43 protein-coding genes (1 of these 43 running past the window's edge) are annotated in these 57,671 nt (G+C 56.1%); 25 read left to right on the top strand and 18 right to left on the bottom strand.

Translation table 11 applies throughout. The annotated features are described in order from the left end of the window. Window positions 1–2,905 carry the 5' portion of an organic solvent tolerance protein OstA gene (locus B2R17_RS25585; protein WP_286766233.1) on the bottom strand. It extends 401 nt beyond the left edge of the window, so 2,905 of the gene's 3,306 nt are visible here — the first part of the coding sequence; the start codon lies at window positions 2,903–2,905; its stop codon lies beyond the left edge, outside the window. Window positions 2,906–3,337: 432 nt separating this feature from the next. Here B2R17_RS25585 and B2R17_RS25580 point away from each other — a divergent pair, with 432 nt between their 5' ends. Beyond that, window positions 3,338–4,645, top strand: coding sequence for a sulfatase-like hydrolase/transferase (locus B2R17_RS25580; RefSeq protein WP_286766232.1), 1,308 nt, complete (start codon window positions 3,338–3,340; stop codon window positions 4,643–4,645). 107 nt (window positions 4,646–4,752) lie between these two features. Here B2R17_RS25580 and B2R17_RS25575 read toward each other — a convergent pair whose 3' ends face one another. Beyond that, window positions 4,753–5,310, bottom strand: a complete 558-nt coding sequence (locus tag B2R17_RS25575) for a PH domain-containing protein (RefSeq protein ID WP_286766231.1) — start codon at window positions 5,308–5,310, stop codon at window positions 4,753–4,755. Between the two features lie 140 nt (window positions 5,311–5,450). After that, the gene (gene ruvB / locus B2R17_RS25570) at window positions 5,451–6,548 is read right to left on the bottom strand and encodes a Holliday junction branch migration DNA helicase RuvB (protein ID WP_286766230.1); all 1,098 of its coding nucleotides are present in this window, start codon (window positions 6,546–6,548) and stop codon (window positions 5,451–5,453) included. A 112-nt stretch (window positions 6,549–6,660) separates the two neighbouring features. Here ruvB and B2R17_RS25565 point away from each other — a divergent pair, with 112 nt between their 5' ends. Then, window positions 6,661–7,257: a sigma-70 family RNA polymerase sigma factor gene (locus tag B2R17_RS25565; RefSeq protein ID WP_286766229.1), complete on the top strand. Its 597-nt coding sequence runs from the start codon at window positions 6,661–6,663 to the stop codon at window positions 7,255–7,257. Next, entirely contained in the window at window positions 7,250–8,146 is an 897-nt protein-coding gene (locus B2R17_RS25560; RefSeq protein WP_286766228.1) for an SMC-Scp complex subunit ScpB, read from the top strand. Before B2R17_RS25565 ends, B2R17_RS25560 begins: the two co-directional genes overlap by 8 nt. On the opposite strand, the gene rlmN is transcribed toward B2R17_RS25560, so the two are convergent. After that, window positions 8,081–9,220 carry a 23S rRNA (adenine(2503)-C(2))-methyltransferase RlmN gene (gene rlmN, locus B2R17_RS25555; protein ID WP_286766227.1) on the bottom strand — a complete coding sequence of 380 codons (1,140 nt, stop codon included), beginning with the start codon at window positions 9,218–9,220 and terminating at the stop codon, window positions 8,081–8,083. The genes B2R17_RS25560 and rlmN overlap by 66 nt on opposite strands. A gap of 149 nt (window positions 9,221–9,369) precedes the next feature. On the opposite strand from rlmN, the gene B2R17_RS25550 reads away from it, so the two are divergent. From B2R17_RS25550 to B2R17_RS25540, 3 genes are all read left to right on the top strand, one after another. After that, window positions 9,370–12,939 carry a PVC-type heme-binding CxxCH protein gene (locus B2R17_RS25550; protein ID WP_286766226.1) on the top strand — a complete coding sequence of 1,190 codons (3,570 nt, stop codon included), beginning with the start codon at window positions 9,370–9,372 and terminating at the stop codon, window positions 12,937–12,939. A 10-nt stretch (window positions 12,940–12,949) separates the two neighbouring features. Further along, window positions 12,950–14,887, top strand: a complete 1,938-nt coding sequence (locus B2R17_RS25545) for an AI-2E family transporter (protein ID WP_286766225.1) — start codon at window positions 12,950–12,952, stop codon at window positions 14,885–14,887. Window positions 14,888–14,957: 70 nt separating this feature from the next. Next, on the top strand, window positions 14,958–16,625 hold the full coding sequence (locus B2R17_RS25540; protein ID WP_286766224.1) for a hypothetical protein: 1,668 nt from the start codon (window positions 14,958–14,960) through the stop codon (window positions 16,623–16,625). 16 nt (window positions 16,626–16,641) lie between these two features. On the opposite strand, the gene B2R17_RS25535 is transcribed toward B2R17_RS25540, so the two are convergent. Together B2R17_RS25535 and B2R17_RS25530 are read right to left on the bottom strand one after the other, a co-directional pair. Then, entirely contained in the window at window positions 16,642–17,991 is a 1,350-nt protein-coding gene (locus tag B2R17_RS25535; RefSeq protein ID WP_286766223.1) for a DUF1501 domain-containing protein, read from the bottom strand. A 36-nt stretch (window positions 17,992–18,027) separates the two neighbouring features. After that, window positions 18,028–20,190 carry a DUF1549 domain-containing protein gene (locus B2R17_RS25530; protein ID WP_286766222.1) on the bottom strand — a complete coding sequence of 721 codons (2,163 nt, stop codon included), beginning with the start codon at window positions 20,188–20,190 and terminating at the stop codon, window positions 18,028–18,030. Window positions 20,191–20,271: 81 nt separating this feature from the next. Here B2R17_RS25530 and B2R17_RS25525 point away from each other — a divergent pair, with 81 nt between their 5' ends. The 6 genes from B2R17_RS25525 (at window position 20,272) to B2R17_RS25500 (ending at window position 28,492) form a co-directional block, all read left to right on the top strand. Beyond that, window positions 20,272–21,027: a class I SAM-dependent methyltransferase gene (locus B2R17_RS25525; RefSeq protein ID WP_286766221.1), complete on the top strand. Its 756-nt coding sequence runs from the start codon at window positions 20,272–20,274 to the stop codon at window positions 21,025–21,027. Between the two features lie 128 nt (window positions 21,028–21,155). Beyond that, window positions 21,156–22,607 (top strand): UDPGP type 1 family protein, encoded by a 1,452-nt coding sequence (locus B2R17_RS25520; RefSeq protein WP_286766220.1) that lies wholly within the window; start codon window positions 21,156–21,158, stop codon window positions 22,605–22,607. Between the two features lie 158 nt (window positions 22,608–22,765). Continuing rightward, complete coding sequence (locus B2R17_RS25515; protein WP_286766219.1) at window positions 22,766–24,604, top strand: HlyD family secretion protein; 1,839 nt, start codon at window positions 22,766–22,768, stop codon at window positions 24,602–24,604. Beyond that, window positions 24,601–25,461 (top strand): ABC transporter ATP-binding protein, encoded by an 861-nt coding sequence (locus B2R17_RS25510; protein WP_286766218.1) that lies wholly within the window; start codon window positions 24,601–24,603, stop codon window positions 25,459–25,461. The genes B2R17_RS25515 and B2R17_RS25510 overlap by 4 nt, the downstream gene beginning before the upstream one ends. Then, on the top strand, window positions 25,458–26,789 hold the full coding sequence (locus B2R17_RS25505) for an ABC transporter permease (RefSeq protein ID WP_008664545.1): 1,332 nt from the start codon (window positions 25,458–25,460) through the stop codon (window positions 26,787–26,789). The genes B2R17_RS25510 and B2R17_RS25505 overlap by 4 nt, the downstream gene beginning before the upstream one ends. 236 nt (window positions 26,790–27,025) lie before the next feature. Continuing rightward, window positions 27,026–28,492, top strand: a complete 1,467-nt coding sequence (locus B2R17_RS25500) for a Gfo/Idh/MocA family protein (protein ID WP_286766217.1) — start codon at window positions 27,026–27,028, stop codon at window positions 28,490–28,492. Between the two features lie 412 nt (window positions 28,493–28,904). On the opposite strand, the gene B2R17_RS25495 is transcribed toward B2R17_RS25500, so the two are convergent. Continuing rightward, on the bottom strand, window positions 28,905–30,035 hold the full coding sequence (locus tag B2R17_RS25495; protein ID WP_286766253.1) for a HEAT repeat domain-containing protein: 1,131 nt from the start codon (window positions 30,033–30,035) through the stop codon (window positions 28,905–28,907). 329 nt (window positions 30,036–30,364) lie between these two features. Between B2R17_RS25495 and B2R17_RS25490 the strand changes: the two genes are divergently transcribed. Together B2R17_RS25490 and B2R17_RS25485 are read left to right on the top strand one after the other, a co-directional pair. Continuing rightward, window positions 30,365–31,282 carry a phosphoadenylyl-sulfate reductase gene (locus tag B2R17_RS25490; RefSeq protein ID WP_286766216.1) on the top strand — a complete coding sequence of 306 codons (918 nt, stop codon included), beginning with the start codon at window positions 30,365–30,367 and terminating at the stop codon, window positions 31,280–31,282. A gap of 36 nt (window positions 31,283–31,318) precedes the next feature. Further along, on the top strand, window positions 31,319–31,744 hold the full coding sequence (locus tag B2R17_RS25485; RefSeq protein WP_008660643.1) for an Rrf2 family transcriptional regulator: 426 nt from the start codon (window positions 31,319–31,321) through the stop codon (window positions 31,742–31,744). Window positions 31,745–32,012: 268 nt separating this feature from the next. On the opposite strand, the gene B2R17_RS25480 is transcribed toward B2R17_RS25485, so the two are convergent. After that, a complete protein-coding gene (locus tag B2R17_RS25480; RefSeq protein ID WP_286766215.1) occupies window positions 32,013–34,070 on the bottom strand; it encodes a flagellin in 2,058 nt (685 codons plus the stop codon). A gap of 197 nt (window positions 34,071–34,267) precedes the next feature. On the opposite strand from B2R17_RS25480, the gene B2R17_RS25475 reads away from it, so the two are divergent. Then, complete coding sequence (locus tag B2R17_RS25475) at window positions 34,268–35,314, top strand: GIY-YIG nuclease family protein (RefSeq protein ID WP_339887338.1); 1,047 nt, start codon at window positions 34,268–34,270, stop codon at window positions 35,312–35,314. A gap of 127 nt (window positions 35,315–35,441) precedes the next feature. Next, complete coding sequence (locus B2R17_RS25470; RefSeq protein ID WP_286766213.1) at window positions 35,442–36,125, top strand: hypothetical protein; 684 nt, start codon at window positions 35,442–35,444, stop codon at window positions 36,123–36,125. A 156-nt stretch (window positions 36,126–36,281) separates the two neighbouring features. On the opposite strand, the gene B2R17_RS25465 is transcribed toward B2R17_RS25470, so the two are convergent. From B2R17_RS25465 to B2R17_RS25445, 5 genes are all read right to left on the bottom strand, one after another. Beyond that, entirely contained in the window at window positions 36,282–37,097 is an 816-nt protein-coding gene (locus tag B2R17_RS25465) for an SDR family NAD(P)-dependent oxidoreductase (protein WP_286766212.1), read from the bottom strand. Between the two features lie 2 nt (window positions 37,098–37,099). Further along, on the bottom strand, window positions 37,100–38,479 hold the full coding sequence (hflX, locus tag B2R17_RS25460; protein ID WP_008660637.1) for a GTPase HflX: 1,380 nt from the start codon (window positions 38,477–38,479) through the stop codon (window positions 37,100–37,102). Window positions 38,480–38,569: 90 nt separating this feature from the next. Then, complete coding sequence (locus B2R17_RS25455; RefSeq protein ID WP_286766211.1) at window positions 38,570–39,994, bottom strand: excinuclease ABC subunit UvrC; 1,425 nt, start codon at window positions 39,992–39,994, stop codon at window positions 38,570–38,572. A 266-nt stretch (window positions 39,995–40,260) separates the two neighbouring features. Further along, window positions 40,261–41,391, bottom strand: a complete 1,131-nt coding sequence (locus B2R17_RS25450; RefSeq protein ID WP_286766210.1) for a hypothetical protein — start codon at window positions 41,389–41,391, stop codon at window positions 40,261–40,263. Window positions 41,392–41,403: 12 nt separating this feature from the next. Beyond that, window positions 41,404–41,970: a hypothetical protein gene (locus B2R17_RS25445; RefSeq protein WP_008660634.1), complete on the bottom strand. Its 567-nt coding sequence runs from the start codon at window positions 41,968–41,970 to the stop codon at window positions 41,404–41,406. A gap of 186 nt (window positions 41,971–42,156) precedes the next feature. Here B2R17_RS25445 and B2R17_RS25440 point away from each other — a divergent pair, with 186 nt between their 5' ends. Continuing rightward, window positions 42,157–42,867: a hypothetical protein gene (locus B2R17_RS25440; protein WP_286766209.1), complete on the top strand. Its 711-nt coding sequence runs from the start codon at window positions 42,157–42,159 to the stop codon at window positions 42,865–42,867. Between the two features lie 134 nt (window positions 42,868–43,001). Here the strand turns inward: B2R17_RS25440 and B2R17_RS25435 are convergent, their stop codons facing one another. Continuing rightward, window positions 43,002–43,316: a carboxymuconolactone decarboxylase family protein gene (locus B2R17_RS25435; RefSeq protein ID WP_008664575.1), complete on the bottom strand. Its 315-nt coding sequence runs from the start codon at window positions 43,314–43,316 to the stop codon at window positions 43,002–43,004. Further along, window positions 43,313–44,845, bottom strand: coding sequence for a uroporphyrinogen-III C-methyltransferase (gene cobA / locus B2R17_RS25430; protein WP_286766208.1), 1,533 nt, complete (start codon window positions 44,843–44,845; stop codon window positions 43,313–43,315). The genes B2R17_RS25435 and cobA overlap by 4 nt, the downstream gene beginning before the upstream one ends. Before the next feature lie 165 nt (window positions 44,846–45,010). On the opposite strand from cobA, the gene rpsT reads away from it, so the two are divergent. Then, the gene (gene rpsT / locus B2R17_RS25425) at window positions 45,011–45,283 is read left to right on the top strand and encodes a 30S ribosomal protein S20 (protein WP_008660630.1); all 273 of its coding nucleotides are present in this window, start codon (window positions 45,011–45,013) and stop codon (window positions 45,281–45,283) included. Between the two features lie 139 nt (window positions 45,284–45,422). Here the strand turns inward: rpsT and B2R17_RS25420 are convergent, their stop codons facing one another. The 3 genes from B2R17_RS25420 to B2R17_RS25410 are packed head-to-tail and all read right to left on the bottom strand — an operon-like array spanning window position 45,423 to window position 49,911. Further along, window positions 45,423–46,166 (bottom strand): VTT domain-containing protein, encoded by a 744-nt coding sequence (locus B2R17_RS25420; RefSeq protein ID WP_286766207.1) that lies wholly within the window; start codon window positions 46,164–46,166, stop codon window positions 45,423–45,425. A gap of 8 nt (window positions 46,167–46,174) precedes the next feature. Continuing rightward, entirely contained in the window at window positions 46,175–47,533 is a 1,359-nt protein-coding gene (locus B2R17_RS25415) for a DUF1552 domain-containing protein (RefSeq protein WP_286766206.1), read from the bottom strand. Further along, window positions 47,530–49,911 (bottom strand): DUF1592 domain-containing protein, encoded by a 2,382-nt coding sequence (locus tag B2R17_RS25410; protein ID WP_414707399.1) that lies wholly within the window; start codon window positions 49,909–49,911, stop codon window positions 47,530–47,532. The genes B2R17_RS25415 and B2R17_RS25410 overlap by 4 nt, the downstream gene beginning before the upstream one ends. Before the next feature lie 672 nt (window positions 49,912–50,583). Between B2R17_RS25410 and B2R17_RS25405 the strand changes: the two genes are divergently transcribed. The 7 genes from B2R17_RS25405 (at window position 50,584) to B2R17_RS25375 (ending at window position 57,440) form a co-directional block, all read left to right on the top strand. Then, the gene (locus B2R17_RS25405) at window positions 50,584–51,285 is read left to right on the top strand and encodes an SGNH/GDSL hydrolase family protein (RefSeq protein ID WP_008664584.1); all 702 of its coding nucleotides are present in this window, start codon (window positions 50,584–50,586) and stop codon (window positions 51,283–51,285) included. A gap of 202 nt (window positions 51,286–51,487) precedes the next feature. Further along, window positions 51,488–52,723 (top strand): FG-GAP repeat domain-containing protein, encoded by a 1,236-nt coding sequence (locus B2R17_RS25400; RefSeq protein ID WP_286766205.1) that lies wholly within the window; start codon window positions 51,488–51,490, stop codon window positions 52,721–52,723. 447 nt (window positions 52,724–53,170) lie between these two features. Next, a complete protein-coding gene (locus B2R17_RS25395) occupies window positions 53,171–53,749 on the top strand; it encodes a hypothetical protein (protein WP_286766204.1) in 579 nt (192 codons plus the stop codon). Between the two features lie 163 nt (window positions 53,750–53,912). Next, the gene (locus B2R17_RS25390) at window positions 53,913–54,371 is read left to right on the top strand and encodes a hypothetical protein (RefSeq protein WP_286766203.1); all 459 of its coding nucleotides are present in this window, start codon (window positions 53,913–53,915) and stop codon (window positions 54,369–54,371) included. A 195-nt stretch (window positions 54,372–54,566) separates the two neighbouring features. Then, complete coding sequence (locus B2R17_RS25385; protein ID WP_286766202.1) at window positions 54,567–55,067, top strand: hypothetical protein; 501 nt, start codon at window positions 54,567–54,569, stop codon at window positions 55,065–55,067. Window positions 55,068–55,792: 725 nt separating this feature from the next. Further along, entirely contained in the window at window positions 55,793–56,443 is a 651-nt protein-coding gene (locus B2R17_RS25380; RefSeq protein ID WP_286766201.1) for a hypothetical protein, read from the top strand. A 535-nt stretch (window positions 56,444–56,978) separates the two neighbouring features. Beyond that, window positions 56,979–57,440 (top strand): hypothetical protein, encoded by a 462-nt coding sequence (locus B2R17_RS25375; protein WP_286766200.1) that lies wholly within the window; start codon window positions 56,979–56,981, stop codon window positions 57,438–57,440. Window positions 57,441–57,671: the final 231 nt, after the last annotated feature.

Genomic DNA, 57,671 nt, shown 5'->3' with positions numbered 1-57,671 from the left:
CGCTCAGCAACGTGAAGCGATCACCGATGTTGTACTGAGCATCAAACATTGTCGGGCCAAGCGTCTCACCAAAGTTGTCGCGATCTTCCTTCGGATACAAAATCGTTTCCATGTCAAACCGGAACAGATCGACAATCCGTTCACGCCCCGGCAGTCCGCGTTTGGTTTGGAAACGATGCTTCATTCCCAAACGCAACTGCTGCAGGTCATCGACAACTGTGTCGCTGGGGCTGGTCACGTTGCGCTGAATGCCCTGACGGAACGCATAATTTCTTGGATCGAACTCCGGCGGCAGTGTGCCTCCAAACAAGGTCCCGGTGAACACGCGTCGAAACTCTTCTTGAGCGTTGTCATCGAGCGGATCGTAGTAAGGCAGCTCATCCATGTCCGTGTCGCTGTCGGCATAGAAGTACTCCGCCGACCAATCGATCTTGTGAGCCAATCCGCGAATATTCAGCAGGGAACTTTGGATCGTTGGATCGACTCGCGACATGGGTAGGTTCAAACGCAAACCGCCGCCGCCCCACAACCGCGTCACGTCGTCGCCGTTGGCTCCTTCGCCGTAGTGTGCCGCTTCACCTATCGCGAACGGAATCACCTTGACCGGACCAGCATCGATCGGCGCCGAGATTTCCTGCCGTGTTCGTGTCACCACACCTTCGCGGTCCAGCTCACCCGGCAACGTGAACGTGCCCGCGGCGATCACCGGATCCTCCGGAGCATCGGCCACTTGCAAATGCTTGTACCCGATCTCGTTGTGCATCGACCAAGTCAGCGTGTCCGCGAAAATGGATCCACCGAGAGCGTAGTGCTCGATCGTTGGCAGCTCTTCGGTTTCCATGAAGAAATCGTTGACTTGGAAGTTCGCCGCGATGTCCAACATCTGCGAACCGGCATACTTACGGAATCGCAATCCAGTCCGATGATCGGCGTTTTGATCCCACTCCGACTCGAAATACTGTTCTAGGAAATTGCGATCACTCAAATAGCCCACCTCGGCGATGAATTCCCAATCGCCGGCCAAGTGATGTCGATGCTGCAATGTCGCTCGACCGCGATAGGTTTCTTCAGGCTGCAGGTCACGACGGCCTTGTCCGAGGACGTCCAATCCGTCGTCTTTGATGATGTAGCTGTCGTAGTTTCCAGATGCCGGTCCGCCAAACCCAAACAAGCTGGGCAGCGCGTACGTTGTTCGAGTCCCCACCGCGGGACCGCGTTCGCTCAAGTAATCGGTCAGCAGAATGGTTTCGACGCCATCGGGAGGGTTCGTGAACCCGAGCAATTGGAACAGATCCCATTCCAACAAAACCTGCGTGCCAAAGATGTCGTCGTTCCGAACATCCGCACCGGTCAAATAAAACGTCGGCTTTCGAAGCGGTGTCGTGAACCTCGGCCAAGCCAGCACGGGCACGCCGCCCAGATAGACGAAGTTGCCGCCGCTGGTGATGATCGGTTCGCTATCCGCGATCGGTTGTCCCGTGATCGGATCGGCACGCACGATGGATCGCTGGGTCAATTCCAAACGATTGCTTTGCAACCAATAGCGAGGCACACCCATACGACTGCTGGTGACTGCGGCGTCGATGGCGGTGAAGTTGCCGCGATTGATCTGCTGCATCACCTCCGCTTTCAATCGCACCGTCCCCGCATATTCGGGAATCGTTGTGATCGTCTCAGCATCCAACACCATGCCGACTTCTTGGGTGACGTTGTAGTACATCGATTCGGCGTAGATGACCCTGTCACCTTGCTGGAACACGATGTCGCCTTCGAGATAAATCTCTCCGTCGTTGGATTTGAAATCCTGGATCCCTTGAAAGACGTCACTCAGTCGAGGCATCCAAGCGACGATCCGATTGGCTGACAACGACACCGTGCCGAGTGGCATGATTTCGCCGCTCGGCAAACGAGCCGAAACGTCTTGGACGGTCACGGTGATCCCTCCACGGCCAATTGCCACCGATTCGTTTGTACCGGGACGATTGATGTATTGCAGTTCCGCGGGCGTATTCGACCCGCGAGATGTAATGCTGATCGCTCGCGTGCCACCTGCGACGATAAAGGGTGATCCCCCAAGCCCCGTGATGCTTGGCGTCGTGGTAACAGACGGAGGAGTCTGCGTTATTGGAGGTTGAAAACTCTGCACCGGAGGTGGCTGGTTGGAAACCATGGGAGGATCGAGCACCAAACCGCCCGACGGCAAATTGGGCTCTCCCATCACCGGCTCAAGATACTGAACGGGTTGGATGTACTGAGAATCCGGAGGGGCCGATCCCGAGCCGAGTTGATTGGACTGCGTGGGTTGGCTGGGAACGTCCGTGCGGATGCCCATTTTCGCCCACCATGCCGGTGAAATCTCGGCCCGTCCGCGATACTGCTCGGCTCTGACAATCGGCACCGACTCCAAATGAACGGTCCGCACGATCGGCTGAGTGGTTGTCTGGCCCGGCCCCAACGTCACGCGATCCATCAACAGGCTAGCCGTCAATTCTTTTTGCTTGCCGGACAATGCGACGAAAACCGAGGCGGCTTGGTATCGCTTGCCTTCGTATTTCAATTCCACGTTGCCGCGCACCAACGTGAACTCTCGATCACCTTGATGCCAACGGTTCACGACATCTCCGGACAACTGCAATGTCCGTGAAACATCGGTGACTTCGTATACCGAAGGTTCCGCAACTTGCTGGGCCGACGCCGGCGAAAGGCTCAGCAACACGTAAATCACCGCACCAATCCATGCGGTGAGCACAGAACGATTCAGTCGACATGGCGCAGCAGCCAACCTCGCCACGGGTGAATGTGTTTCACGCGAAGGACGAGGCAATGTGTCGAAAGGTTGGAACCGATCAGCCAAGCGGGTATCAGCTCGAGCGGGAAATGCGGGAGGAACGACTTCACAGACCAACGCAAAACGAATTGCGCGATCCTGCCGCGACCCTACGAAAGCCGATTGCCCACACACAAGCCAAATTCAGTTGGATTTCACCCAACCCAACTCGCCTCAACCATTTGCGTGCTCGCTCTCGATGCCGGTGCCTATGTTCCTCGCATCCAACCACGCCAAACGTTCCCCTCCCGCAGACGCCCAATCCGTCGCCGTCACTTCGTTTAAGATGCGTTGGATGACCTCGACAGGCGCACCACAAACTGCCGCGTCCCCGCCTTCCTCCTATCCCGCCCAACTGCCATGCCAAGCAACCCTCCCCATCTTCCAACGTTTCCACACCGTTCCGCCCAACGGTCTTGGTCCACTGGACTGTTGCTCATCACTTCGATCCTGACTTTCGGTCAGCTCGCTGGCGATGCCCACGCCCAGGCCCCTCGGCCGAACGTCGTCATGCTGCTCGCCGATGACCTAGGATACCGCGATGTAGGCTGCTACGGCGGTCCCGTCGAAACGCCGACGATCGATCACCTGGCTGCCGGCGGAACCCGATTTCAACAGTTCTATTCAGGATGCGCGGTTTGCTCACCTTCGCGGGCCACGCTGATTACCGGCCGCCATCACATTCGCGCCGGTGTCTACAGCTGGATTCAGGACGAATCACAAAACTCCCACCTGCGTTTGCGAGAAACCACGCTGGCGGAAGTCCTCCGAGGCGCTGGATACGCAACCGCTCACGTTGGCAAATGGCACTTGGGACTGCCCACCGGGGACCGCGACAAACCAACACCCGATCAACACGGGTTCGATCACTGGTTTGCTACCTGGAACAACGCCCAACCCAGCCACCACAACCCGGACAACTTCATTCGCAATGGTGAACCGGTCGGTCAACTAAAAGGCTACTCCTGCCAACTCGTCGCGGACGAAGCGATCGGATGGATGGACCGCCATCGCGAATCCCAGCCGGAGCAGCCATTCTTTTTGAACGTTTGGTTTCACGAACCGCACGCACCGATCGCGGCACCTGATGAAGTCACGCAGAAATACGGGAAGGTGAACGACAAAGCCGCGATCTACTCGGGAACCATCGACAACACCGATCAAGCCATCCAACGGCTGCTCGTGAAATTGGATGCATTGGGTGTTCGCGAAAACACACTGATCATCTATGCATCGGACAATGGCAGCTATCGAACCGATCGGGTCGGCAATCTTCGCGGACGAAAGGGAGCCAACTGGGAAGGCGGAATTCGCGTGCCAGGAATCTTCCACTGGCCGGGACACATTCCCGCGGGAGTCGTCTTGGATCAGCCTGCCGGTTTGGTCGACGTGCTGCCCACAATCTGTGGGATGTTGAAAATCGCACCACCCCGGGTTCACCTTGACGGCAGCGACCTCACGCCACTGTTGACCGGGCACGCCGAGTCATTCGAGCGTCACCAACCTTTGTTTTGGCATTTGCAAAGATCTCAACCCATCGTTGCGATGCGAGACGGTGACTACTCTCTGGTCGGCTTTCGGGACTACGAGATGTCGAACAAAAACCTGTTCGAAGAGAAGTGGATTCCCGCGATCAAGACCGGCACGTATCACAATTTCGAGTTGTACAACTTGAAGGATGATCCTGGCCAAACAAGGAATTTGGCTGCGGAACAACCCGAGCGGGTCGAAGCGATGAAGCGACAAATGCTTCAGATCAACGCCAGCATCATGAAGGACGCAATGGACTGGCACCTCGGCCCCGACAACCAGAAGTAAACCTACAGCTCAACCAAAACCTGTAACTCGGTGCTCCTCCACCGAGAACTTGTTGCCGAAACCATGATCGTCTCGGTGGAGACCACCGAGCTACAGGATTCCGTCGTTTACAGCGACGTTGATCGAGCTTCGATCCGCTTCAAGATATCGCGGATCTCGGTCAGTGTCGTTTGAACGTTGGCATCCCGCGACAGATCGGGCTGCGTGGTGGGAGCGGTCAAACGAGCGGGCTCGCCACCGGTGACCATGTCACGCTGCTTCAACACCGCATCGCGAAAAGCTCGGCCGTTTCGGATGCCGGTCAGACGAACCAACGAGCCCGGTCCTGACTGGCCCGCGGTCTCCACACTGACCGCTTCCAACTCCAACGACCGCATGATCGGTCCTTGAACCAAACCCAAGTCCGTGATGCGGTCCAATGGCACCGTTTTTTCCTGCCGCACCAAAACACCACGACTGACTTTCAGAGTTCGCTCGGTCAGCGTGCAACGATGACTCTTCAGATACAGTCCCGAAATGTACCAAGCCAGTGGCGCGATCAGCGGCAACAACGGGATCAGAAAGATTGTCAGAAACGTGGTCAGCACGGCACTGATCAACCAATACACTTTGACTTTGGGATTGAACTCCGCTTCCCAAAGGACGGTTTCGTCGGTGTCATTCATCGTTGCTGTCACAAATTGAAAGGGGCTGGTGTGATCACAAACTTTCTTCGTTGGTTGAGCCCCCATCTTGGCAATCTCTCGCAAAATCTCCGAGGAATCGTTGAGTCTTCATTTCCTCGGAGAAAGAGATCATTCAGCCTTTAAAGAGGCCGATCAGGCATTGGCCGTTTCATGTGCTCAAACGCTTTCGGAGTTGCCAAGCGTCCTCGTCGGGTTCGAACCAACAACTCACTTCGCAGCAGAAACGGCTCGACCTCGTCTTCGAGCGTGTCTGAGCTGACATTCATCGTGTGGGCGATCGCATCCAACCCGGCCGGTCCGCCGAGGAAAACTCGCATCAACGTATCCAAGTAGTTGCGGTCTTGTTTATCGAGTCCTAGATGATCGATCCCGATCATATCCAAAGCCGCTTCGCAGACACTCGCTTCCACGTTGCCTTTCGTTTTGCTTTGGGCGTAGTCGCGAACCCACAACAATCGGTTGTTGGCCAACCGAGGTGTGCTGCGACTTCGATCCGCGATCACTCCGGCCGATGTTGGGTCCACTTCGATGTTCAGCTTCTTCGAATTGCGAAGCACGATCTCCGCCAACTCTTTTCGCGTGTACCACCCCAAGTGCTCACGGATCTGGAACCGGTCTCGCAGCGGAGCCGTCAACATTCCGGCTCGCGTGGTCGCGCCGATCAACGTGAACGGCTCCAAACTCAGGTTCAACGTTCGCGCATTGACGCCTTCGCCCAGCACGATGTCGATTCGAAAGTCTTCCATCGCAGTGTACAGGTACTCTTCGATCGCTCGCGGGACCCGGTGAATTTCATCGATGAACAGCACCGATCCTCGCGAGACGTTCGTCAGGTACGGCAGCAGATCCCGCGGCGCTTTCAGCCCAGCACCGTTGGCCATTTGGACCGTCGTTTTCATTTCCGAAGGAATGACCGTCGCAAACGTGGTCTTTCCCAATCCGGGCGGTCCATCGAACAGAATATGCCCCAGCGGTTCGCCACGCACTTGAGCCGCGTCGATCGCAATTCGCAACCGTTCGATCACGTCCTGCTGACCGACCATTTCCGCCATGCGTTGCGGGCGCAGGGTGACATCCGGATCGGGACCGCGATCGGGCTCCTCCCCGCCATCCGCGACGCCTTTTTCATTCGGAGGACCATCTTCCGGTGGATCCCCGCCAGGGTCTGGATTCGATTGTTGGTAAATTGCTTCGCGAGCCATCAGGCGATCAATCAAACGGTTTCAGGCAATGAAATGTGTCCGGAACGTCTCCAATCCGCCCGGAAAGTTCTGCTACTGTAACGGTCCGCTGGCAACCCGCGAAGCGACAAACCCGATCGAACCAACGATGACGTCCAACGATCCCTCCGAATCCGCCCCCTCCGAGCCCCACGAATCGCCCGCCCGAGCCGAAGAAATCGCTCGGTACGAGCCGTATTTGAGAATGTTGGCTCGAATGCAGATGCGAGCGAGCTACAAAGCCAAACTGGGCGCATCCGACATCGTTCAACAAACGATGATGCAAGCCGTTGCCGCCATCGATCAATATCGCGGCACAACGGAAGCCGAATGGCGGGCTTGGTTGCGGAAAATTTTGGTGCGGCAAATGTGTCACCTGGATCGCGATCTGCACCGCGACAAACGCGACATTCGCCGCGAACGATCGATGGAACAGCGGGTGGCACAATCGTCCATGCGGCTGGAAGGTTTACTTGCCGGCGATGTCGGCACGCCCAGCCAACACGCGATGGTGGGCGAATCGCTGGTGTCATTGGCCGAGGCGATCGAATCGTTGCCAGAAGCCCAGCGAGACGCGATCGCGATGCATTACCTCGAAGGATTGAAACTGTCCGAAGTCGCGGAGCGAATGGACAAGACCACTGGATCGGTCGCGGGACTGCTGCACCGAGGCATGAAACAATTGCGGCAAAACTTCCATGAATGAACCAACCGACTCGCCCGAAGATGAGCACGCTGAAGAAGAGAAGCACGCTGAAACCGGGCAACCAGAAAACGAATTGTCAGATAACGAAGGCGAACTCGACAACGAGTTCGATGACGACGAAGAAGGCTTCTCGCTGGAGCAACTCGGGGCCGCATACGCCCGCGTTGCCGCAATGTCAGAAAGTGGTGACGAAGCCCCGGCCGATCTGGATCCGGCCGAGTTATTGCGTTCCGAACCGGATCCCAAACCAAGCGAAAACGAATCCGCCGAAGAGTTCATCGAAGAAGATCCAGACAGCGACGAAGCACTGGCAGTCGCAGCACAAAGCTCCGCCGAATTGGACGCCTCCGCCGATCAGGCCGCGACTCCCGAAGCCATCGTGGAAGCGGCATTGTTCGTCGGGCATCCAGACAACCTGCCTCTGACACCGCCGCGTCTGGCCTCGATCATGCGTGGCTTTTCACCGGAGGAGGTCATCGACATCATCGACCAACTCAATGCGTCCTATCGTGCCGAGCGACAGGGAATACGAATTGTCGAACAAGACGGTGGGTACCGCATGGTGATCGCCCCCGAAGTCGAATCAGTTCGCGCGGCTTTCACCGGCAAAATTCGCGAAACGCGGTTGAACCAATCCGCGGTCGAAGTGCTGTCCTTGGTCGCGTACCAACCTGGCATCACATCAGCCCGAGTCACCGATTTGCGAGGCCGCGACAGCGGTTCGCTGCTCAACCAAATGGTTCGTCGTCGCCTCGTCGAAGTGAAACGGGAGCCCGGCGACGGCACTGACAAACTGGTTTCGCGGTTTTATCCCGCCGAGCGATTACTTGTTCTTCTGGGACTCGAGACCATCGACGACTTGCCGCACGTCGAGGAAGCCAACATGTGAGTCGGAATTCGACTCCGCCCGCCGAGCCTGCATGGCCCGCTGACGGTTCTCTTGGCGAATCAACTGTCCGCACGCGGCTTCGATGTCATTGCCCAAACTGTATCGCACCGTGGTCTTCAAACCGGATGCTTTCAAGATGTCAGCGAACGATTCGATGACCGGTCGCGGTGATGCGTACAGATGAGGGGACGCTTCGATCGTGTTGTATGGAATCAAATTCACATGCACTCGCAGATCGCCAATCCAGTCGATCAATCGATTCGCATCTTCCGTGGAATCATTCACATCGCGAAGCATCAGGTATTCGATCATGAATTCGCGATCTTGGATCGATTGGATCTCATCAATCGTATCATGCAATTGCGTCAGCGATGCCTTCTTGCCCAATGGGATGATCTTTTCACGAGTGGTTTGATCAGCGGAATGCAGACTGAGAGCCAGATTTAAATTCGGAAATCTCTTTGCCAAACGAAGCATCCCTGCGGGAACGCCGACCGTCGAAACCAATACCGTCGACGGCGAACGAGCAAAGTGATCCGGTGCCGTCAGCAACTCAATCGCTTCGGTCACGTTCACCTCGTTGTGCAACGGTTCGCCCATCCCCATGAACACGATGTTGCTCAGCCTCCGGTCTTCACCTCGTAGAATCTGCCCGGCTTGAACGACTTGGTCCAGAATCTCTTCGGTCGCCAGGTTCTTCGCGATTCCCATTTTGCCGGTCGCACAAAAGTCACACGCGGCGGCACATCCGATCTGGCTTGAAACGCACAGCGTCGTGCGTCCCGTCGCGATGCGAAGGATCACGGATTCGATCAGCATGCCCGACTCGGTTTCGAACAGCAGCTTGGTCGCTCCGTCGATCTCAGAATCCATTCGCTGATACAGCTTCAACGAGTGAAGTTCGATCGCCTCGGCCACCGGATACTTCTCTAAAACCGCTTCGTCGGATTCAAACTTCTTCAGCAGATCGTTTCGCAGTTTCCGAAACACCTGCGGATCCAACCGACGATCACGGCGCAATGACTCCATCTCGTGAGTCTGAAAGAGTCGAACGGATTCGGGTGCGGCGGTCATTCCGGGCTTACGGGTTCGCTAGGTAGGGGCACGCCAGATGGAGTGTCGCAGCATGGCAGTTTCGGGACGAAAACCTGATAGATTGTTAGCGTTCGTGTGGAAACTAGAAGAGCCCATCCTGATTTTCTGTCAAGAATTGAATCCCAAGAATGAATCTCCGGCGCCCCCCTCTTTCGCTTTGTTTTGCGGTTTGTCTCAGCTGTTTTGCAACCGTTGCAAACGCTCAACGAGACCTGACCGACATCCCGGAACCTGATCCGAACGCTGAAGCGGCGGCGATGAAGTTGGATCCCAAAGCGGCGATCAATCTTTTCGCGGCGGATCCCGCGATTCGTAAACCGATCCAAATGAACTTCGACTGCACGGGGGCTCTTTGGGTGGCTAGCAGCGAGTCCTACCCGCAAGTCAAACCGGGTGAGATCCCCAACGACCAAATTGTCGTGCTACGAGATTTGGACAAAGACGGCGTCGCCGAATCCAGCACCGTTTTCGCGGACGGGTTGTTGATTCCCACGGGTGTGATCCCCGACGGGCCCCACGCCGCCTACGTCGCGGCCAGCACCGAACTGCTGTACTTCAAAGACACCGACCACGATGGCGTCGCCGACGAACGACGCGTCGTGATGAGCGGGTTCGGTACCGAGGACACACACCACTTGGTGCACACACTTCGTTGGGGTCCCGACGGATGCTTGTACTTCAACCAATCCATCTACATTCACTCGCACATCGACACGCCCGATGGAACCAAACGTTTGGACGGAGGCGGGATCTGGCGTTATCGCCCCAGCACCGGACAACTGGATATTTTTTGCAAAGGGTTCATCAATCCTTGGGGGCACATCGTCAACCGCTCCGGCGAATCCTTCGTGACCGATGGAGCCGCCTTTGATGGGATAACCCACGCCTTCCCCGATGCCGTGTTCAAAACCTCTCCCGGTGCGACCCGATGGTTGCTGGGACTGAACCCCGGCAGCCCCAAACACTGCGGTTTGGAAGTGCTCTCCGGAACACACATTCCACCAGAATGGCAAGGTGACTTGGTCACCAATGACTTCCGCAGCCACCGCGTGTGCCGGTTCAGCGTGCGTCCTAATGGGGCCGATTACATCAGCCGCCAACAACCCGAACTGGTAACGACCGAACACGTTGCATTCCGTCCCATCGATGCTCGCATGGCTCCCGACGGAACCATGCTGATTGCCGACTGGTACAACCCCATCATTCAACACGGCGAAGTCGACTTTCGCGATCCGCGTCGCGACACTGAACATGGTCGTATCTGGCGACTGTCCTTTCCCGATCGACCGCTCGATCCATGGCCGGACTTCCTGTCCGCGACCACATCCGAACTGCTGGGCTACCTCGAAGACGAATCGCTCGCGGTCCGTCAATTTGCTCGTCAAACGTTGTGGGATCACCTGGAAGATCCGGGCTTCTTCGACACGGTGGACGAATGGGTTAACCAAGGTGGCGACCAACTGGCGACTCGCACGCTGGAAGCACAGTGGCTTCGCGAAGCGGCTCTCCAAACGGTCGCTATGCCACTCGCGATGGCACGAATTGAATCGTGGAAGTCCGATCCAAGTTCGGTTCCGGACAACGCCGCAGCTTGGCTGAGAAGTCAGTTCCGATCAGCCAACCAACTCACGACGCTGAACGCCCCCACCGCCAAACAAGCCATGGCCGATGCGGCCAAACTGGTCGGTGCCGCAACGGAGATCACCGACCTCGCATTGACCCTGGAAGTCATCGTGCAGTGCGGCCAATTGGACACCGAAGAATCAGCGGTCTGGCTCCACCAGATTCTCTCGCGTTTGCTCGCATCGGACCAACCATTGGCGTCGCAAAAATCGATCGACTTCGCTTTGTGGCAATCCGTTCGCGAAACGGCGGAGCACTGGCAAGATGGAAACGACACGCTGCAAGAGATTTGGGAACAATCCCCGCAAACGCTGGCGTGGGCAGTCCGAGCCGTTGGCAATGCCGACGCGGCGAAGCTGTTGATTGACCGCATCGAATGGGAAGAAATCTCTTCGGACGAAGCCGATGACCAATGGCTTCAAGCTGTTGGCGAAGTCGCGACCGCAGAACAACTCGGCGGCGTCCTCAAGCGGTTGTTGTCCGGAAATCCAACTCACGTCGAACGCCGCATCAGCACATTGCTGGATGCGACGGCACCACGCAAGAACGTTGCTCCTGCCAAAGCAAACGCCAGCGTGAATCAATGGCTAGCCAAACAAGACGCCGGCCAACTGAAGGCGTCCACGATGCGATGGATTTCGCGAGCGACGCAGCAATGGAAATTGCAATCCACGGAAGCAACCTTGTTATCCGCCATTCAAACTCGCTCGGACGCGGCTGCAGAGGACCGGCGAATTTGGATCAACGCATTGGCATCGCTCTCGTCTCCCAAGGCCAATCAACAATTGATGAGCATCGCCAAAGAAGGGTCGATCGCTGATCGAACTGCGGCGATCGATGGCTTGGTCAACTCGCGTCCCGGTGCGGCGGTTCCGTTGGTCTTGGACGCTTTGACCGAAGCCAAATTAACAAAGGCCGCCGAAAACTGGTTGGTCAGCTCGCTCTCGCGGCCGGATTTGGTGAAACGATACGCCGCGAAAATGAGCGACATGGAATTGCCTTCCGATACCGCTCGGACATTGCTGCGATCGGTCCGCTCCGCTGGTGGCAACGCCGGGTTGGAACAAGCAATCCGCAAGTCCGGCAAGCTCGACGATGCGACCTGGGTCTTGTCGCCGGAGCTGAAAGATCGGTTGCTCAAACGAGTGCGGGAAACAGGTTCGGCCTCGCGAGGTGAACTGGTTTATCGCCGCAATGAATTGCAATGCATTTCCTGCCACGCCATTGGACAAGGCGGAGGACTCGTTGGCCCCAACTTGGTCTCATTGGGCGGCAGTTCCCAACCGGACTATGTTCTGGAATCGCTGCTCGACCCAAGTGCTCGGCTGAAAGAAGGCTATTCCACTCGCAAGATTTTGACCGAAGACGGAGAAGTCATCAGCGGCATTTCCATCGGCGAAACCGACGATGCGATCCGTTTGCGGTTGGCCAACGGCACCGTGCGAGAAATTGAAATCGATGCGATCTTGGATGATGCACCGGGCAAATCGTTGATGCCCGAAGGTTTGCTCGACAATCTGACCGAAACAGAGCTGGTCGACCTCACGACGTTCCTTGCGGCTCTCGGACGCGATCCGCAATTCACCGTTTCGACGGAGAATCTGGTCCGAAGCCTCGAGGCGATGAACTACACGCCCGCCGCGAACAGTCGACTGAACCGAACCAGCGTCGACACGGCGGCTCAAGACGATCCCGCCATGACTTGGCGAGCCCTCACGACGATGGTGGACGGCAAAGTTCGATTGGAAGAACTCGACAAATTCAAACAGCATCGCCACACGCCGCCGACCAGCTTCATTCGTTTCGACATCGAAGTCACGCCGGCTGATTCCGATGCGACGACCACCGACATCCAATTGAAATTGCAGTCGAAAACAGACGCCGCCGGTAGCGGCAACGAATGGGACGGCATCGAAGCCTGGGTCGACGGGAAACCGATGCCGACCTGGCAATTGAAGAATCTCCCCTTGTCGCGAGGTCGCCACCGCATCACGTTGTCCATCAATCGCGATGCCGTGACGTCGAATATTGGGATCGCTTTGGAAGGCGACGCGATCGCAGCGACTCAAAATTGAAAGGGAGTTTGTGGGACGACGAAAAAAGAACCAGCCGAGCCGCCGAAGCGGCAGTGACTCTGATCCGCCTGTCGACTCGAGTTCCACAAACGCAAGCGAACCTGAGTCACCGCCTCAGGATGGCGAAACCGAGGCGACTGACTCACCGGAAAAACTCACCGCGGTGATCGGCGACTCCACGGACGAGAGTTCCGAGACGCCGGTTCAACCCGGCACCCGCAAACAAATCCTCTTTCCCCAGCTGCCATCCCTCTCGCGGATCATGTCCGTGGTGATGCTGGTGATCGGCATCTTGGCGGTCGGGGTTTTGTTCTACCGATTGATGATCGGTTTCTTCGTCCCGCTCTTTTTGGCAGCCCTTTTGGTTGTCATTTTCCGCCCTGTCCATTTGTGGATTTTCGAAAAAGTCGGACGACGTCGTCGGTTGGCCGCGGGAACAACGACCGCGTTGATTCTGTTCATCGTCTTGCTGCCGCTGGGAGTTCTGGTCTCCGTCGCGACGACCCAGTTCACGATCCTGCTCAGCAAAATGAACCTGAGCAACATGTCAGTCGCGATGGAACGAGTCCGCTCGCAAGTCGGATTGTCTCTCCCACATCCCGAACACTTTCGCGAACTGGACCGAATCGTTGGCGACATCAACGTGCCAAGAGCGGATGATCCGCAAGCCGTGCGAGCCAAGATCAACGAGCTTCAGCAGGCTGCCGCGATCATCAACTACCTGCAATCCGAAGTTCCCAACGCTGGTATCGCCGAGACCGCCTCGGAAATCGCGATCAACAATTTGAACGAGTACGCGGAACTGCTGATTCTTTCCATCGACTCAGAGAACATCGATCGAGACATTGACATTTCGATCAGTGACAACCTTGTTCCCAAACCCTCCGGACCAGCGACATCATCGCTTGGCCAAATTGATCCCGATCAACTGGACGCCGATGCCGATCTAGTGAAGGACGTTGAAGAATCAGCGCCCGCGGAAATGCCGGATCCACCTTTAGCGGCCATCACGGTTGAACCTAGCGAGGACGAGACCGATTCAACCAATGCTCCATTATCCGATGCCGACTCACCGAGCGAAGCATCCGAAAACCCGCAGCCTCAATTGTTGGTTCAATTGAATAAGAACGAACGCTTCGAACAACCAGCGGTCAAGACCGCCGCCGCGGTCCGAAGTTGGATGAATCAGCTGCTGGGCGGTTCTCTTCGCAGCCAGCTCAGCCTGATCGCGAACCCCGATGAAAAAGACTTTTCGTCGCTCATTCGAATGGCCCGCGAATCTTTGCAGCCCAGGTTTGTGCGGCTGACAAGCGCGACCGGCAGCATCGTCGTTCAAGTCATCTTTGGTTTGGTGATCCTGGTCGTCTCGGTCTACTTCTTTTTGATCGATGGCCCGGTGATGATCCGAACGCTCATGCGTCTCTCACCGATGGACGATGCCTACGAACATCAACTGCTGATGGAGTTTGATCGCACCAGCCGAGCGGTGGTGTTGGCGAGTGTTGCCAGCGCCGTTGTCCAAGGGATCTTGGCGACCATTGGATTTTGGCTTTGCGGTTTCGATCAAATCGTGCTGCTATTGTTCCTGACCAGTGTGATGGCCTTGGTTCCCTTTTTGGGAGCCGCGTCGGTTTGGGTTCCGTGTGCGTTGTGGTTGGGCTTGGTAGACCAACGCTGGATCGCCGCCGCTTTCCTTGCGGTCTATGGCGCAGCCGTTGTTTCATCGATTGATAATGTCATCAAGGTTTATGTGCTGCACGGTCGCAGCCAACTGCATCCACTGTTTGCTCTGCTCAGTGTGATCGGTGGAGTGTCCGTGTTTGGTCCGATCGGGATTTTGGTGGGCCCCATGGTGGTGGTGTTCCTGCAAACCCTGCTCGAGATCCTGAACCATGAACTGAAAACGAGCCACGCGGATGAAGAAATTGACCCGCAATCGGCGGGCTGAAATGCCCGCGAAGCGTAGTTACAATACCCGAGTCTCGTAACAAACAATTCCCGCCGGATTGGTCTCGCTCATGTTGGTCACCCCTTGTCCCCGTTGCCACGAATCAGTCCGGATCCCTGATCGTTTGCTTTCAGGACAGGTTGCAGCGACGGCTCAGGTTCAGTGCCCGTGGTGTTTGTCGACGTTGGATCAACAAGAGATTGAGTCTGCGATGCCTCCCGCTTTGATCGTGGTGGGCGATGACCTGAACACCGGTGCAGACCCACTCGCGGATTTGGAACCCGTCGATGTCGACGATGAAGAGCCTGCTGCTTCAGCTGGCTTTGCTCTCGCGGGTGCAGCTCCCGGTCTTGAAGCATCCAGCCTTGAAACGCTCGAGCCAGAACCCGAGGCCGCCAACACGACCGAAGAAGTCGGCGAATTGGAAACGCTGGATTCGGATGTTTTCGAATCGCCAACCAACGAACCCGAACTCACATCGGTGGAACCATCTGCCGACGCCGACGATTTGGATGAGTTCACCATCCCAGAAGATCGAAGCGACTCAGCAGTCGAAGCCGAACCAGAAGTGGCTCCGATGGCGATCTACACCAGCGACAAAAAACGCCGCAAGAAAAAGTCGCTGATCAAAACCGTTGGATCACCCATTCTCGGTGCTCTGCTGGCGTTGCCTGTCGGCGGTGGATTGCTGTGGTACCTCGACAAACTCCCCAACCTCGGGTTCTATCCGCTCGACGGAACCTACAGTTCATCCAACCAAGTCCAACGGTCGGCCGCGGCACCAGTCAATCCCGGTGGATACGTTCCACCGATCATGGACGACGCGCCCGAAGGCCGTTCGCTCGGAGAAGAACTGAACAACGACTCGAGCGATGACACCTCAACACCGCCCCCCGTCGAACTCGACACATCGGAAGCGGACATGGTCCCCGCAACCGACCCCGCCACGGATGTTTTGGCTGAACTGAGCGACTTGACGACGAGCAGCAACAAGCCTGCTGCGGAAGACGATCTTGAAACGCCGCCGGAAGATCTTCAGCCATTGCCGTCCGACGAACCATCGGTCACCGAAGTGGCAAAACCGCCTGTGGAATCGATCGCGACCTCCGAAGAGGAAGCTCCCATGGACGCGCCAGCAACAACCGATGAAGCTCCAACCGCCGAAGAGCCTCAGGATCGCCTGCCTGGATTGCCGCCAGCGATCGATGAAGTGGCCTCCGACGACACGGAAATGCCAGCCACTCCAGAAGCCACCGCGTCCGATGACAGCAATGCTGACATGACCGCTGCCATCGACGAGATCGACATGGTGCTGAATCAACTCGAGGGCATCGATGCAGCGGATCCCAAATACGGCCAAGCGGTGATCTTCGCCTATGGAATGCTCTCTCGTTTGTCTGCCGAAACTTCGCCTGGCAATTACGACCAATTGCAATCTTTGGTGGATCGCATCAAATCCAACAAGAACTTGTTCATTTCCTTTGCCAAGCAGGTACCAGCTTGGATCGACACACCGCAGGAAGATCGCCAAACCGACGGAGCGTTCATTCTCGGTAAATTTGTCGACGCAGAAGAATCCGACGGTTACCAAGTCCGATTGATGAACGGCAAAGCTTATCCGGTCACGTTCGCCGATTCAGTGGATGCCCAAACGGTCACCGCGGTTGCCTTCGGAAACCTCGATGTTGCCCAGGAACCCGCATCATTCGAAATCAACTGGATGCAACCCGCACAGTGACCTTGGTCACCGTGTTCTAGGCGATGATCGACTCGATGACTTCGCCTTCGCTGCGTTTCATTGGACGCCCAATCGGAGTGTCCAATTCTTCGGTCGGATCCAGCCCCAGAGTGGACAGGATCGTGGCATGCAGCTCCGGGATTGTGACCGGACTTTCCACATGAGCATCTGGTTTGTCGGCGTTGGGCTCTGGTCCCGTCGCACCGTGAACATGCCCACGACGAATACCGCCGCCGGCCAACAATGTGCTGAACCCGTGGATCCAATGATCACGTCCACCTGCCGGATTGATCTGTGGGGTGCGTCCAAACTCACCGCCACAAACGACGAGCGTGGACTCCAACAAACCGCGTTCTTCCAATCGTTTCAACAGAGCAGCAATGCCTTCGTCCAAGGTTCCCGCCGCACTTGATTGCAAACTGTGGTTGTTGATGTGGCTGTCCCATCCACTCAGTGTCACTTCGACGCAACGAACGCCGACCTCCACCAACCGAGACGCGGCCAAACAACTTCGGCCAAACGGGTGATCGCCGAACGCGTCCAACTCAGCTTGCGGTTCTTGTTTCACATTAAATGCCGTCAATTGGTCGCTCGACATCATCTTCCGAGCGGCTTGTGTTCCAGCCAAATGCAATGTTCGATTCTCTTGCAAATTGCGAATGCGACCTCGTGTGAACTGAGGTTCCAGCACGTTGTTCAGCGCATCCAGCCGACGTTGATAACGCGACTCATCGACTCTTGCGCGAACATCAGGAACCGGTTCGAGCGGGTCCCCGGTCTTGAACGCATCGAACTGCGGCCCGAGATATCCGCCCGTCGCGGCGGTACGGCCGGCCAAGATCGAGATATGCCTCGGGATGTCAGCTCCCGCATCGTCGGCGTGACAAAGAATGCTGCCGATCGACGGATGCTCCAGCGTTGGATCGGGGCGATATCCTGACTTCATCGCATAGATCGCCCGTTCGTGATCGCCTTCCTTCCCAACCACGCTTCGCACCAACGAACAAAGGTGCATCTGCTCGGCCAATCGCGGCATCGTGTCCGCGATTCGCACGTCCTTCAATGTGGTGGCGACATCGCCGACATCACCGCCGAACTTTGTGCCCGGATGAGGATCGAAGGTTTCCAACTGACTCGGGCCGCCTTCCATCCACAGCAAAATCACACTCTTCGGTGGCTTGCCCGAATCCGCTTTTTGCTCCGCGGCCAACGTCAACCGACGTGCCAGTGAAGACATCATCAATGCGGAGCCTGCTCCCAACAGTCGTCGGCGAGACAGGTGAACCTGAGCACTACACAAACCGCTCCGCAGTCCCTCGCCCAGTCGACCGATGGATCCGTGGTGGTCGTTGAATAAGATGCTCATGAAAGGCTCCGGTTGGTTTCAAACAAGGTTCTGGCCTCAATGGTTCCAGGCAAACTCACTGCTGTTGAGCAGAATCCACGTCAGATCCGTGATCTCTTGTTTGCGTGATGTCGGCGGATCATTCTTCTCGCGACTCTCTTTGGTGAGACGTTCGACAAAGTGTTCCAGCTCCCGCTCACTGGGTTCACGATTCAACACTGTCAAATACAACGTTCGAACCACATCCTCATCGTCTCTCGCAAACATCTCGATATGCGAGGAGGCATTCAGGATGGGATTGGGGCTCGCCGTTTCGTTGATCAGCTTTCCGTTCAACATCACCAATCGTTGGGTGATCGTGACGGGTTGTTGAGTGAACTCGTCTTCACCCAGATCGCCGTACCGTTTCAGGAAGTCATTCAAGTTTCCGAACTGCTGCAACTGAACAAAGAACGATGAATCACGATTGATTGTTTTGACACGTCCGGCCTGAATCGCCGCACCGGCAACCTGCTCGCTTCGCAGATGAGTCACCGGGAACACCGCCATCGCCAGCTCATGCTGCTCGGTCACATCGAAGTCCGCACGACTGCTGACGCGAAAAGCGGGCGAATCGGTGATGCAACGGATCAGCTTCCGGATATCGAAACCACTTTCGATGAACGCTTCGGTCAGCGTTTCGATCATCGGCGATGGTGGTGAATCCAATGGCAAGTTATCGACTTCGCCAACCTGGAATCCATAGTCCGTCTCAATAGCTGGTGGCTGCCCGAACATTAAAGTCCAAACACGAGTCACCGCGGCCCGGGCGGCAGGTTTGTTTTCCGGATGAGTCAACCAATATGCCAACCGTTCCCGGTCACTCAGGTATCGAGGCAAATCGCCGAACTCCGGCGCAGCGTCTGGTTCCTCCGCGAAAACTTCTTCGGTCGCAACTTCCTTCGCTGTATCTTCGACGTCGGCCTCATCGGAATCGTCTTGTTGATTCGTCGGACGCGGAGGCAACAATTCACGAAGAAATGGAACGCTTGGCTCAACTGGCACCGTCTCGTCCGCGTACAAGTACTGATACTCGTAGTTCGCTCGTTTGTCTTTCAATCCTTGAACACCTTCGCTGGTCGCCGCCGTGAAGAATGCCGCGAGCGAGTGAAAATCTTCCTGGGTTCCTTCCCGCAAGACATATTTCGCGTCTTCTTCCGACGCAGCTTGGATCTTCGCGTCGTCCGCCCCGCACGACATGATCCAGGACGCATCACCGAGCGAAACGTTTCCTAGAAAATCATCGTGGCATTGCAGGCAATCTATCCGCACGCCCAAGAAAGCTCGCGTCGTTCGGGCGGCCAAACGAATTGGATCCGGAGCGTTGTCTCCGCTATCAAAGGTGACGGTGTGGAAATTGACTTCCGGCCGATCCGTCCAGACTCCTTCGGCCGTGATCAACATCCGAACCAATTCGTCGTAGCGAGTGTTCTTCGCGTACTGTTCAGTCAGCCAAGTGCGGAACCGCCGCCCGCGGTAAAAGATGAATGGCCCTTCATCGGCACCCACCAGATAACGAGCGGTTCGTTCGGCCCAGTAATGATGAAAGCGTTCACTGCTGAGCAATCTCTCGCGGTGCGCCTCGACGCGATCGGCTTCGGGCAATCGTTGCAGCGACCGGATCTCCTCCAATGACAACCCGGTGCCCGCCAATGCCAACGACAAACGGCGGCACACGGTCATCCAGTCCGCCATGGGTGCCGCTTCCAATCCGCGAGAATCCAGCTCCGCACGCCATTGCTCGGCAATTTTTCCTGAAACCAACGCGAGTTCCGAATCGCTCTTTTTCGAGTTGGCTTTACCCGGCGGTTGCGACTCATTCGAACGCAGGCTGACCGGTTCGATTGCAGTCGCTGGATTGTCATTCAACGCGATTGCGACGGCCTCGGCACCGATGTCGTCGACGTTTTCATCTTGAGCGACAGCGGACTTGGCGTTGTCTTCATCAAAGATCGCGGATGGGTCGGGGCTCAAACCGGAGGACAGAAACCCGAAGGTCATCAACGCCAAAATCAGCAACAAACTCCAGCGACCAGCTGAAGCCAGAGCACGTTTCCAGCGGGGAACAAGCGCAGCGTCAACGACCGGATCAGACACCAATTCGGCCGTCACCAGCGAACTTTTCGCGAAAGAGTCAGGGGACTCGTCGCTGCTGTCGATCGTGGTTTCAATGGGTGGCATGTGTGTGTTTCGCTTTCCGGCGGGCTATCTTGCCAAGGACAACTCAATTTTATCCGATTTCTTCAGACAGTCTGTATCAGCGTGAATCGAGTCACCGACGACCCATCCAACGACTTCTTCTTCGAAGCCTACGACCGCGAAAACATCGCATACGGCATGCAACCATCGCCGGAATTGGCTGCCTACTTGAACCAAACCGGTGCGAAGGCATCGACCTACACCCAACGGCCAAAAGCCATCGATTTGGGTGCTGGGGCCGGCCGAGACACGCTGGCTCTCGCCGCGGCGGGTTACGACGTCACATCGGTTGACGTCAGCGAGCGAGGGCTCGACCGGATTCGCGAACGAGCTGAACGTGCAGATCTGTCCGATCGGATTCAGACCGTCGTCTGCGACGTTCGCGAGTTGTCGATGGAAGCGAATGTGTACTCCGCCGTCATCGCGACAACGGTTCTGGATCACATTCCCGAGTCCGACGCACCGGCCGTTTGGAACAAAATGAGTGCCTCCTTGACCGACCACGGCATGCTGTACGCCCAAGTTCACACAACCGAAGATCCGGGCAGCAACCAATCACCAGGCAAGGAAAGCGACCAACCCGTCAGCGAAACGGCGGGTGCGGTCATCAATTATTTCCGGCCGAATCAATTGGTCGGCTGGGCATGTGACCCGAAATCCAAGCTGCGAGTCCTGCGTTATGAAGAACGCCTCGAGTGGGACACCACCCACGGCGCCCCGCACCAACACGGTAAGGCGGTTCTGTTGGCCGTTCGCCAGGGGTTCCATCCGGAATGGTTTGGCCAACCCGCAGCATTCCCGCGTCCCGAACAGGATTGACGAAGTTTTCGCGAATCTCTCCAACGGGTGGCTGGAATGGGTACGGAACAGAATATGCTGTTCTGAGCTGCCGTCTTTGCTTGCAATTCAATGCATTCACCTTTCCTCAAAGAATCCACCAGTTGCCAATGTCTGCCGCCCAGTCGTCCGCTCAAAGCCAGCCCACTCTTTCGTTCGATAAGCTGAAATCTCGCTTGGAGCCCTTCGAACAAACACACTTGCTGCGTTTCTGGGACTCGCTTGATTCCGATCAGCAATCTCGATTGAGCGAGCAGATCGCGCAGGTCGACTTCGCTCGTCTCAAAACATTGATCGAAGGCAAAGACAAATCAGTCGACTTCGGTGAACTGGCCGCGCGAGCGACAATGCCTCAAGCGGTCGCCAGCGACGGAAGCGGTTGCGACTGGACCCTCGACGATGCCCAGAAACGCGGCGAAGAAGCCTTGCGAGCCGGTGAGATCGCGACGGTGTTGGTTGCCGGAGGGCAGGGCACTCGTTTGGGCTTCGATCAACCCAAAGGCATGTTCCCCGTCGGCCCCGTCAGCGAGCGAACACTGTTTCAGTTTTTCGCGGATCGTCTGATCGCGGCGGGCGAGAAGTACGGTGTCGACGTGCCTCTGTATCTGATGACCAGCGAAGCAACCCACGCCGAAACACGTCGCTACTTTGAAGAGAACAACTACTTGGGATTGAAACCCGAGCAGGTCACGATCTTCCAGCAAGGCACCATGCCAGCGGTCGATGCCGAGACCGGACAAGTGTTGTTGGCCGAGAAAGGTTCGCTCGCGCTCAGCCCCGACGGACATGGCGGAACCCTCCGCGCTCTTTCGCGAAACGGTTGCATGGAAGAGATGCGGAAGAACGGACGCAAACACTTGTTCTACTTCCAAGTCGACAATCCGTTGGTCGGTCTGTGCGATCCCGTTTTCATCGGCCACCATTTGTTGGCCAGCAGCGAGATGACCACGCAGGTGATCCGCAAACGTTACCCAACCGAAAAAGTCGGGAACGTCGTCGAGATCGACGGTCAGACCCAAATCATCGAATACAGCGATCTGCCGGACTCGGCCGCTGAGATGACCAACGCCGATGGCAGCCTGAAACTTTGGGCCGGCAACATCGCGGTCCATCTGTTCGACCTCGCCTTCCTGGAACGGATGTTGGAACAGGACACGTCCCTTCCAATTCACCGGGCCAACAAAAAGGTCGCTCACGTGGACGCGGACGGCCAATTGGTGACTCCGGACAGTCCCAATGCCACCAAGTTCGAGCAATTCATCTTTGATTTGCTCCCCAATGCGAAAAACACGATCGTTTGCGAAGCCAATCCGGCCGAGGCCTTTGCACCGGTTAAGAATGCTAACGGTGCGGCGACAGACACCCCCGAATTGGCCCAACAGGCGATTTGCGATCTTCACCGGGGTTGGCTGAGATCCTGCGGCGTGACGGTGGACGATTCGGTGAAAGTCGAAATCAACCCCCGATTCGCGATGGATCAGGACGAGTTGTGCGAAAAATTACGGCAATCGGGCGACTCCGATGGCGAACAATCGATCTCCTCGGATCGATATTTTTCGTAAAAACGGTTGGGGGATCGGTCGGGTCAAGTAACATATTGGCCCGACTGGTGAACTCGCCGTGTTCACCTTCCCCACAAAAACCACGCGAAACCTTCGCTGATTTTTGGGGTTCAAATGTTAGCCCTCCGTTCTCTCCCCACGGCCCCCGCCTGAAAATCATGCGATCATCCAAATTCAGCCCGCACCGGCAACAAGCCGGAGCGGAGCGACGTCGCTTTCGTTCGGCTCGCCCAATCACCCGCAATTCCCAAAGTCTCGCTGCGGCGTGGCGGCATCCAGCCACCGGAGCAGATCAGCCCCGAATGGGCGGAATCCTGGTGGGGCTTTTGGTCTGTTTGGTTCTGATCGGCGTCGGAGGCTACTTCGGCTACCAGCGATACATCGCGAAAAATTCAACGATCAGTGCGGATGATTTGATCATTTCCGAAGTCGTCAAAGAAGCATTTGATCACACGGTGGTCGAACAGGGCGAAATCGAGAGCAGCAGCAACACTGAAATCATCTGCCAGATCGAATCTCGAGGTGGATCAGGCACTTCGATTTTGTGGGTCATCGACGAAGGCTCGCGTGTTCGCAAGGGCGACAAGTTGGTTGAGCTCGATTCATCCAACCTAGAAGTTCAGCTAAAAGAAAACCGGATTGAAGTCATCGTTGCCGAAGCCAACGTCGCCACGGCTTCCGCAATGGTCGAGCAAGCCAAGATCGCTCGCGAAGAGTATCTCGAAGGCGTCTACAAGACCGATGAGAAAGCGATCCTGAGCGAGATCGCCGTGGCTGAACAGGAACTTCGAAAGGCTCAGTTGGCCATCGGCAGTACCGAACGCTTGGTCGCCAAAGGTTTGGTCAAATCACTGCAACTGGAAGCCGACAAGTTTGCACTCGCGAACGCTCAAAACCAATTGGAATCGGCTCAAGGCCGCTTGAAGGTGCTGCAGAACCTGACTCGCCGAAAAATGCTGGTTCAGTTCGATAGCGACATCGACGCGGCGGAAGCCACCCTGTCCGCCGCTCGCTCCGAGTTGTTGGAAAAGCAACAAGAACTGGCTGAAGTCGAACAACAAATTGAGGTGTGTGTGATGTACGCCCCAACCGACGGCGTCGTCGTTCATGCCAACCGATACAGTTCGCGCGGCGGCAACGCTGAGTTTGTTGTCGAAGCTGGTGCTCAGGTGCGTGAACGCCAAGCCCTCATCGAACTACCCGATCCCACTCGCATGCAAGTTCGTTGCAAAGTCAACGAATCTCGCGTGACACTGTTGAAACGAGGCATGGCCGCCAAGATTCGCTTGGACGCATTGCCCGACGTCGTTTTGAAGGGTCGTGTCACCAAGGTGAACCGCTATGCCGAACCCGGCAGCTGGTTCAGTTCTTCGGTCAAGGAATACGCCACCACGATCGAAATCATCGATCCACCCGAGATCATCCGCACCGGAATGACCGCAGCGGTGGAAGTGTTCATCCAACAACTTCCCGATGCGACCCAGGTGCCGATCCAAGGCTTGTATGAACATGGCGGAAACATGTACTCGCTCGTCCAAACAGGACCACAAAGCTTCGAAACTCGCGCAGTGGAAGCCGGTGCGATCAACGACACCATGGCAAACATTGTTTCGGGGTTGGAACCAGGCGAAAAAGTCGTTCTGAACTTGCGAGAACACTTGAACCTGTTGGATCTTCCGGAGATCGTCGCGGTGGACAACAGCGAAATGCGTGACCTTCGCGAAACCGCACCTGCGGAAGGCGCGGGGGAAGCCGCACCTGGCGCGGGACCTCCCGGCGGTCGTAAACCCGGCATGGGTCGACCTCAAGGTGGCCCACCCAAGGGCAACGGTGGGGCTGCCGGTGGCGGTGCAAATCGCCCAGGTGCCAACAAACAAACCGCGACTGAGACATCCGATGAGGATGTTTCGGACTCCGCCGGTGAGGTTGATGAAACCAAGGGCGAGCCAGCGAAGGCGATCACAAAGGTCACTGAAACCATTCCGGCCGCATCATGAGTGTCCCCAACGCCTATGACCCTCAGACGTCGGATGCATCTTCTAGCGGAACCGCTGTGGCAGACACCGAACCAAAGCCCGGCGACAAAGGAAAGCGTCTGGCCACGAGCATCAAGAATCTGACGAAGGAATACGTTCTCAAAAGCGAGACCGTACGTGCTCTTCGTGGGGTTTCGTTTGATGTGCCCGAAGGTGACTTTGTCGCAATCATGGGACCATCTGGTAGCGGCAAAAGTACGTTGCTGAATTTGCTGGGATGTTTGGACCAACCCACATCGGGCCACTTGATGTTGGGCGACGATGACATTGGCACCATGTCCGATGACGAACTCGCCGACATCCGCAGTCGCCGGATCGGTTTTGTCTTTCAATCGTACAACTTGATTCAGCAACTCAGTGTTACCGAGAACATCCAGGTTCCGTTGTACTACCAAGGCAAACTCGGTCCCGAGCAACACCAACGAGTTGCCGAACTCGCCGACCGAGTGGGCTTGGGCGACCGACTCGATCACCGTCCCAACCAACTCTCCGGTGGACAGCAACAACGAGTCGCGATTGCTCGATCACTGGTCAATGATCCATTCTTCATTCTTGCTGACGAACCAACTGGGAACCTGGACTCGGTCACGACCGAAGAAATCCTGACGTTGTTTGATGTCCTCAACGGCGAGGGTCGAACGATCATCTTGGTGACGCACGAAGACGATGTTGCGGACCGAGCCAAACGAGTCGTGCGGCTTAAAGACGGAATGCTGCACAGCGATGAATTGGTCCCCGAGGCACAACGCGAACAAGCTCGCAATGCACAACGAGACGCCGCCAGAGCTATCCTCGCAAAACAGGGTCTCGAATCATGATGTGGCTTCGCACCTTCTCGCTCGGCGTCAAAAGCCTGACTCTGCACCCGCTTCGAACCGGGCTGACGATGTTGGGTATCTTGATCGGTGTTTGGGCCGTGATTGTGTTGACCGCAATCAGCCAAGGCGCCAGCGATCAAGTTCAGAAACAGATTGAATCGCTCGGTGCAACGACCATCATTGTCCGAACGGTCAAACCGCCCGAAGAGAAACTCGCGGAGCGATCCGCCTCCAAGTACGGGCTGTTGCGTTCCGAGCTCGATCAAATTCTCGCGACACTGCCAACGATTCAAAAGGCAGTTCCGATCCGCGAGATTCGTCGCCAGTTCACTTACCGCGACAACTTGTGTGACGGACGCTTGGTCGGTTGCACACCCGGCTACGCCACCGTCAATCAACTGAAAATTCGCGAACGCGGCGGACGTTTTTTGACAGACGCGGATGGACTGAACAACGAAAACGTTTGCGTCATCGCAACGGGTGTTGTCGAGCGTTTGTTCCCTTATGAGGAACCACTCGGCAAACGAATCTACATTCCCGAGCACACGGATTTCTACCGTGTCGTCGGCGTCTTGGAAGCTCGCAATCCATCCGCGGCCATCGGTGGCTCATTGGATTCGCAAGACTTTTCCAAGGACGTTTACATCCCGATGCAGACGATGCAAAAACGCATCGGCGACACGATCGTTACCCGTCGCAGTGGCCAGTTCCAAATTGAAATGATGGAACTGAATCAGATCACACTGCAGGTCGAGAAGGTTTCGCAGGTCCGTACGACCGCGGCCGTCATCGAAAACATTTTGGCACCCAAGCACTCTGAAGTCGGCGACATTGCCGTTGTCGTTCCACTGGAGTTGCTGGAACAAGCCCGCAATTTGCGATTGATGTTCTTGGGTATCGGGATCCTGATCGCTTGCATCTCACTTCTGGTGGGCGGCATCGGGATCATGAATATCATGCTCGCCAGCGTCACCGAACGAACACGCGAGATCGGGATTCGCCGCGCCCTCGGTGCGAAACGAGCCGACATCGTCCGTCAATTCTTGGTCGAAACGATCGTGCTCAGCTTCGCCGGTGCATTCCTTGGCATTTTGCTTGGGTTTGCCGGTCCACCGATGTACCGGCTGCTCATTGGATTGTTTGCCAGTGGATTCCCAGAGCAATTCGAGGCGTTGCCCAGTGCAATTCGCGATTCGCAACCCGCGATTGTTTACGAAACCATCCCGTTGGCGGTGATCATTGCCGTCATGGTTGGTTTGGTGAGCGGACTTTACCCCGCGATTCGTGCGGCTCGGATGAATCCGATCGAAGCCCTGCGTCACGAATAAGAATCGGTTTTGAAAGACACATCGAAGACTCTTCGGCGAAACGGCCACCTAGGCGTTTCGCTTGAGGAGTCCTCGATCAGGATTCCTCGACCATGACTAAGGTCTTTTGGCGTGCGACGGACGATCTTCCGCTAACAAAGCCTCACGGGTGCTTTGCTTTTCTTAAGGGGCCTTCGTATCTTAATAGGCCGCTGATTCACGGTTCCCCCGTCTCTTTACTTCATAGGATCAACAACATGCGTGAAGTCTCGACTTCAAATTTCGGAAGGCGTCAATTTCTAGCTGGTGTAGCGGCTGGTGTTGGCACCGTCGCTCTGAGCAGCCCCCTCCGCGCGGCGGCCAACGAAGAAGTCCGCATTGCCGTTTTGGGCGCCGGCGGACGCGGTGGCGAATTGGCCCGAACCGTTGACTCGGTCTCCGGCGCCAAATTAGTCGCTGTTGCTGATCCAGATGAAAAACGCGCCGCGTCGATGGCCAAAAAGTACGGTGCAAAGGCCTACACCGATCTGAGAGAGGCACTGGATTCGGATGATGTGGACGCTGTTGTCATCACAACTTGCAATCACTGGCACTGCTTGGCTGCTCTGTGGGCAATCGACGCTGGCAAAGATGTCTACGTCGAGAAGCCTCTCTCGCACTCGCAGTGGGAAGGTCGTCAAGTTGTCGAAGCTGCGAAGAAGTCCGGTGCGATCGTCCAACTGGGGACCCAACAGCGCAGCGATCCCATTCAAATGGAAGCTCGCAAGTTCTTGCACGATGAGAAAGGACTCGGCGCGATCAAATATGTCCAAGCCAATCGGCTCGGCGTTCGCGGGCCAATCGGCAAACGCGACAAACCACTGGAGATCCCAAGTGAAGTGAATTACGACTTGTGGCTTGGCCCTGCACAGGACCAACCCATCATGCGAAACAACCTCCACTACGATTGGCACTGGGATTGGAACACCGGCAGTGGTGAAATGGGCAACTGGGGTGTCCATATCCTGGATGACATTCGCAACGTCGCCTACCAAGACCAAGTTTCGACGCCATCCAAGATGATCGCCGCTGGCGGACGAATGGGTTGGGGCGATGCCGGCCAAACTCCAAACGTGCACTTCGCATTGTTCGAAACCGAAATGTTCCCGACCGTGATTGCACTGAGCAACATGTCGATCAAGCCGGGTGAAAAGGGCAGCTGGAAAGTTCCCGGTGGCAAGCCGATGACCGGACCAGGCAGCGGTTACGTCGTCGTCTGCGAAGGCGGCTACTACCTCGGTCAACGCGGCAGCGGCAAAGCAGTCGACCTGGACGGCAAAACCATCCGCAGCTTCAAGGCCAATGTGAGCACCGTTCCTGCTCACGTCAGCAACTTCGTCGAAGCGGTCAAGAGTCGCAAAGCCGAGTCATTGGCAGCACCGATCGAGAACGGCCACTACAGCACTGGCTGGTGCAACTTGGCCAACGTCGCAATGCGTTGTGCTGGCAACTACAGCGATGAACAAGTGCGTTCCGCATCGGAACTTCCCGCCTGGTCTGCCGTCCTGGATGACATGCACGAATCATTGAAGCGATATGGCGTCGATATGTCCGAGCTGAAATCGGGCCCAATGCTGACGCATGATCCAAAGACCGAACGATTCGTCGGCGAAAGTGCCGACGCAGCCAACCCGTTTCTTCGTCGCGAATACCGACCGGGTTACGAAGTCAAACCCGTCGCCTGATTGACGCACGGTACTGGACAGAACCGGGTGCAATCGCCCGGCGGCTGATGCGGAGCGTGACCAATCCCATCAGCCACAACGCGAGAGCGTCCGGTTCTGAATCCCTGGTCATGGGGCTTTTTGTAAAGTGCCAGCCACTTTCTAGCCCCGTCGCCTTGTTTCAGCTGGGGAGACCTTCGTTTGCTGCGATGGGTTGTGTTCATGCCGACGGAGAGCCTCCGTCGGCAACGGGTGCTTCTGAATTCCCGGGAAGGTAACTGGCCTACGTTGCTGAGAAGCTCACGGCGGGGACCGCCGTGCTACAGGCTGGCAAGCCTCCCAACCTGTAGCTCGGTGATCCCCCACCGAGACGAACCTGGACAAACTACGACCGAGACTCTCCGTCGGCTACCGGCACCATCCCTGACAAGCGTCAACTGTCGCGTCGCAAATCGTATCGTGGCGGCGATCGCAGTTCAGCAAAGTAGTTCTTCCACGCTGACTTGTCGTAACCAAAGTCGACGTCCGGCGCGATCGAGCGAAGCAACTGCAACACCTCGGGGTGTCGATGCGGCGTGTTGATGACAACCTGCTTGCTTCCTTGCGAAAACCCGCCACCACCGGCGTTGTCAAAACCAGCTCTCGAACCGCCACCGACCTGCTGCGTTTTCTTCTCGATCGTGATCAACGCGTCGATGTAGGCAAACGCTGCTTCTGGATTGGGGAAGTATGCGAGAGCACGGGCTGCGGCTTTGACTTGCTGCGGGTTGTTGCTTTTCAACCACGGCATGTAGGTCGCAATTGCCGAACTGGTCTCATTGGATTGCAACCAAGCCAACGCATCTTCCCGAACCACATCATCGGAATCCAACAATCCCGTTTTGACGATTGCCTCCACCGCGGCACCGGTTCGAAACTCCTTCAACTTGTTGAGCCAAACCATTCGGACCGGCCGCCAATTCGAACCACGCTTTTGTGAATCAACCAATTCTTTCGCGATTGCTTGCGAGGCCAACGGATCATCGATCGCGGCCATCTCAGCCATCGCTTCCGCGTCGCCTCGCAGGATTTTGGACAGCAACTGTTTAATAGTCTTGATCCAACGTTTCGCGACTTTGTCGTTCACGTCCGCGTTTTCGCGCCAAGCGACGACCTCCGGCAAAACCCATTGCCCCTTGCGATCTTTCACCAACCCTTGGTTCCGTCGCCAGACTTCCGTGAGAATCCACTTCCCGTCTTTGCGGGTGTAGCCCAGCGCAGCTCTGGCGTTGGGATGATCGGGCAGCAAGTCAATGGTTCGCAGCAAGTGATACTGCCGTTGCTGCAGCAGATTGTTTTGCCTGCACCAAGTCGCCAGCTCGTAGTGAGCTTGCCCGTCCTGGCCTGCTTCAACGACGCGGCGTCGGTATTCCTGAAGCTTTTCATCGCCAACAATCATTCGAGAATTCGCTTTCGCGATCGCGACGGAAAGGTCCTGATCGACCTGCACCAAGACATAGGGCGTCTTCTTCGAATCGACCTCGCGAACCTTGCCGGTCAGTTGCCCACCGGTGCTGAGCAACAAAGTGTCCGCCGTCGCTGCCCGAATCGGCAGACAAGCCAACCCCGTCGAGAATGCCACTCTGCCGATCAATCGCATTCGCCGGCAAGGAAATGACCGAGGTGTCGGTTGAAAGCGGCGAAAAATGTTCATGGCTCGGTTCTTTGGCTCATCAGACGAAAAGCAGCGACTTTCCCAATTATACGTCAAAGTCGTGACGATCCAGTTTGATCGGCTCAAGCGGACCGCTTCGGCGGTCGATGGGGATACTTGACCATTCAGATCATGTTTGTAAGGTTTCACACTTCCAAAGTCATTCAGACCGCTTTTTTGCGGGCTGGAGATGAGTCGCAATGCCCATTCGCCTGAACGAGACAGCCGTGGTGAACCCCACTTATGTCCCCTCTGAATCCGAATCCACGCCTGTCTCGGCTGAGTCAGCATCCAAACCGTCGCTGCGTGTCCTCACGCCGGCTGAGATCGCTCACAACGAGGCTGCTGCGGGCCCGGACGTCGATGCGCAGGGGATTCCAACCAAACGCGGCGCCCTGGCGGCAGATCCTCCGCTGGCCCCCACAGACGAATTCTTGGCCGAACTGAAGCGAGACAGCGACTCGCTGGAATCAGCGACTCCTCAAGAAGTGCTGAAGTGGGCGGTGGATCGGTTTGCTCCGAAATTCACCATGGCGACCGCCTTCGGCCCCGAAGGCATGACAATCATCCACATGCTTTCCGAAATTGCTCCCGAGACACCAATTTTCAATTTGGAAACCGGATACCAATTTCAAGAAACCCTCGATCTTCGCGAAAAGGTCAAGGAACGCTACGGAATCGAAGTCCAATACAAATATCCGTCGACCACGGTCGAGGAATTCGAAACGCTTCACGGCGGACCACTCTACAAGACCGATCCCAATCGCTGCTGCTTTGAACGCAAACTGCGAGTGCTGCATCGCGCGGCCAGTGGTTGGCACGCTTGGGCAAGCGCCATTCGTCGCGACCAAAGCGAAGATCGGGCGAAGGCTCCAATCGTTGGCTGGGACAAAAAATTTCAGCTCGTGAAAATCAGCCCCTTGGCGAACTGGACCAAGAAAGATGTTTGGTCGCTGATCTCGAAAGAGAGCATCCCATACAACCCGCTGCACGACCAAGGCTATCCGAGCATCGGATGCCAAGCCTGCACACGTCCTGTCCAACTTGGTGAAGACGAGCGAGCAGGTCGCTGGAGTGGATTCCAAAAGACCGAATGCGGATTGCACACCTCGGAATGACCTTGGTCGGTTGAACCTAGTTCGGAGAAATTTGCGATGGTGATCAATGCTGCCGTTCATTACGCCTGCTTGGCGATGATGGATTTGGCCATGCACAGCAACGACGGGCAACCGGTCCGTACGTCCGAGATCACTTCGCGCCATGACATTCCCGGACCGTATCTGGTGCAGATCCTTCGCACGTTGAAATCGACCGGATGGGTGCGTGCGGTGCGAGGTTCCCAGGGCGGATACGTTTTGGCCGTCGACCCCGATTCGATCACGTTACTCGACATCGCCGAAGCGATTGGTTGCACGGAATCCACCGATCGTGGTGATCAACCCATGTCCGATGCCCAGCGTGCTCTTCAACGACGATGGAACGAAGCGTCCGAAGAATCTCGAAAGCGTCTCGCTCGCGTTCGTCTTGGCGATGTCATTCGAGAATGCCAAGACGTCGCCGCTCCGATGTTTTACATCTGAGCAAGCTCTCTGATGCAATCAAGCGATTGGTCTTCTATGACGCAATTGCTCAGCTTCTAAACAAGAACGACTGATTGCACACAGCGGATCCAGTCCGTTCACACGCGGCTTCGCGCCTGCATCGCGGGAATACCGGCCTCGCGAGCCGATCGAGACCGCGGCCACATCAAGATTGTGCCCGCTTCATCCAACGAAGAACGCCACCGATCCCATGATTTGGAATCGGTGGCGTTCGTTCTTAAATGTTTGCCTGGACCAAGAAGTCAGATTACCCGAGCAACGACAGCACGTTCTGCGGGTTTTGGTTTGCGAGCGAAAGAACGTTCGTTCCCGACTGAACCAAGATCTGAGCCCGTGTCAGGTTAGCCGACTCTTGTGCAAAGTCAGCATCGCGGATCGAGCTCTCCGCTTCCTCCAGGTTGGCGAGCGTTTCGTTCAAGCTGACCAAGTTGCTCTCCAAGCTCGTCGCTTGGAATGCACCGAGTCGACCACGAAGGCTGGTGACTTTGTCGATCACTTCGTCGATCACCGATGCGGCACCGTTGACATCATTCGTCAAGCTTTTTGCTTGGCCACTGCCCAGTTCATACAGACGACCGTTGGCACCACCGAGTTGACCGGTGCTCAAACTGCCGATGCCCAAACGGGCTTGCTGGTTGCTGGTGACGTCTGGCCCCAACTGGAACAACGCCCCGCCCCCAGTGATCGAGAATGAAAAGTTCGCGGAACTTCCATCGTCGACGGTGACTTCCAAATCCAACGATGACGTGTTGATCGACAACGTGTTGGCACGACCGTTGGCTTCCACACCATTGACTGTCGCAACGATGTCTTGTCCGGTTGCCCGTGTTTCGGCCAGCGACGATTCGAAGGTCCCCGAAGTTCCTTCATTGATCACATCGATGTTGATCAATGCTTCGGAACCGTAAGCGGTGGAAGTGAACTGCAGTTGCCCGGTCGCAGTGCTCGCGGAGATTCCCGTGCTATCGCTAACCAAGTTGATTGCGGCCGCGATTTGGTCTTGTCCTGTACCGCCAGCAAAGTTGAACGTTTCGGCACCGGAAGCACCGTTCAACTGAAACACCAAATCGTCCAGCAACACTTCTCCACCGGTGTTCGCGGTTGTCAGTGGTGATTCAGGAGCGACAAACGCGTTCGAGCCGGAGTTGTTGGTGCTCGTGAATAGGTTGGTGCCTTCGTCGTCTTGAACGGCATCGATGGCCGTCGCGATGGCGGCGTAATCTCGATTGGTTGGCGTCGCGGCCTGCGAGTTGAAAGTCACGGTCAGAATTTTCTGCTCTTCGTCGAATGAAGCTGTCGCGGCATCATCGGCCGCCGCATCGTTCAAGTCGACAAACTCGATTTGAACATTGTTGAATTCCGAGCCTTCTGCGATCGCATCGATTTGGAACGCGACATCAGCAGTGACATCGGTGGGCAATGCCGCAGGAGTACCAGCGACCGCTGTTCCGGAAGCCGAAAATCCATCTTCCGCGCTGATCAGGTTTTGGATGGCAACCGCACTTGCATCCGCGTCCGCTTCACCAGGGTTCGCTGAATCACCAGTGAAGTTCCCCGTGACGGTCAGCACGCCAGTTGTGTCGTCGTACGATACTGCACCCGTGTTCGAATTATTTGGATCATCCACGAAAGCAACGCTGGTGAAACCTTCGGGCCCGACGATGTCAATCGATTCGCCATTGATGTCCGCCGTTGTCGAGCTACCAAAGCTGGCGGAAGCCTGTGCCGCTGGGCTGAATCCGCCCGTCGTCACAGTTGCTTGAGTGGCCTCGGACTGAACGACGACTTCAACGTCGATCTGCCCCGTGATACCCAAGTTCGCTTGATCAATGTTGACGTCACGAATCGAGTCCACACTGCCCGCCGTGGATACGAAGTCCAACGATCCGTCCAGCAACTTGCGACCTTGAAAAGTCGTGGTCTGGGCAATTCGGTTGATCGCTTCGAGCGATGAGTCGATCTGCAACTGGTTTGCAGCGATCTCTTCTTTGGACAACGCCCCATTGTTGGCCGCTTCGACGACCAAACCGCGGACGTCATTGAGCAGGTTGCTGACCTGACCAAGAGCACTGTCGGCGGTGCTAATGATTTGGCTGGCCCGCCGCGTGTTGCTGATCGCTCGACCAAGGCTGGTCACTTCGCTTCGCAACGCTTCACTCGCAATCAAACCGGCTGGGTCATCCGCCCCGCTATTAATCCGCAAACCCGTGCTCAATCGAGTCAATGCCGTTTGCAAGTCTTCGTTGCTTGCCTGCAAGCGGTTTTGTGCAACGAGCGACGAAACGTTGGTATTGATTCTTGTCATGGGTGGCGAACTCCGTTTCCGATTGACTTCAATCTAAGTCAGGAAAGGCCGCAGATCCGCGGTCGTGACTCAGAAGCAAAAAGTGGGGCAGCGGCCTCATGCCGCAAACCGGTGTTTGATTTCTTCGTTCCTATCGTCCGGCTCACCCCGGTGATGGCAATCAAACCGCCTGAATAACCGCCCATCGCGGTCGCAGCATGTTGCACCAGGAATCATTGGTAGAATCGACACAACGTGAACAACTTGCCCGACTGGAATCCTTTGACATGCCAGCCTTCTCTCAAGCCTCTCCCGACCGTTCCTGCATCCACTGCACGCCCGTGCGATGCCAACGACTTCTGTTCATCGCCGCGTTCTGCTCGGCCATATTGGCAATCTGCCTCTGCCAGGACTCAGTCGCTCAGGACGCAGGCGAAAACGCCGTTGCTTCTTCGCCTGTCGTCAATTCGACCGACTTCACCGCAGGCAAAATTCGCGAAGCTCACCGCAAATCTCACCACGGTTTCAGCAGCGACGAGCTGATTCTGCAGGACGAGCTTCGTGAAGCATTCCTTCAAGAACTGGGCATCGCCCCAAACGACGAATCCCAATTCGATCGACAGCGGGCCGCCTTGCGTGCATTGCTGCAACTTCGCAAACGAGGTGACCTGAACGTCCCCACCACTCGGCGCTCATCCGAATCCACCGAGTCGATCAACACCGCCATTCCAACCGCCGAGATCGCGATTCGCACCGTATTGGATCGTCACGACGCGATGATTGACGATGTTCTGTGCGATCCCAGAATGAGAAACGAATTGCAGGAAGAAGCCGAGCGTTTGTCCAAAGGAATCTCCCCCGAAACCGTTCGCCGAGCCGTCCTGCGGCTTCGCAAATCCAGACGTCTTCGCCCCGAGCTCGTCCTTCGAGTTGCCGACTGGGACCGAACCGTGACCACGCACCCGATGAAAGAGCTGGATTTGGAATCACTCCCCAACACCCCAGGCGTCTATCTCTTTCGCGATTCAACCGGCTACCTCTACATCGGTGAGGCAATTCGATTGCGAGACCGTATCGGTGATCACTTACGAGGCAGCCACAACGCTGGACTGGCAAGTATCCTGGGCGATGATGCTTCCAACCCGGTGACGCTGGAATTGCACGCGTTCCCGAAGGATTCCCCAGCGAAGAAATTGACGGTCCGACGAGCCTATGAAAGCGAACTGATTCGCAGTCGGCATCCCCGATTCAACCTTCAACCCTAGCCCGCAGCTGGCAATCGCTGCGGGTTGTATCGATTGAATCGATCAGGCGACCTCGGAAAGACAATCCACCCGCCAATTCGTTTTGAATTGCCGACCTAAATGCCAAACGCGAACTACGTTGGCGTTTATGAAATCGCTCGTCCCAGCCGTTCTGTGTCTCACCGCGATCACACTCGCATGCGAATCGCCTTCTGCGTCAGCAGATTGGTTGACGATGCCGAGCACCTACACACACGACGTCGCATCGGGACAACGCGTCACCCAGTTCGCACCGATTGACGCCCCCACAACTGCGATCACTCAACCGCTTCGAACCAGTGGCTACACCCACTTCCGCAGCACGATCGCGTACGGTCAATCGGCTGACAACTACCACCGAGTCGAAGAGTGGGGCGACCCGGTGCGACCGTATGGCGAATGGCGATTTCCCTACCGCCCTTACAGCACTCCCTATCCCAATTGGGGTCAGCCCTATGGTGGCCTGAACATCGGACTGGGTGGCGGCTACGGATGGGCGGCACCGACGCAGTACGGACCTCAGCCCAATCCGTTTGGATACGGTCCCGGACACAACGGACCGCAACCTGGTCAACAAAATTCAGGTGGCCCCAACGGTCCCGGCGACGCAAACGATCCTGGCCCCAATCCCGGAACCAACCCTGGACACGGACATCACCATGGACGTGGACGCGGTCGCTATCCAAACCCTGCCGCCGGCACCAACCAGTTCGCACCTTACCCATCCGGGCGAGGCACTCCGTATCCGGTTGCTCCCTACTACGACGGCTACTACCCCAACTACGGCGACTGATCAAAGTCCTTCTCAACACCAACCGTTGGTTTCGTCGACTTTCGATTCTTTGTGTGAGCCGTTTGGATATTGCCCCCGGTCCTGTTGTGATGAAACCGAGGCGAATGCCCAAAACAGCTCATTAGATCATCAGCCCGATCAGCGTGAGCAACCAGCTCAGCGTCCACGCTTCGCCAGCAAACCGTTCATCACCGGTGGCGAGACACGATCAGCGTAAACCAACGCTTTGCCACCGAGACTCAAGATCACTTCGCCGCGGCCGCGTTTGATCGCCAACAAAGTCGCTTGAGCAACTCGCCTCGGTGGCCAACTTCCGATGCTGTTGGATTTTTGATCTGGTTCCGTCTCGACCAATGAATCAAAGAACTCACTGCGAGTCGTGCTGGGACTGACCAAGGTCACTCCGATTCCATCGCCCACCAATTCGGCTCGCAACGAATCGTTCCAACCGTGCAGCGCAAACTTGCTGGCGCAGTACTCGCTCTTGTCCGGAACTGCCCGGTGGCCCAAGACACTGCCGATGTTGCAGATCACCGGCCGCCGCCCTTTCTGAGCAACCGATCGCAGACGAGGCAACGCATCCCGAGTCCAATCGACCGGAGCGAAGAAATTCACTTCCATCACCCGCCGCATGCGTTCCGGTGAAGCATCCGCGAAGGGACCGATCGCACCCACGCCGGCGTTGTTGACCAAAAGATCCAATCCACCATCGCCGAGTGAATCCGAGGCGTTCAATGCGGCCTCGCGAGTCGAAGCCTCCGTCACATCACCTGCGATGCAGTGCACCCGCTCGGGCCGCGCCGTCGAATCGGCGAGCTCAGTCAATCGTTCGCGACGGCGAGCCACCGCGACAACATGAGCCCCTTCCTCGACCAACATTCGCGTCAGCTCGAGCCCGATGCCACTGCTCGCACCGGTGACGATAGTCACGGCATCCTGAGGATCCCAAACCTGCTGAAACGGCAGCGGCATGCTTAAGCCACGTCGCTTGAACGTTCAACGGATTCTTCTGCTGAATCCTCGCTAGAATCTTCGAGTTCTTCTTCCGAAGCGGTTTGTTTCCACATCTCAAGCGTCGTTGGCGTGACACTCAACGCGCTGCGATTCACGGTTCCCATCGCCGACGCTGGCATGCGAACTCGCACGATGACATGGTCGTTTCCAAACTCGCGAGATTCGATCTTACCGGTGGCGGAAAGGAACGAAAGCAACTTGCCATCGTGATGAGCCACACCGATCTCAACATCCAAAAATTCGCGAGACAAAGCTTCGCCGACCGCTTGAGCCAAAGGCTTCAAACCCGAACGCGACCGTGCACTGACGGGAATGGCATTGGGATAACGATCCAAAACTCGATTCAAAACTCGTGGGCTGGTGATTGCATCAATCTTGTTGAGCACCAACAAAGTGTCTTTCGCTTCGATGCCCAACTCTTCGAGCACTTGATAGACCGCGCTGATCTGTTCAAAGACCTGCGGGCTGCTCGCATCAGCAACATGCAACAACAACTCGGCTTGGCGTGTTTCTTCAAGTGTCGATTTAAAACTGGCGACCAACGAGTGAGGAAGATCGCGAATGAAACCGACCGTGTCGCTCAGCAACACATGTCCCCATTCAGGCAAATGCCAACGTCGAGTTCGAGTATCGAGCGTTGCAAACAGTTTGTCTTGTGCCATCACACCGGCATCGGTCAGAGCGTTCATCAACGTGCTCTTACCGGCGTTGGTGTAACCGACCAAAGACACCGTCGGCGAATCCGAGCGGGCCGCGACTTGTCGTTCACGTCGCAACTCAACGCTTTTTAACTCGGTCTTCAAATCGTGAATGCGTTTTTGAGCCAACCGGCGGTCAACTTCCAATTGCTTTTCACCAGGACCACGCATCCCCACGCCCATCGACTGACGCGACAGGTGAGTCCACATGCGTTTGAGGCGTGGCAGTGAGTATTCCAGTTGAGCCAACTCGACGGCCAAACGCGATTCGTGCGTTCGTGCTCCCGCGGCAAAGATGTCCAGGATCAACTCGGTTCGGTCGATCACCTTCGCATTGGTTTTCTTTTCCAAATTGCGAATCTGCGCCGGGCTCAGATCGTTGTCAAAGATCACCACGTCGGCTTCATGGCGTTCCACCATCAAACGCAGTTCTTCGACTTTGCCTTTGCCCAAGTAAGTTGAGTGATCGGGCGTGGAGCGACGTTGAATCAACTCATCGACCACTTCGGTTCCTGACGTGGTCGCCAACCCATGCAATTCTTCCAACGGATCTTCTTCGACCACGGTGTCGGGCAAGATCAAACGAGCCAAAATGCTACGCTCGGGAGCGTCGTCGTGCAGGGTGATGTGTTTATCTGACACGAGGTGGAAAAAGCCTTGGTCTAAAAGGTTGGAAGCGGAGTCAACGACTCCATTTTACTCTCAATACGGACCCTTCGCACTCGGAAAGGTTCACCGCTCGAGACTGGATTTACTACGCAAAATGTGGTGATAGTGTTGTGCAAACCGGTGCGATTCATCGCGAACATACTGCAGCAAACGCAGCGCAAACGCGTTTTTACTCAGTTTCAGAGGCTCTGAAATTCCCGGTCGAAAAATCTCTTCGTCGCGTTTCGCGAGGCTGATCACGGTTGGCGGCTGGATGTCCTGATCCCGAAATGCCGCCATCGCAGCGTTCAGCTGGCCTTTGCCGCCATCGATCAACAACACGTCCGGAAACGCTTCCTGTCGATCCGATAACCCTCGAAAACGTCGCGACACAACTTCGTAAATGCTGCGAAAGTCGTCGATGCCTTTGACTTCCTGAATCCGAAATCGTCGGTATCCAGGTTTAAATGGCAACCCGTCGATGAATTGGACGAGGCTGGCAACGGTTTCGTTCCCTCCCAAGTGAGCGATGTCGACGCCTTCGATCACGCGAGGCGTTTCCGACAATCCCAACACCTTCTTCAATCCCGCTAGTCCCTTTTGCGGATCGATGTAGAAGACCTCGGGCTGAGTATGGGTATCCAGCTCGCCGCGTTCTTCCAAACGCTCGATCATGTTGATTTCGTCACGAAGAACCGCGGCTCGCTCGAAATCCAAAGCCTTGCTGGCGGTCTTCATCTCACCCCGCATCTCTCGCAGCAACTTCGTCTTGCCACCGTCCAAGAAAGTCTGCAGACGTTTGATGTCGCGGCGGTAATCTTCTTTGCTGATTCGAAAATTGCAGGGCGCGGTGCATTGATTGATGCTCGCCAGCAAACACGGACGGAACCACTGCCAACGCTCATCGGACTCACTGATGTCGAGCGAGCACGTTCGAAACTTGAAGATCCGCTGCATCACCTGGATCGCTCCGCGAAGCGCACCGGCACTGGTAAACGGACCGTATAGCTTCACACCTTTGGACGGTGGTTCTCGCGTCACTTCCACCCGCGGAAATTCCTCTCGCGTGGTGATCATCAAGTAGGGAAACGACTTGTCGTCTTTCAGCTCTTTGTTGTTCCGCGGCTGAATGTCCTTGATCAACCGTGATTCCATCAGCAACGCGTCGACTTCGCTTTCTGTTTCCACAAAGTCGATGTCGGCTATGTCGCCAATCCAGTCGGCCGTGCGAGCGTCCTCGCTGGCTGCCTTCAAAAAATAGCTGCTCGCGCGAGAACGAAGGTTCTTCGCCTTGCCGACATAGATCACCACACCGGCGGAATCTTTCATCAGATACACGCCCGGTGATTGCGGGAATGTTTTGACCTTACGGTTGGCTTGCCGAAACCCGTGGCTGAAATCCTGCAACACTTTGGACGGAACCGCAGAATCAGGCGACGCCTCGGCATCCGAGGCAGCAGCCCTATCGTCGACGGGCTCTTCGTTGATTTCGGTTTCGCGGTCGTTCATTCGTCCCTGTTCTGGGCCACACCATGGTTACGAAGATGGAACTTGCATTGGACCGTGTGCATGCCCATTTGGCAACAATCAGGTCGATCCTCGACAAGAGCGAATGCCGGGCCATTGAACGCACGTTTCGATTCGCCACGTTCTCGGTTGCCCAATCCGCAACCACCCGAACCAACGTTCGCGGCGTTCCGTTTTGCGAGAATCGTTGGATGCACGGAATGATCCATCATCGAACACCCCCAATTGCTATCAATTGGGATCGATGTCTAGCGAAGTCCTCGGAGCGGAGGCCCGGTGGGAGCATTGGCGGAATAGGCCGCCGGCCCAGCGACACCGTATCCCTGAATCCCCGCTGACTGATTCATTGACGATTGGGTCCAAGAGGATTCCGACGCGGGCACGATTTGCCCCGTCGACGCGGAACTGAATCCGATCGAGCCCGTCGCGGTGCTACCGAATCCTCCCGGCGAAGCCATGCCTGACATCTGGACCAAGTTCACTTGGTTCGGGTTTGTTGTTGGCATCGTGAACAATTCGGGATCGCCGGACAGCAATTGGTTGACGGTGTAAGAAGCGACTTCCAATTGCATCGCCAGCGGTGGACCGGCGGCGGGGAACAGTTCCATTTTGACTCGGTGTGGCAAAACGACGTTGGCCGCTTCGTTGAACCGATGATCCGAAGAAACACTTTTCGCGACTTGGCGACCATCCGGCGAATACAAGAACAGGTTGGTCACGTATCCCGCCGATGGTTCGATAAAGATCACGCGTTGATACATGCCCGAGGATGTGTGCACGGACGTCCGCACTTCGATCAATCCATCGCTGCGAAGCACCGGAACTCCGATCACCGAACTTGGGTCCAAACGAGCCAAGCCGATCGCCTCGATCAACCAACTCGGATCAACGGGCAAAATCGAACGGTTGAGCTGTTTCGCGTATTGTTCGTGATTGGCGTAGTACAACGTTTTGGAAGTCATGTTCTCCGGGACTTCGAACCAGAACTCGTTGTCGTTGCTACCCAAATCGATGCCGGCTCCCATGATGACAGGAACGCTGGCCTTCAAACGAAAGCGTTTCTCTCGCTGCAGATTGACGGTTGCGTTGAGTTTGGGAACCGCAGGCATCGACAACACATCCAACTTGGCGGAGTTGGTCGACAACTGCTGAACCACGTCGGTTCGATTGACCGCCGCGGCAAGCTGGTGAATGTCAGGCGACTCATGCAGAACCACGGGCGGAGCCGGAAAGGGCGTGTTCGATACCGCCCGAACGCATCCGGTCGTCAGCAACAGCAAGCCAAGCATCGCGATCACACCGAACGACGCGGCATGTCGATCAATCATGCGAATCGCTGCGGGCAACGAGAACGTTGGCAATGAGAAGGTGGAAAGCATCGGCGTCAATTCTCATTCAGGGAGTTCGTCGACGTCACGGTAAATCAAATCAATCAATTCATCTTGGAGCTTGCCAGCTTCGGACGGGCCGATCGCCACCACTTCCACTTCCATCGTCGATTGGTCCAAATTGGACATCAGCATCATCGTTTCGCGAGACGTTGGTTGCGGTGCAGCCACGTCGCCATCATCGCGTGGATCTTGTTCAGGAGCGCCCATCGGCGAACCGGTTGCGGTGGGCTCGATCGTTTTCAAATGTCGTTTGCGCAGCAACAACAAAGCGAGAAGGAACCGACTTTTCGCGGCTGCGGGTTGGTCCGCCATCGATCGCAGCAACTCGATCAGAACTTCGGGCGGTGCAACTTCGCGTTTCTTTTCTTCCGCTTTCGGCACGCGGTTCTTCCACCAACCGATCGCATCTTCTGGTGGTCCCTTCCAAGCGTCCCCGGCGATGTCGATTCGTTTGAAATCTTCATCGGCTTCGCAAACGACGGAGTAATAGACCTCGCCTGGCTCCAGAGGGCGATCGCCGACGCTGCAGCGACGGGTGGTTCGGTTGATCTTGTATTCACCAATCATGATTCGACCCTAGCAAAGCAAACTTCCCCACCGAAAGGCAGCTTCTGAGCTTGCAGAAGGGGCCTTCAATGGCGTATTTCGAACTCATCTCGCCACCGCCTTCACGCGTGTCGGACACCAAGTCCGTCAAAAGCCGTCGGCACCGACGAACTTGGAAGTCCATCGTACGATCGCCCAACGAACGAGATGCGTGCGGACGCACTCGTTTCGTCAAAGACCGTTCTCATTGATACTTCTGGCCGTCTGATGACAACCAATCCTGCCAACGACGCCGCATCGAGCAGTCCTGAGAATTCGAACACGCCGGAAAATCCGATCAGCCCAGAGAAATTGCCCACTCCTGAGAAGAAGTCGACGACGTCCACTGTCGTGGTCGCGGACCCAAAACCGCTCTCCCTTTTGGCCACCGCCGGTGTTTTGCATCACGAGGGAATGCGTTGCATTTGTGCCCGCAGCACCGACGCCGTTTTAAAAGCCTTTGAACTGGAACAGACCGACGACGCTTCCGCGTTGCCAAAGCTTCAGGTGCGGATCGACGGTGGCCATCCGCAACCGAGCCATTCTGAAAATTCGCATCAGTCGCCCACCAAGTTCGCAATTGATCTGCTGATTTGGGACGTAGCCGACGATCCCATGAGTGTGCTGACGATCATCCAGCAGATCCGCCAATTCTCGCCGTTTCAAAATCTGCCCGTTGTGCTTTTGGCTGATTCCAAATGGGCGGGACTCGAAAAGAAAACCGAAGGCGAGATCGCTCCCACACATTGCCTCTTCAAACCGATCGATCCGAAGTCACTGATCACGATCGCTCAGCACCTGCTTTGGATGCCATCGCTCCAAGCCACCCACCGCCAACGCGGCAGTCGCCCGACCAGGCCAGGCTGGGTCACTCTCTAGGGAACCGAGTAACATTGGCCGCCGTGCGTTAGCACCGGTTCCAGGACGCAACCGGGCCTAACGGCCATCGGCTAAGTGGTGCAGTTTGCAAAAGTGGTTTGTCCTGCGTCTGAGAAACGTGCCGCCACCAGCGATCACTCAGGTTTGGGGTCGATCACGTCTTCCACCCACGACTTCGCTCGCATCATCGTGGGAAAACCAATCGTTGGTGCGGACAGCATTGCCACGTGCCGCAGATCATCCGGCGTGCAGCCCGCCTCGAGTGCTTTGCGACAATGAGAATGTGCTGCACCTTCCAACCCGGCTCCCAGTGAAATCGCCAGCTTGACCAGCGCCACCTCGCGGTCGTTCAACGGCCCCGACTCTCGAGCGGCCTTGCCCAAGTCCTCGTAAGCACGCATGTACTCCGGGTGATCAGCATGCATCTGGCGGTAACGTTTCGGAATCATGTTGTCTCCGCGTCAAGAATCGCTTGGGTCAAAGATTGCATTGTGGCAGACTCAGCAACCGCGTGGACACGCCATCCCAATTCGCGAACGGTTTGGGCGGTCAGTGGACTGATCACCGCGACTTTGGTCTCGCCTATCGAATCACCCAGCCAACGGTGAACGTTCCTCGCCGTCGCGGGACTGGTCAACGTGATCCAGTCCAATGGTTGCTCGTCGAGTTTGGCACGCGTCGCCGGATCCATCTCGGGCACATCCCGGTTTTCATACGCGACCACCTCACGCACTTGGGTGCCAGTGTCGCGCAAACCATCCGAGATGACATCGCGACCACGCTGCGTTCGCACAACCAAGGTCGACTTCAATGATGGTTCGGCATTTTGCAAAGTCGTCAGCAATGCGTCCGCATCAAACGTTTCGGGAATCCAATCCGCTCGCAGATGATAAGTCGCCAAGACGTTCGCCGTCGCGTCGCCAACAACCGCGATTTTCAGTCCGCCCAAGCAGCGCATGTCACGGCCAACTTCGAGCAATCGATCCAGAAAACTCTTCACTCCATTGCGACTCGTGAAGACCAACGAATCAAAGGTCTCGATCTGATCAATCGCGGCATCCACCTTCGACCAATCATCCGGTCCGGAAATCTCAATCGCCGGTTGCACGATCACATTGGCCCCCAATTCATCCAGCGGCTTTGCCAACTGGTCCGCTTGGTCCTTCGGACGTGTGACCAAGACGTTCTTTCCCGAGAGCGGTCGACGACTGAACCAATCCATCGACTCGGCCAATCCAGTGACCTCGCCGACGATCGTGATCACCGGCGGACGAAACTTGCTGGCGGGAGTCAGGTGACCGGCGACCTCGTCCAACCGGCACTGAATCTTTTGCTGGTCCGGCAAACTGCACCGCCGCAGAATCGCACAGGGTGTCTTCGGATCTTTGCCGCTGCCAATCAACGCGTCGGTCCATTGCTTCGCCGTCGTGACTCCCATGTAGATCACCAACGTGCCGGGGAATCTCGCCAATGCAGGCCAATCTAAATCCGACTTTGCCTTGCCCGGTTCCTCATGCCCGGTCACCAAAGCCACCGCCGAAGCGATTCCGCGATGAGTGATCGGAATGCCCGCGTACGATCCCGCCGCCAGTGCCGCGGTGATCCCCGGAACGATCTCAAACGGAATCCGCTCCGCCTTCAACGCGTTGACCTCTTCGCTGGTCCTGGCAAAAACGGCCGGGTCGCCGCCTTTCAGCCGCACGACACGTTTGCCGTCTTTGGCATGCCGGATCATCTCGGCGACGATTTCATCCTGCTTCCAAATACGAGATTGACCGTGTTTGCCGACGCATTGATGAACCGCCTGCGGGGCGTGGACCAGCATTTCGACATTGCTCAGTCCGTCGTAAAGGACGACGTCGCAGTCCTGCAGGCATTCGCGTCCGCGGAGGGTCAGCAGTCCGGGGTGGCCGGGTCCTGCCCCCACCAATGCGACGAATCCCGGCGTTGTTTCAGAAAGAGCAAGTTCAGAATTCAAGGAGATGGAGCTTTTTCGCGATAAATACGGTTGGAAAACAAGATTATGGAACTTCTCCGTTGACCTGGACAGTCGGCTGAATGGACGTCATACTCCTCGATTCCAAATTTTGACCAATTTGATCCGTTCCCTACCAATGCGTGTCCGCCGGACACTCCGAGCGAAATGCCAAACACTTCAAGCGCCTCGAAACGTCTGCGTCAAAACGAAAAACGTCGTTTGCTCAATCGTGCCACTCGTAGCAACATGCGATCGACGATTCGCCGTGTTCGTGAAGCTGTCGAAAACAACGATCTGGAAACCGCCAAGAACGAGTTCAAGGCTGCCCAAAAGAAGTTGGACCGTGCCGCAGCAAACAACTTGATCCACAAGAACGCTGCTGCTCGAACCAAGAGCCGTCTAAACACCCTGATCAAGAACGCAGCTCAAACTGCCTGATTCAGGCCCATTTGGTTTCCAGTGTCGCGATTCCCGCTGACCGGCCACCAAATTTGAGACCACCAAATCAACAAAAGGTCCTGTTTCGTCAGGACCTTTTTCGATGCGCGGTCAGAATCTGACCGAAACACCATCCAGTTCAAGCGTTCTGGCCGGCCGCCAATTCCTCCGCGGCCATTTCTCTCGCTCGCTGCCGCCAAATGTGCCTGGGCACCAAAACCGACAGCAACACGGCGGCGACCACCGACGTGACCAAACCCAACCAGCGGGTCAGACTCGAGTCGGTCGCCCCGGACATCCCCGCTTCAGCGACCGAGCTCATCGTCTCCGTCGCCACCGCTCCGCAATGAACCCACAGCAATTGAGGCCCGGCCGCTAACAACGCCGCAGCCAAGTACGGGACCTGACGAGCCCCGGAGGCTCCCATCGTATAGCTGATGATCGTCGTGGGAATCGGCGACAAACGGACCAGCAGATGCATTCCCAAATTCGCATCGCGAGCCCCCAACCGGATGATCCGCAGAGTTTCCCGCCAGGACGCGTCGGACGCTTCCGCCTCAATATCGATCGGTGAATGCCCCAGCGACCACCGGCCCAAGTGGTAGTTCACCCAAGCCGACACGACCGCGGTGACCGCAAGCGTTGGTCCGCCAACCATCAAACCAAAGACCGATCCCGCCGCGATGGACACAAACGTTTTGGGAACGAACAGGCACATCGCCAACGTCCCCAAAATCACAAACGCCGCCGGTCCTGCATCGCGACCTACGGCCAACCAATCACCGGCCACCTCAACCGCGACACCGCTGACCAGCCCGCACACGCCGACGATGACCAACACCATCGGCAGCAGACGTCTCGCGATCTGTGCTGAACCTTTCAAACCTTCGCCTATCCCAATCCTTGCAAAACCCCGCTGCTATCGCCAAAGCGATCCGCGTTCGCCCCCATCTGCTTCATCATCCACAGATAAAGATTGCACAGCGGCGTGCCATTTTTATAACGCACATGCTGACCAGCACGAATGCGTCCGCCACCGCCACCAGCCAACAGGATCGGCAGGTCGTCGTGGTTGTGCCGATCCCCATCACTGATCCCGCTGCCATACACAATCATGCAATTGTCCAGCAGCGAACCATCGCCCTCGCGAATCAGCTTCAATCGAGACAGCAGGTAATTGAATCGCTCCGCATGGAACGAATTGATCTTCGCAATCTCAGCTTGCTTGTGCTCGCTTTTGCCGTGGTGCGAAAGCTCATGGTGCCCTTCGTTGACGCCGATCTCTTTGTAAGCCCGATTGCTTCCCGCGTTGGTGAACATGAACGACAAAATTCGCGTGCTGTCGGTTTGGTAAGCCAACGCCACCATGTCCATCATCAAATCGCTGTGCCGCGACAGCTCCTGAGGCACACCACTGGGTCGCGGGTAATCCGGCACCCCTTCTTCCGTCAGCCCTAATTTTTCGGCGCCGTCCAATCGCTTCTCAACATCACGAATGGAATACAGGTATTCGTCCAACTTGCGCCGATCGACGATCGGCAAATGAGCATGCAAACGCTTCGCATCGCTGGCGACAAAATCCAGGATGCTCTTTCGATACTTCTCTCGCTCGCTCTTGGCCCGGCGAGTTTCCTTGATGGTTTGCCCCGCGAACAATCGATCAAACAAAGCCCGCGGGTCGGTCTCTTTCGCCATCGGATTGGTCGGACCACGCCATGACATGTTCGATGCGTACGCGCAACTGTAGCCACTGTCGCAATTGCCAGCCTGGCTGCTCGCTTCCAAGCCTAACTCCAAGGAAGCAAACCGGGTTCGATCGCCCACGTACTGAGCCGCCACCTGATCAACCGACACACCATTTTGAATGTCGGCCCCGTTGGTCTTTCGAGGGTGAGCCCCCGTCAAGAAAGCCGCCACGCTGCGTGCGTGATCGCCGCCTCCATCGCCATGCGCCCGAGCCCCATCCAGGGTCAGCCCCGACAACACACTGATCGAATCCTTGTTCTCAGCCAGCTTCTGCAACGTCGGCGTCAGCTCAAATTCGCGACCATCTTTCTGCGGCGTCCAGGCTGGCATGTGCATGCCATTGGGCACATAGAAAAATCCCATCCGCAACGGCGGCGGCCCACCATCCGAAGTGGCCGCCAACAATCGCGTCGGACTCATCACATCCAACAAAGGCAATGCCACCGAGGTTCCCATCCCACGAAGCATCAAGCGTCGCGAAAAAGTTCGAGGTGAATGACTCATGGTTCTCGATACCCTTGCTTCTGAAAAGGATCACTCTGGATGATCGCTGCGATCAAGTAAGCGAATTTGTAGTCGTGCGTACGAACATCTGCCGTGATCTTGTCGAGCGCACACTTGTCGTAATATTCCGTTCCACGCCCCAATGCGTAGATCAACATCTTCTCAGCCAAACATCGAACAAACTGTTCGCTCCGCTGCGTCGTCAACAAATCTCGCAACCCATTGATACCATCAAACGAAGTCCCGTCGGGCATCGAACCGCTCGCGTCAATCTCATCACGCCCATCACGAGTTCGCCAACGCCCCACGGCGTCAAAGTTCTCGAGTGCAAACCCGAGCGGATCCATCATGTTGTGACACGCCGCGCACGCTGGGTTGGACCGGTGCTGCTCCATGCGTTCGCGAAGAGTCCCCACCAATTTCCCCTTCTCAAGCTCGGGGATGTTTGGCGGTGCCGGCGGAGGAGGTGTGTTGAGCAGATTGTCCAGGATCCACTTCCCTCGTTTCACTGGGCTGGTCCGTGTCGGATTGCTGGTCACCGTCAAAACGCTGGCGTGGGTCAGCAACCCGCCTCGCGGTGTCCCCGACAACGACACCCTGCGGAATTCACTTCCGCGAACATCGTTGATTCCATAAAACTTCGCGAGCGTTTCGTTCATGTAAGTGAAGTCAGCACTCAACAATTCCGTGACCGGCAAGTTGTTTCGCATCACTTCGGAAAAGAACATCAACGTTTCCACCCGCATCGCTTCCCGAACTTCATCGTCGAAACCACGATAGATGCGTGTGTCCGGCTGGACGATTTCCAAGTTGCGAAGCTGCAACCACTGCGAAGCAAAGTTGTCAACGAAGCGACTCGCCTTGGGGCTCTTGATCATCCGCCCGACTTTCTCCAGCAACATTCGGCGATCACGAAGCTGACCGCGATGTGCCATCCGCAGCAGCTCATCGTCCGGCATGCTGCTCCATAGAAAGTAAGAAATCCGCGTCGCCAACTCATACTGATTAACCAGCGGCATCACACCATCTGGACCTGGCTTCCGCGGGCGTTCGACTCGAAACAGGAAGTACGGCGAGACCAAAACGGCTTGCATCGCGACTTGCATGCTCTCTTCAAATGAACCTCCGTTCTCATGCACTTGAGAAGCCAATCCAACCAATCGCGTGAGTTCTGATTGACCGATTGGCCGGCGATAAGCCCGGCTCGCAAATCGCCCCAACACCGCTTTCGCAGCCCGTTCAAATTCCCGGTCATTGCCCGGGGTTTCAAACACCAGCACTCGATGAGTCACCGGCAAATCAGGCGAAGAAACAAATTGACTGCGTTGCTCAACGCCACTCACCTTCACATGGTGAACGTGCAGGTTGCGATCGATCTTGTCTTTGACGTAGTAGTCGTTCAAAAACGAGATATCGATTTGGCGGGTGCCTTTTCCCAATCGAAACGCGACCGTCTTGTCCGTTGGCTCGCTTTCTTTCACCTCCACGGGAATCGCTCGTCGCCCGTCCGTGACTTCCACTCGAACCGGTTCATCGCCGCCTTGGTCTCCACTCAGACTCAGCACCAACGTGTAGGTCCCGCTGAACGGAGCATCGAACTGCAGCGTGACCGTGCCGTTCGATGACATCACCAAGTGACTCCGGACGTTGAATTTGTCCGCCCCAATCAAGGTCGCCGGAGAGCGTTCCAACTCAAACAGTTCTGGCGGTGGCGGCGTGTAGATCGCTTCGCCCATGATCGTCTCCGCCGCATCAAGGTACTTCTCCATCAGCAACGGAGGCAACGAAAGCACATCACCAATGTTGTCGAATCCGTAGCCAACATCGTCGCCGGGAAAATCGTCTGCCGGAGCGTAATCAACTCCCACCAAATCGCGAATCGTGTTGCGATACTCAGCCCGATTCAGCCGCCGCAGAGTGACTTTGCCGGCGTTGGGATTCTGCACGCAGTCGATCGCATTGGCCAATTCATCGATCAGTTCGATCATCCGAGTCCGACTGGACGGATCCATCACATCGGAATCTGCCGGTGGCATGGTGCCCAAACGAACCTGCGCCAAAGCCCGCATCCAATGGTCACGACCTTGGACCAACTTCGCCGCCGTGTCATCCGCTTCCAACGACACGCCGCCTTCACCATCCTCGGCACCATGACAGTCGTAGCAGTAAGTCCGCAACAGCGGCAACAACTGCTCACGGAACATGAGTTCGCTGGCAAGTTCATCCGCAACCAGGACGCTACCGCCGACGAAACAAACGATCAGCGCAGCAACGCAGGCGAACAAGCCACGTTGCGCGAATCTCGCGGTTCGAGGCAGCCGAACAAAAAGAAGTCGCGTAACACGATGATCAACAGGATGAATGGACACACTTTGCATCCCACCATTTTACCAAGCCACACCTCGTGAGCGTGCACAATCCACAGGCGAATTGCTCACCCCGCTATCGGCAGAGTCGCCACAACCCGGCCATTCAATACAACCACCCACCACAGTAACAAGTGGCATAGGCTTCCAGCCTGTGATTGCCCTGAACACTACCCGAAAGCCAATGCAACTCTTTAAACCAAGCAAGCCGGCGGGGCCCGGCAGAGCCGACAGAGCAACGGGGATGGCTTACATGGGATGCTTTGAACCTGATAAGCCCGGAAGCTGGCTGGCACTTTCCGGAAATGCATCGACCCGTTTGTACATCGATGGCGATTTCGACGGTACTGTCTCGTCTCACGATTCCCCTTCGCTCTTCTCTCTGTGCGTGTCGGAGTTCGCGCGTCACGAATCAATCCATTTAATTTCTTCGATTGGTTACACTTTATTTAACGCTGGCATAGGCAGAAGCGACGTACCGGCGGAACTTTACTCGGACGGTCCCGAGCGACGAGTGACGAAGAAGGGCAATAGTTACAGTCGATGGTGCGTCCTCCAGCAGCAATAGGCGGCCCCATACGATGAACCGAAATCTCGGAGTCGCAGTTCCCTAGCAACGGAAAATCAATCGCCGCGTCTCAGTTATCGCGGCCATTTTTTGGAGAGAGGTAAAACGGACAAGAGATGAAAACACTGCTGACCATATCGCTATTGCTCACCGGCATTCTTTGCCCGACGCTTCCTGCCCAAGACGAAGCGAAAGAAGCCGACTTGCCGAAGGTGCTGATCATAGGCGACTCAATATCCCTGGCATTCACTCCTCATGTCGCGCGGCAGCTAGACGGAAAGGCTACCGTCAAACACAACCCAGGAAACGCTCAACACACGGGCACAGGTTTGGCAAAGTTAGATCAGTGGATTGGCGATACCCATTGGGACGTCATTCATTTCAACTGGGGTTTATGGGATCTCTGTTACCGCCACCCGAAATCGAAGGTGCAAGGACGCAGAGACAAACTCAATGGCACGCTCACCACCACCTTGGAGCAGTACGAGAAGAATCTTGATGAACTCGTCTCCCGCCTTAAGAAAACAGACGCGAAACTGATCTGGGCAAATACGACCGTTGTTCCGGAAAAGGAAGCAGGTCGCGTCAGGGGCGACGACGTGAAATACAATGAAGCCGCGGCAAGAATCATGAACAAGCATGCCATCACCACGAATGATCTTCACTCACTCACCAAGACGTTTCCTGCCGACCAATTCGATGGCCCTGGCAATGTCCACTATACACAGCAGGGTTATCAAAAGATTGGACAACAGGTGGCCGAGCATATTTTGACAGTTCTGGAGAGCGAGCAAAAAGAGTCGGCCACCAAGCAATAGCCGCATCCTCGTGTAGGTCCCAACCGCCTTTTGCGCAGAACATACTCTCGGCTGCTCATCGAGACCTCCCCAATACGGAATTCTCTTGGTCACTCGAGAACAAGTGATCAGTCCCGCCAAAGTGCTTGATCTACCTCCGCACTTTCTTCCGGTTCAGATTCGAACTCACAGCGTTTGCCCTGAGCAGGAGTTTTCGAAGACCATGAAGACGACACTGGGTTTCGTTATCGCTGCCATCTTTTGGGCAGGGACGCTGCTGGGTCAAGAGAAGCAACAAGCTGACTTTGTTACCTGGAAACAACATGTCGGAATCCCTGGTCCGAGTGGCTGGCGCGTCAACGTGATTCAGCCTGACCCGAAGGACCACGGTCCCGACGGTTTCAACCACCACGATTGGGATGCTGATGGTGACCTGGATGTCTTGGTGAACTTCGAAGAAGGAGGATACAGCCGGCTGTATTTCAATCCCGGAAAGGACCGCATCCGCGAACTTTGGACCGACTACATTCAGCTGGAGAGGCACGGCAAGTGCGAGGACTCGGGCATCGGTGACCTGGATGCCGATGGTGAGATCGACTACATCGCCAATGGCGGGCACGTCTATTTCAACCCTGGTGAGAAAGACCTGAGAGAGGCAAAGAAATGGATCAAGATGACACTCTTCCAGAGTGAAGCACGCACTCCCGTCGTCAGTGACGTCGATGGCGACGGCCTGAATGACCTCATCGTCGGAGCCAAAGCTTGGTACCGGCAACCGATTGAGAACAAACACGATGCTACCCAATGGAAACGCTACGAACTCGGCGAAGCCGACTGGCCGATGAGCTGCTTCATCAACGACATCGATGGCGACGGGGACGATGACATCATCGTTCAGGAACGCAAAAACCAAGGGACCTTTTATTACGAGAACCCTGGTCAAGAGAAGGTCAGCGAACCTTGGCCGGTCACGATGATCGATGCTGAAAAGAATGGCATGTTCATGGCCCTCGGCGATGTCAACTGCGACGGGCGTCTCGATTTAGTGAAAGCCAGCGGCGCGGGTGCAGTGCACATCTACCTGCGCACGAACGACATGGGTGCCCCGGTCTACAAGAAGATCGAGGTGCCTCCGCCAGCCCAACCGGGCTGCGTCAAGGTAAAGCCCAAACCCAAGGGAGTTGCGATCCTTGAACTCAACGGCGATCCGACGCATCCTGAAATTGCAATCATCCCCGAGTATGAGGCGCAGTTGTGGTACTTGACGATGTCCGGCGACGGAATGTCGCCGAAGGATTGGACCAACACTCTGATGGATATGCCGAGTCCAGAGTCACGCAAGAAGATGGACAATGCCTTTCTGGTCGATCTCGATGGGGATTGCGATCTGGACATCGCGACGACGGAAGAGAACGGAGGCTGGGGCGTCATCTGGTTCGAAAATCCCTTGAAAAATTGACGAGCCACTGACGGCGGAGAACCGATCACGACAATGATCTTTCAAACTCCTGAATCGAATTGCAAGTCAAATCGGGACAGGGGTCCGGTTGCCTGGCCCTCTTCCGCACCACTTTGCATGCGGGCCCGCACGAAGCTGTTCGCTGCGAAGATCCAAACGCTTGCCAGCGTTGTGCCAGGTCCTACAAGCCCTCGGCGGTCCGGCACTCGATCGTTACCCCCGACGTCATGGAGAGACGCTCCATCAGCCAGGCAAAATTAGCCCATTGCAGCTCATAGCAAAGCCCCGAGCGAAAGGGCAGCAGGGTATAAAGTTCCGGCCACCTTCCTAATTTCGACGCTTGAGTGAGGAACGGCAACACATCCCCACGCTGGCCCATCCGGGGCGGAGGAGGAAAAACGGAGCCGGAACAATCTCATCCCAACCCCACCCCCAACGCAAGGACGCATGACAATGCAACGATTGGCCATCTACACCACCGCGGTGGCAGCTTGCCTGCTTGTGACCCCAACAGTGCTCGCACTCACGGTTGCCTATGGCCAACGAGACATGGAGAAGGCCGGCCCCGGCTGTGTTGGAGGTTGGCTATCCGCCCACGGCAACACCGCCTACTTCTGTGGCGACACGGAACGACTCAACCGCCAATTGGCAGCAGTCGCCCAGTCAAATTTGGGGCGTTCCGCTGCAAAGGTCGTGTTGCATGCCGGCAAAAATTCAATTGACGACCCGATTGAGCAGCCGCTGACAGGCTTCGGTGAGAGAGCGCCCGATCGACTGCCGATCGACTGGTCTGTTCGCAGATCATGTCCCTCTTCCGATGTTCTGCGTGGACGTTGCCAATGCAACCGGCGATCGGTCACCGTTGATATTTGGATTGCCAATGACATCGAGCTCGACTCGCTCTCCATCCCACCCCAATTCACCGTCGAATCCGGTGGTGAAATCGATGCGTTCGTCGATCGACACGACATCAATAAGCGACATGGAAGCGAGCAACCACGCGCTGCACCGAAGACAGACCATTGAAGTTTCGTGAAAAGACAGTCGACATCCCTGGCATCATGGCGGGTGAACTTTCCGGCTGAAATCTTCCCAAGATCGACCGCCACCGGCCGAATGGTACTTCATCCAATCCCTCCGGTTGGCCGATAAACTGTTCGATCGCAATCCCGAACGCAAGGAAGACACCGTGAAACTTCGCAAAGCACACTGCATCGTACTTGTTGCATCTTCTTTCGCTCTGGTCGTCGTCGTTGCCGGGATTCGGGACGCTCGCGATGAAACTGCTTCCATGCAAATGGCGGCGGCGAGCATGACTGTCTCGCCCGCAGAGCCTGCGACCTATTTCGTGACGCGGCCAGTCCGAGAACAGCGTGAGAAAACAGTCAACTACACCGTGACCAAGCCCGTTTACGAACAACGCACCAAGACTGTGCGTTACACGCAAATGACGCCAGTGCGTGAAACCCGAACCAAACGGGATGATGTGACGGGGCAAACCACCGAATACGCTGTCTGTAAGATGGTGCCGAAAACAAAGGAAAAGACGGTCAACTACACGGTCTGCAAAATGATTCCCGAACGACGAACCAAGAACATCTCGTACACTGTCACTCGAATGGTGCGAGAAGAACGGATCCTGGACTAAGCAGCTACGCAGGTGCCTTCGGGAATGTTAGCCGTTTAGCGTTAACAATGGTTCCTACGCGCAAACGGCTCACAAAATGAAACCCAATCAGCACTGCCCAGATGCATTAAACGCAATTCAGGGCTCGCTGACCGTGGCGCTTGCACCCAGGGCGACTGCGTCTTTCTCCCAATTCCATACAACCTGGATACTTCAATGGATGACAGTTTACTTTTCGCCTTCAAAACGCTTGGAGGGTTGGTGGGCTTTGCACTCGGCGCCGGGATTGGAAGCTTGGTGGGTGCGATCTGGCTCAGACTCGCTGCAACATGGCTCAATTTTGCAGACATACCTTATTGGACTGCCTTTCGTTGTTCGCTCGTTTCCGGTTTAGTCGTTGCGTCAATCAACCTGGCAGTGGGCTTCAACCACGGACTGTCATTCCGACTTCTGGCAGACGATTCTTTCCAGGTGAACAGTTTACCATTTCAGTATGGCCCAACATTCTTCCTATACAGCATCATCCTTGGTTTGATGCTAACGGCAGTGATTTTTCGAAGAATCATTCAAGCAAAGAGCGACAATCAGCTCATGGCATTTGGCGACGCGGTATCGCTGGCTTCGTTGTACTACACGATTTCGTTTCTCGCTTTCGTCATTTGTGGTGCTGTTGTTTTCCTTGCAATCGCAATCCTTCTTTCGTTCATAGGTGGCTAGTGGTCTGTCACGACTTGTTTTTAGGGTAGTGGACGAGGCCACGATCAACCCTAACTTTTAGATGTGACAGACCACTAGCTCCACGACGGACCAAGACAGAATCATGATCGAGACCGGGCCTGTTTGCTCGGGCATCCCTTACACCTTCATGCTCGCGTGTCAGCACACAGAGACTCGGACCCAGGAGGCAAACCTGCTCCAAAACTCCTCCAGGCTCGCTAGCGAGTATTGTCTGAGACATCCGATCGAAATCGCAACACTTCTGCGGCGGCAGATGAGCGATCAAAAGGGATGGGTAGTATTAGTCGACGCATGAACTCCTTCACGCTCCTATCCTCCTAGATTTCCCCGCAATGCTTTGCCGGGCGAGACAACCGTGCGAGTCCCGTCATTTCTTCAGCGTGTCACGGTCTGTTACTTCCCTGGAGTTGCTTTCGTTCCGCACTCTCTATCGTTCGAAATTGATTTGCTACACTGTCTCCAAGCAAGAGACCGGTAAAAGCACAGCAGGATATCACCAAACAATACCACGCCAATATCAGGCGAACTGGGACAGCTGCTGCTTGCGAGAATTTCTGTATTGGTTGACTGCACAATCCCGAGTCAACGACGCGGTACGCCATCCGACTGAGATAGCTCAATCACACCTCGCTGATACAGCAGTTTGTCATCGCACCACGCGGCACCAACCAACGCCCCGATTCAATGATCGCACACCCGTACTGATGGACGCGAATCCAAAATCCACTCGTAATCGCTGGCGCTGGACCGTCATCGGGTCGATCGCTTTTGCGTTTTCCGCCGGCCTCGGAATGTCGAACATGGATTACTACCCCGGGGCATTCCTCTGGGGACTATCCGCTTCTGGCTGGTCCGTCATCGGGTTTCCAATCCTAATGGCAATTGGATTTGTTTCAACGATGCCGTTCAATTGGTTGGCCGATCGAGAGAAACCACATCTCGCACTCATCATCGGGGCAGGTTGCTATGCCCTCTACTTCGGGCTTGTATTAAGCCATTCCACGCCATCAGCCCGTGCTTCATGGGCTCTGGGACAAGAGCTTCCTGCCGACACAACGATTCTTGCATTGAAACGACACGACACGTTCAACGATGGCTTTTTTGTTCACGCTAAACTCTCGATGTCACGAGCTGTTATGGAACAAATCGTCAATGAAGATGAATGGATTCGATCGATCACGAGCGACAGATTTGCCTCACTCTTTCCCGACGACCGCTTTCCACAACCCACCAGTTCCCTCGATGGTGAATACGTGAGCCAGCTTGCGTTTCGTACAGATACTGCCCAACTATTCTATGCCCCAGAAGAGGAGCTACTGTATGTAACCCGACATTCGCAAATTTCTGAACCATAGTACAGTCAATTGCTGCAGCGATCGGTGCAACCAACTCCCCGCTACGACGTGATTTTCAAATGCAATTCACATGCCCTCCGCGGCGGCTACATTCCCGCGTTTGCGATCAAAGGCGACCGTGGACTATCAGCAAATGAGTGAACTTCACAATGTTCCCGTCCACCTTCGATACGCCAAAGCATCAAGCGTCATAGAAAGCTGAGCGTGTCACCCAGATCAAAACCATTGTCTTCGATTGGCGTCAGGAGACGAATCTTCAGGTCGTCTACGGTCGTCGAACAAAGCATTTTCTGGGTGGAACTGGATTTCTACGATTCGCTGTGATTTCGATTCGCCTACGGTTCGCAAATTGCGAAGTTTCCTCCCTAGCTTTCCAGCATGGAATCTACTGAAACGGTTGATCCGGTCTCGAAATTCCCAGGTGCATCCCGATGCTCACATTACGTGGGCCTCGCGGAGCATTTCCACGACGGTCACCCGAACCGGCCTGTACCTTCAAAAGCGGCTTTGGATCTGGCCGATCGTTGCCGTCATCGTGTTGCCGACCATCGGCTATTTCATGGGCAATGCGGTTGAATCAACGATCAAAGGCAACGTCAGCTCAGGGATGCAAACGCTGGTCGATCTGGAAGCCGAAATGCTGACCAAATGGTTCAGCGTGCAAGAGTCCGCGGCCGAGGCGCTGGCCAACGACGCCACCTTGCCACGAACCGTCTACCAGTTGTTTCAAACGGATCAGTCTGCTTCGCCCCCCGCGTCGCCCGGCGACTCACACAAAGAACTGGCGGCCGAGCTGGGTCCCGCGATGTCGGCTCATGACTTCGATAGCTATCTCTTGATTGACAAGTCCAAACGAATCGTCTCGGCAACCCATGCCGCTTTGGTGGGCGAGCCAGGGATTTTGGAATACGAACCATTCATTGACCGGGCACTGACAGGTGAAGCATTCCTCTCCCCTCCGTTCCCCAGCGTGGTGATGATGGACGCGGATGGATGATCCCGAATGGGCGGTCCAACCATGTATGTCTGCGCCCCGATTCGCGCCCCTTCCTTTCAGGAGGTCGTGCAGTTCTTAAGTACTGTGCCTGTAACGCCTTAAAACCCAGCCCGCGCAGCGGAAGGGGTCGGAAAGCGAGCGTTCAGCGAGATTTCCGGGGAAGGGCAGTCCGCGCCGCTCCTCATGCTCGGCCCCCTCCCTCACGTTCGCCTGAACGGCGTCGCTCGACCT

The sequence above is a fragment of the Rhodopirellula sp. UBA1907 genome (assembly GCF_002337565.1).
GTDB lineage: Bacteria > Planctomycetota > Planctomycetia > Pirellulales > Pirellulaceae > Rhodopirellula > Rhodopirellula europaea.
This window is presented reverse-complemented; position numbering and strand designations above follow the sequence as displayed.

What these genes read in the sequence shown, in the direction of transcription:
- B2R17_RS25450 (WP_286766210.1), bottom strand. Translation starts at nt 41,391, where the DNA reads ATGCTTTCCACCTTCTCATTGCCAACGTTCTCGTTGCCCGCAGCGATT.
- B2R17_RS25470 (WP_286766213.1), top strand. Translation starts at nt 35,442, where the DNA reads ATGAAATCGCTCGTCCCAGCCGTTCTGTGTCTCACCGCGATCACACTC.
- B2R17_RS25500 (WP_286766217.1), top strand. Translation starts at nt 27,026, where the DNA reads ATGCGTGAAGTCTCGACTTCAAATTTCGGAAGGCGTCAATTTCTAGCT.
- B2R17_RS25400 (WP_286766205.1), top strand. Translation starts at nt 51,488, where the DNA reads ATGAAGACGACACTGGGTTTCGTTATCGCTGCCATCTTTTGGGCAGGG.
- B2R17_RS25550 (WP_286766226.1), top strand. Translation starts at nt 9,370, where the DNA reads ATGAATCTCCGGCGCCCCCCTCTTTCGCTTTGTTTTGCGGTTTGTCTC.
- B2R17_RS25445 (WP_008660634.1), bottom strand. Translation starts at nt 41,970, where the DNA reads ATGATTGGTGAATACAAGATCAACCGAACCACCCGTCGCTGCAGCGTC.
- B2R17_RS25515 (WP_286766219.1), top strand. Translation starts at nt 22,766, where the DNA reads ATGCGATCATCCAAATTCAGCCCGCACCGGCAACAAGCCGGAGCGGAG.
- B2R17_RS25405 (WP_008664584.1), top strand. Translation starts at nt 50,584, where the DNA reads ATGAAAACACTGCTGACCATATCGCTATTGCTCACCGGCATTCTTTGC.
- rpsT (WP_008660630.1), top strand. Translation starts at nt 45,011, where the DNA reads ATGCCAAACACTTCAAGCGCCTCGAAACGTCTGCGTCAAAACGAAAAA.
- B2R17_RS25440 (WP_286766209.1), top strand. Translation starts at nt 42,157, where the DNA reads ATGCGTGCGGACGCACTCGTTTCGTCAAAGACCGTTCTCATTGATACT.
- B2R17_RS25520 (WP_286766220.1), top strand. Translation starts at nt 21,156, where the DNA reads ATGTCTGCCGCCCAGTCGTCCGCTCAAAGCCAGCCCACTCTTTCGTTC.
- B2R17_RS25435 (WP_008664575.1), bottom strand. Translation starts at nt 43,316, where the DNA reads ATGATTCCGAAACGTTACCGCCAGATGCATGCTGATCACCCGGAGTAC.
- B2R17_RS25380 (WP_286766201.1), top strand. Translation starts at nt 55,793, where the DNA reads ATGGACGCGAATCCAAAATCCACTCGTAATCGCTGGCGCTGGACCGTC.
- B2R17_RS25540 (WP_286766224.1), top strand. Translation starts at nt 14,958, where the DNA reads ATGTTGGTCACCCCTTGTCCCCGTTGCCACGAATCAGTCCGGATCCCT.
- B2R17_RS25505 (WP_008664545.1), top strand. Translation starts at nt 25,458, where the DNA reads ATGATGTGGCTTCGCACCTTCTCGCTCGGCGTCAAAAGCCTGACTCTG.
- B2R17_RS25410 (WP_414707399.1), bottom strand. Translation starts at nt 49,911, where the DNA reads ATGCAAAGTGTGTCCATTCATCCTGTTGATCATCGTGTTACGCGACTT.
- B2R17_RS25465 (WP_286766212.1), bottom strand. Translation starts at nt 37,097, where the DNA reads ATGCCGCTGCCGTTTCAGCAGGTTTGGGATCCTCAGGATGCCGTGACT.
- B2R17_RS25395 (WP_286766204.1), top strand. Translation starts at nt 53,171, where the DNA reads ATGACAATGCAACGATTGGCCATCTACACCACCGCGGTGGCAGCTTGC.
- B2R17_RS25385 (WP_286766202.1), top strand. Translation starts at nt 54,567, where the DNA reads ATGGATGACAGTTTACTTTTCGCCTTCAAAACGCTTGGAGGGTTGGTG.
- B2R17_RS25415 (WP_286766206.1), bottom strand. Translation starts at nt 47,533, where the DNA reads ATGAGTCATTCACCTCGAACTTTTTCGCGACGCTTGATGCTTCGTGGG.
- B2R17_RS25455 (WP_286766211.1), bottom strand. Translation starts at nt 39,994, where the DNA reads ATGAACGACCGCGAAACCGAAATCAACGAAGAGCCCGTCGACGATAGG.
- B2R17_RS25510 (WP_286766218.1), top strand. Translation starts at nt 24,601, where the DNA reads ATGAGTGTCCCCAACGCCTATGACCCTCAGACGTCGGATGCATCTTCT.
- B2R17_RS25530 (WP_286766222.1), bottom strand. Translation starts at nt 20,190, where the DNA reads ATGCCACCCATTGAAACCACGATCGACAGCAGCGACGAGTCCCCTGAC.
- B2R17_RS25560 (WP_286766228.1), top strand. Translation starts at nt 7,250, where the DNA reads ATGAATGAACCAACCGACTCGCCCGAAGATGAGCACGCTGAAGAAGAG.
- B2R17_RS25480 (WP_286766215.1), bottom strand. Translation starts at nt 34,070, where the DNA reads ATGACAAGAATCAATACCAACGTTTCGTCGCTCGTTGCACAAAACCGC.
- B2R17_RS25485 (WP_008660643.1), top strand. Translation starts at nt 31,319, where the DNA reads ATGGTGATCAATGCTGCCGTTCATTACGCCTGCTTGGCGATGATGGAT.
- B2R17_RS25580 (WP_286766232.1), top strand. Translation starts at nt 3,338, where the DNA reads ATGCTGCTCGCCGATGACCTAGGATACCGCGATGTAGGCTGCTACGGC.
- B2R17_RS25490 (WP_286766216.1), top strand. Translation starts at nt 30,365, where the DNA reads ATGCCCATTCGCCTGAACGAGACAGCCGTGGTGAACCCCACTTATGTC.
- B2R17_RS25575 (WP_286766231.1), bottom strand. Translation starts at nt 5,310, where the DNA reads ATGAATGACACCGACGAAACCGTCCTTTGGGAAGCGGAGTTCAATCCC.
- B2R17_RS25565 (WP_286766229.1), top strand. Translation starts at nt 6,661, where the DNA reads ATGACGTCCAACGATCCCTCCGAATCCGCCCCCTCCGAGCCCCACGAA.
- B2R17_RS25475 (WP_339887338.1), top strand. Translation starts at nt 34,268, where the DNA reads ATGTTGCACCAGGAATCATTGGTAGAATCGACACAACGTGAACAACTT.
- rlmN (WP_286766227.1), bottom strand. Translation starts at nt 9,220, where the DNA reads ATGACCGCCGCACCCGAATCCGTTCGACTCTTTCAGACTCACGAGATG.
- B2R17_RS25535 (WP_286766223.1), bottom strand. Translation starts at nt 17,991, where the DNA reads ATGAGCATCTTATTCAACGACCACCACGGATCCATCGGTCGACTGGGC.